Source organism: Clostridium sardiniense, from assembly GCF_050584765.1.
GTDB classification, from domain to species: domain Bacteria; phylum Bacillota; class Clostridia; order Clostridiales; family Clostridiaceae; genus Clostridium; species Clostridium sardiniense_A.
The window spans coordinates 807,402-865,072 of record NZ_JBNOOR010000001.1; the positions used below are offsets into that span (position 1 = coordinate 807,402).

Here is a 57,671-nt window from a genome sequence, read left to right on the forward strand (position 1 = left end):
ATAGGTTGCTTTAATTGCATAATTAAAGGTGAAGATAGATGTCCACATAATAGTGATATGAAAATTTTAAGAGATAAAGTTGAAGATGCAGAAGTTATAATAATGACATCACCAGTATATTCTATGCAAGTATCCGGACTTTTAAAGAATTTTATAGATCATATGTCATTTAAATTTCATAGACCTGGATATTATAAAAAGAAAGGATTAGTTATAGCAACAACAGCTGGAGCAGGGCATAAAAATGCAACAAAATATATGAAAGAAGTCTTAGAATTTTGGGGAATAAATAAAGTTGATTCAATTGCAGTAGCTTATAGAAGTAAAGAGCTTACAGAGAAAAATATAGATTATATAAAAAATGAAGCAAGAAAGTTTAAAAGAGAATTAATTAAAGGTGATATACCAAAGAGTGGATTTAAGCAAATAATAATGTATAATGCATGGCGAGCTATGTCTAACAATGATAAATCAATGGAAGCTGATTATAATTATTATAAAAATAATAGGGGAGCCTATTATAGAGATGCAAATGTGAATAAAATTAAAATAATTATAGGAAATTTGGTATATAAAGTTATAAAAAGAGGATAAATATTACTTTATATACAGAGTTATTGTATAATATAGATATATTTTAATTTCGAAAGGGGCTTATGTTATGAAAAAGGTTAACGAAAGATTTTTAGAGTATGTAAAGGTTGATACAAAATCAGATGAAACAACAAGAGTTACTCCAAGTACAAAAGGACAATTGGAACTTGGAAAAATTTTAGAAAAAGAGCTTAAAGAAATAGGGCTTGAAGATGTCCATGTTGATGAATTTGGATATGTTTACGGAACACTTAAAAGCAATTCAGATAAGAAAGATATTCCTACTATAGGATTTATATCTCATATGGATACAGCTCCTGATATGAGTGGTACAAATGTTAATCCTCAAATTGTAGAAAATTATGATGGAGGAGTAATAACTTTAAATGAAGAGCTTAATATAAAATTAGATCCAAAAGAATTACCAGAACTTAAAAACTACATAGGAAAAACTCTTATAACAACAGATGGAACTACACTTTTAGGGGCAGATGATAAGGCTGGTATTTCAGAAATAATAACTGCAATGGAATATTTAATAAATCATCCAGAAATAAAGCATGGAGATATAAAGATTGGATTTACTCCTGATGAAGAAATAGGAGAAGGGGCAGACCATTTTAATGTTAAAGAATTTAATGCAGATTTTGCATACACAGTAGATGGTGGTCCACTCGGAGAATTAGAATTTGAAAACTTTAATGCTGCAGGAGCTAAGGTTACTATAGTAGGTAGAAATGTACATCCAGGTAGTGCAAAAGGCAAGATGATTAATTCAGCATTAATTGCTCATGAATTCTTAAGCTTACTTCCATTAGATGAAGTACCAGAGAAAACAGAAAATTATGAAGGATTCTCATTCCTTTTAGGTATAGAAGGAAGTGTTGAAAAAACAGAGATGTCATTTATAATAAGAGATTTCTTTGAAAATGAATTTGAAAGAAGAAAAGAAGAGTTTAAAAAGGCAGCAGAAAAATTAAATGATATATACGGAAAAGATATTGTTAAAGTAGAAATAAAAGAACAATATAAAAATATGAAAGAAAAGATTGAACCAGTAATGCATATTATTGATGTTGCAAAGAAGGCTATGGAAATGGCAGACATTGTTCCAGAAATAAGACCTATAAGAGGTGGAACTGATGGAGCGAGACTATCATTTATGGGACTGCCAACACCAAATATGTTTACAGGTGGAGAAAATTTCCATGGAAGATATGAATATATTGCAATAGAATCAATGGAAAAAGCTGTTGAAACTATTATAAATATAGTTAAGCTATATGGCGAACAATAAACTGTATAATAATTATTAAATAAAAAAGCCTAAGAGTAAATCTTAGGCTTTTTTAAATATTTTCACTAAGTTTAGGAAGAAAAAACTTATAATCTCGTAAAATTATAAAATAACAAAAAGAAGTAGGATTTTTATCCTACTTCTTTTTGTTTGTTAGAATATTTATTTTTGCGTACCTGCAATTAATAAGCAAAATAAACCACTTACTATAGTTAAAAAACTAATGAAATGATGTGTATTTGTTATTGATGCTAGATTAAAAAATAAAGCTAAAATACCACATAGTATACAAATGGATCCTAATGTTGCAACTATTAATTTTCCAGAAATAATTGTAGTTTTATCCTTGTCTAACAAATTAAATTTAGGCATATAAAACATCTCCTTTAAATAAATAGTCGTATAAGTTTAGTATATAAAATTTAAAACTTATTATACTTATATTATAATATATAAAGGTATTTATGTAAATGTTTAACCTGTTTAAATTAAAAGAAATTAAGTATTATAAAGTGATAAAAAAGACAATCTAATTATATTAGATTGTCTTCTAAATAGTATGTTTTTAAAATTATTTATTAAGATTGTTTTCTATCCAAGATAAGGCTCTTTCATCTATAGAACCAGAATGATTTTTATTTATTTCTGAAACAAATAAAAGATCCGTTTCTTCCATTACTTCTTTTAAAGAATCATTTATCTCTTTTGCTGAGAATTCAGAATAAACAAGCCAACTTGAAGGCATAACTTGAGCCCATGATCCTAGTGATTTGATTTTTCTAGTTAAATTGCTATCTTCATCATGATGATGGTGATGGTTTAAGTGGTAAGTTATCATATATACTGACATAATTATGTTCTCCTTAAAGTAAATTAATTTAATATTATTATACAATTAATGCGAGAAAATATCAATTAATAATTAAAATCATAAATAATTATTGACTTTAATAAAATAATAGTTAAAAATACAGGCTTTTATGTAAAATAATGAAAAAAAGTGTTGAAAGTAAATTGTTTCTAATATTATAATAAAATGGATAAAGGGTGAAGGGGAGAAAAAAATGCACAAAATTAAAAAAATTAAAACTATGAGTCTAATAATAGCCTTATCTATTATTATAGGATTAATTAATCCAGGAATTATTATCCAGGCTAGAGAAAGGGAAATTGATAATAAAACCGACATAACTATTTTTCATACAAATGATACTCACGGAAGAGTAAAGGGTGATAAGAACATAATAGGAATTGATAAAATTTCAGCTATAAAGAATTCTGTTGAAGGATCATTATTAGTGGATGCAGGGGATACACTTCATGGTTTACCATTTGCAACAATGAATAAAGGTGCCGATATAGTAGAATTAATGAAGATTGCTGGATATGATTTAATGGCTCCAGGAAATCATGATTTTAATTATGGTTATGAGAGACTTTTAGAGCTAGCTAGAATAGCAAATAGTGGAGAAAATAAATTTGAAATTATTTCATCAAATGTATTAAAAAATAATAAACCAATCTTAAATCCAAATAGCATAAAAACAATAAATGGCGTAAAGGTAGGATTCTTTGGCTTAACAAGTGAAGAAACAGCATATAAAACAAACCCTAATAATGTAAAGGGAATAGAGTTTAAAAATACAATTGAGGCTGCAAAGGAACAAGTTAAAGAACTTGAAAAGTTAGGTGCAGATATAATAATTGCATTAGCACATGTTGGAACTGATGATTCAACAGAGATAACTACTGAGAAGATAGCAGAAAATGTTGAGGGTATTGATGTAATTGTTGATGGTCATAGTCATAGTAAATTTGAAAATGGATTTGAAGCTGACAATGATACTTTGATAGTAAGTACTGGAGAATATGAAGAAAATTTAGGAAAAGTAACAATTAGTTTTGATAAGAATAGTAAAGAAATTACTAAGAAAGAAGCTAATCTAATAAATTCCTCAGAAGTTTCAGATATAGTTCCAAATGCAAAGGTTACAGAAAAAATTAAAGAAATTGATAATGCTCAAAATGAAATATTATCACAGGTAATTGGTAAAACAGACGTAAAATTAGATGGAGAGCGTGAGAATGTAAGAACTAGAGAAACTAATCTAGGAAATTTATTAACTGATGCAATGATATCTAACACTGGTGCTGAAATTGCAATAACAAATGGTGGTGGAATTAGATCAAGTATAAATGTTGGTAATATCACTAAGGGTGATGTAATAGCTGTTCTTCCTTTTGGAAACTTTTTAGTTACTAAAAAACTTACAGGAGAGCAAATCAAGGATGTACTAGAGCATGGAGTGAAATCATATCCTGCTACAGCTGGACAATTTACTCATGTTTCAGGAATGAAATTTAAATTTGATCCAAATAAAGAAGAAGGCAATAGAGTTTACAGTATAACAATTAACGATAGACCAATTGATATGAATAAAAAATATGTAGTAGCAACAAATGATTTTATAGCAGCTGGAGGAGATGGATATCCTCATTTTGGAAGTATACCTACAGAAAATGAATTTTCAGCTTTAGATGAAGTGCTTGCAGATCATATAAAGAAACTTGGTACTATAAATACTGGAGTAGAAGGCAGAATAACTACAGGAAATAGTGAAGATGAAAAGCCAGAAGTTCCAGAAAAACCAGAAAATCCAGATGAAAAACCAGAAGTTCCAGCTATAAAGCCTGAAAAATTAAATGAGGTTCCAGTTATTAATGCAAAGGATATTACTATAAAGCTTAATGAAAGTTTTAATCCACTTGATGGGGTAACTGCAACTGATAAAGAGGATGGAAGTTTAACTAGTAAGATAAAGGTTAAAGAAAACACAGTTAACAATAAAAAAGTTGGAGAATATAAAGTTGTATATTCTGTAACTGACAGCAAGGGAGCAACTTCAACTAAAGAAATTAAAGTAACAGTTGCTGCTGACAAGGATATTCCTAGCACAGGAAGAGAAGATACTGCTTTATTCTTAATTATTGGAATTATGACTATAAGCTTAGGTGGTATTTTACTTATTAAAAGAAATAAAAAGGCTAATTAAATAAATTTATATAAATAAGCTCACAATTAGTGAGCTTATTTTACTTTATAAAATTAATGGTTAGTAGTAAGATAAAGTTAAATAATAGATGATAAAATTAATAAACTTAATGGAGATGAATAATTTATGGAAAAATGTTTGTATTGCAAAAAGGAGATCAAAGGAGAAGGTTATAAAAATAAAATAGGAACTTTCTGCTCAGAAGATCATTATGATAAATATTATAAATCACTTTCAAAAGAAGAAATAATAAAAATAATGAATAGTATGTGTGTATGTAGTGATGATTAGATTTAAATTATCATTAATTAAGCCTTATTGAGGTAAATTATCTCAATAAGGCTTAATTATTTTATGTTAAATAATTAGTAATTAAATAATTCATTTTTGAATATTTCTAAAGAATATTTAACATCTAAAGTTAAGTCACATTTTTTATATAATGATATGAAATCATTTAATTTTTTTTCTTTAGAAAAATCTTTTTCTACGTTAAATGATACCTCAGTCAAAGAAATATCTAAATTATTAAAAGTATTTTTTGAAAGAGGGGTAGTATATTCTAGGTCTATAGGCCCAGATATACTAAAAGGTATAGTTATTATACAAGTGCTATTATCACATCTAAGGGGAGCTGTATAGTTTAATGGAATAGAATAATCGATGGTTACTTCTAGATAACCATCAAAAAATAAAACTCCCTTATTTTTATCATAAATATCTAATAAGCTTAAATTAGATGTAACAATTAAATTGCTCTTAATATCAGAAATGGAATCTATATAAGCAAAGAAATCAATAGTCACTTTAAATAAATCTGAGATATTACATTTAATTATTGATGTTGGTAATGTAAATTTACAATTGCTATCTTCATGTATATTAAAATTATTATTATCTAGGTCAATAGTTTTATTAACTTTAGGGTTTCTTATCCAAGTAGCTTTACTGATATGGCTTATATCAGTGTCTACTTTCTTTATATAAAGTGAATTAAATTTTGCACTTCCTTTACTTATATTAAATTTTGGATTTTTAGATGGAGTTAAAATTATATTAGTATCTTTATTATAATAATTAGATTTTATATTTTCTGTGTCTTTTAAGTTAGTGTTAGTATTAGAAGCATCATTACTAATAGAATTATTTAAATGAATTGATGATTTAAAAGTAGAATTATCATCTGGAATAATATCAGTAGAAGTAATATAGTCTCTTATGTAATTTCTCTCTAGGGGTAATGGTTTATATAATATTTTATATGAGTCGACAAGAGCATCTATATCAATTTTATCATAGTGATCATAAGTAGATTTATTACAATTGGTATTTATTAAATTGCTTTTAAGTTCTTTAGATGGTTTAATAGTTTTACCATTTAAATGATTAATAGTATTAGTATTATAAGAATTAAGGTTATTATGTGATTTAGGTTTTGAGTTATTAAAATTATTTTGAAGTATATTATTATAAATTAAAATTAGTGCTACAAATGGAAGTGTATTAATTCTATTTTTATCTTTGTAAGCAATAATATAAAATATTAATAAATAAATTGGATTCATATGCAATCCTTTATATAATTGGTCTTCTATATAAAATATTAATAAAAATATAGAATTATTATAAAATTTAAGATATAAATAAGAAAGCACTAATATAAATGTGTTCAAATAATTAATATTATTAAATACAAGACTAAAGAAGTGCAACACTAAAATGTTATAAATCATTAGAGCATTGCACTAAATTTTAAAATATACTTATAGCTTATATTAAAATATTAAGCTATAAAGTTTAGTGAAGTTTTATTTATCGTGATGAACTTCTATTTTTTTAGTTTGAAGTTGGAAAATAGATATATTTAATTTTAATGTTAATTTTTCAACTACTGTGTCAAATAGATCAGGGTCAGTTGTCTTACAAGCTGTTTTACTTATAACAGCTTCAGAAATTTGATACTTGTCTAATTCACAAGTAAAAGGTTCTTGTAGTTCAACAGATTGATAATGAATTCTTTCACAATCTGATTCGCTCATGCTACCTTTATCGCAAGGTTTCATACAATCTTTTAGTATAGCAGTTTCTTTATTCTTAACATTCTCAGCAAGATCTGCATCTTCTAATTTTATAGGAACAGAGAAGTTGAATTTAACTTTTGCTGTTAAATCGTTATAGTCATTTCTCATAGCAAGACAATCTTCACAAGGATCAGCTGGATCTTGATCAGCAGATGGAGTTGCATATTCTACATTCTTTAGAATAAATCCTTCAACAAAAAGATGTGCATTACATTCATCATGGTCATAATAATCATGTTTATAATAATCGCGCTCTTTTTTCTCTGGTACTACGAAACATTGAGTTAATACAACTCTTCTAGAGATACGTTTTATGCTAAAAAATCCTTCAGGAATGAATATTGAATCAGTTATAGGTTGAGTTATTTTAGCTTCTGCTACTTTTCTAAGAACTTTTGCTTTTACATAATAATCACATTTTTTATCTTCATCTTTACGATAATCTTTTTTGCACTTTTCATCAGTATTTGCTGGGAAATTAGTAACATCTACATCTATATTATCTGAACATACAGGGAAACTTTTTTCACATTTGGAACTCATTTTATCACCTCATATATAATCTTTTGTCTTATACTAAACGTATAGTATATATTATTAAAAATAATACAAGAAGTGACAAAATAATCTAAAAGATTAATAATGAAATACTTCATTTTTAAAAACTTCTATATAATAATTTGCTATAATAGTCAATTCACAGCCTTTATATACAGATATACAATCTTCTAACAAAAGATCTTCGCAAAGGTCAGTTTTTATATTAAAAGATGATTTAACAAGTGATAAATCTAAATCGCTAAAAGCATTTTCCTCACTAGGGACAGTATACTGAAGTTCAATAGGGACCGAAATATTAAGTGGACTTCTAAGAACAAGATTACTGTGTTTACATATGAGTGGAACTTTAAGTTCTAAAGGTATAGAGTAATCTATATCAGTTTCTAAATAACCATCTAAAAATAATGTACCTGTATCTCTTTTAGTAACGTCTAGTAGCAGTAAATTAGATGTTATGACTAATTTATTTTTTATATCATTTATTGAGGCTATGTAATTACAGAAATTTATATCCCCTTTAAATGAATCAGAGATATCACATTTAATTAGTAATGTAGGCAACTTAAATGTACGATTAATATCTTCAGATATATTAAAAGTATCATAGTTTGCCTTAGTAGATAAATAGCAGCTATTAATATGAGTTGAATTATCAATATGTTTAATAGTACTAGTAATTTTATTAAGATTACTTTTGTTAGTAGTATTACATTGGCAATTTGATACAAAATCATCAGTGTTATGGTTAGTATTATTATCTTCAATATTTTCTGTATTAGATTCTTTATCCAGGCAATCCTTGGTATCAATAATATCTAAATTAGGAATATAATCTGAATTTAAATGATCAACACTAGGGTTAATATCATTATGATTATTTATATTCTTTTCTATGCTATCAGTAGTATCATTTCTAGTATTTAATGAATCAGATGATTTAAACGATTTATCATTAAAGTCAATTAAGGCACTTGTATTAATATCTTCAGATGTAGTAGTTAATTTGTTAGGTGATTTTAAAATTGACTTTTTATTATTAGATTCTTTATCCAGGCAATCCTTGGTATCAATAATATCTGAATTATGAATATAATCTGAATTTAAGTGATCAACACTAGGGTTAATATCATTATGATTATTTATATTCTTTTCTATGCTATCAGTAGTATCATTTTTAGTATTTAATGAATCGGATGATTTAAATGAGTTATCATTAAAGTCAATTAAATCACTTGTATTAATATCTTCAGATGCAGTAGCTAATTTATTAGAAGATTTCAAAGATGAACTTTCACTATTAATCTTTTTATTAACGTAAGCATCTGTATCAGTAATATCAGCATCACAAATACAATCTGAATTTAAATTATTAATGTTAAGATTATCATCCGTAGTATTATTTATATTTTCATCTACAATATCATTATTAGTATCTAATGAATCGAAGGATTTAAATAATTCATCACTATAATAAGCTAAATTATCTATGTTGATATCTGCGTATGGAGCAGTTGATTTGAAAAGAGACTTGTCATTACTGCTTTTTCTATTTTCATAGGATGTGGTATCAGTAATATTAGTACCGCAAATATTGTCTGAATTTAAATTGTTGATGTTATGTTTAATGTCTGTAGTATTATTTATAGTTTCATCTATAATATCATTACTAGTATTTGATAAATCGTATGACTTAAATAATGTATTATTATAGTCAATTAAATCATTTTTACTAATATCTTCAGGTGTGGTAGTTAATTTATTAGTTGATTTAAAAGTTGACTTTTTATGATTGATTTTTCTGTTTATATAAGCGTTAGTATTAATAGTATCGAAATCACAGCCATTATTATATGTGGTATTAGAATTATGATTGTTAATAGTATTATGTTTATTTTTATTATAAGCTTTACAATTTGTATCAGCAGTAGATGTATCATTTTTAACTTTAGATGAGCTAAAACGTGTACTGTTACAATTATTATTATTTTTATATAAAGATAATAGTAATAATAATAATATTGGATTAAATTTAACTGAATTTATAGGCTTATAATAACGGGGAGATATTAAAAAAAGATATATTAAACTCATTTTATTAAACCTCTTAAATAATTAATCTTATATATAAAATATTGCTATTAATTTTAAATTATTATTATAAATAGATAATTAAGAAAAAGAATTTAAATAAAGTATAGTTACATCAATAAAAAATTTAGAAATTGGTATTTATATGATTTGAGGATGAAGATTTTAATGAGTTTAGTGTTATAATAAAATAAAAACTTTGGTTTAGTAGGAGCATTAAGATGAAGAGTAAGTTTAATATTGAAGAATTTTTAATTAAATATCCATATTGTACAGAGGTTATTAATGATAATAATATTAAAGTTAAAGATTTAGAAGAAATATATAATGATTATATAAAATATAAAGATTCCTATGAGAATCAAGCAAACTTTATAGCAAATATATTACGTTCAAATGATAACGTACATTCTGTTAAGTCAAGAGTTAAAGCACCTGATAGATTGATAGAAAAAGTAATAAGGAAAACTGCTGATAGAAAAGAAAAATACGGAAAAGAGTTTAAGTTTACAGCTGATAATTATAAAAATGAAATAAATGATTTAATAGGAATAAGGGTTATACATATTTTTAAGGATCAATGGGAATTAATTCATGATTTTATTATTAAAACTTGGAAAGTAATAGAGATAACAGCAAATGTTAGAGATGGAGACAATACAAAAGTATTTGACGATTTGGATATAGAAGTTAGATCTAGACAATCAGGTTATAGGTCAGTACACTACTTAGTAGAATTTTATCCTACAAATAAAAAAGTAATTGCAGAGATACAAGTTAGAACAATCTTTGAAGAGGGGTATGGAGAAATTGACCATAGACTTAGATATTCTCATAATGAAATTCCAGAAATACTAAAGTCAAATTTACTTTTATTCAATAGAATTGTAGGTAGTGCTGATGAGATGGCATCATTAATAAATACGCTTAGCAAAGAATGGGATATTAAGGAAAAAGAATATAAGAATTTAATTAAGGATAAAAATGATGAAATAGAAAGATTAAAGAGAGAAATTCAGGGTTAGGTCTTAATGAATTTATTTACAAAAATATAATGATTGAAAAGGTATACCATATATTAGCTTATTATATGGTATTTTTTATATTGAAAAGGTGTATTTAAAAAAGATTTTATGTAAAAATTTTCATTAAATGGATTTAAAAACTTGAGGGCTTTAAAATTAATATGGTATAATTCAGATGATTATGGAAGATGGAGGGATGAATAATGAAGATTTCTAAAAAGATAATCTTAGCATTAATTATGCTACTAGGACTATCTATGTTTATGGTTAGTTGCGGAACTGATAAAGAGAAAGATGCATTTAATACATATAAACAAAAATGGATAGAAAAAGATTACAAAGGAATGTGTGAAATGCTTACTACAGATTCTAAAAGTAAGATTACAGAGGAGGAATTTGTTAACAGGTTCAGTAATATATATGGGGCTATGGGGGCTAGCAACATGGCAATTGAACCAGGTGAAGCAGAAAAGGTTGATGGTGGAGTATCTATACCATTTACATTAACTATGGACACTGTAGCTGGAAAAGTAGAATTAAAAGATTTTAAGGCAATAGTAGTAAAAGATGATAAAGACTACAAAATTAAATGGAATGATAATTTAATATTACCTCAAATGGTTGAAGGAGATAAAGTAAAAGTTGAAACTTTTGCTGCAACTAGAGGTAAGATACTAGATAAAGATGGAAAAGCTTTAGCTGAAGATGGAAAAGTTGATGTTGTAGGAATACATCCAGCGGTATTTGTTAAAGAAAATCAAGATAAAAAAATAAGTGAAATGGCAAATATTCTTGATATAAGTGAAGATACCATAAAGAAAAAACTTGAGGCTAATAAGAACCCAGGAAACTTTGTTGAAATTGTAAAAATACTTCCAACAGATGAGAGAGTTAAAAATTTAGAAAATCGTGATACAGAGGGTATAATGATTCAAAATACAACTTCTAGAGTATATAATGGTGGAGAAGCCTTTGGTAGACTTGTAGGGTATATAGGGCCAATAACAGCAGAAGAATTAGAAAAAATGAAGGACAAGGGCTATACTTCAAGTAGTATAATTGGTAAAAGCGGATTAGAACAAGTTTATGAAGATACTTTAAGAAAGAAAAATGGTGGAGAAATATATATAGAAAGAGGTACTGAAAAAATATCAGTAGCAAAGAAAGATGCTGAAAATGGAAAAGATATAAAACTTTCTATAGATTCAAAACTTCAAAGTAAGATATATGATGAAATGAATGGAGAAAAGGGCGCATCAACAGCAGTGAATCCAAAAACAGGAGAAGTACTTGCTATGGTTAGTGCACCTTCATATGATTCAAATATGTATACAACATATATGACAAAGACTCAAAAGAAAGAGCTTGAAGATACAAAGTATGCAGCACAAGAAAATAGATTTAACAAAGCATACTCACCAGGATCAACATTTAAGCTAATAACAGCAACTACTGGTTTAGAAGATGGAGTAATAAAACCTAATGAAGCTAAAGACATTAAAGGAACTAAGTGGCAAAAAGATAGTTCATGGGGAGATTATAAAGTAACAAGAGTAGATGATCCAGGAAAGCCTGTTAATTTAGTTGATGCTGTTAAGTATTCAGATAATATTTATTTTGCGCAAACTGCATTAGATCTTGGAGCAGATAAATTTATAGAAGGTGCTAAGAAGTTTGGTATAGGAGAAAAGATGGAGTTTGGATATCCAATGGCAGATTCTCAAATATCAAATGATGGAAAGATTAAAGATGACATAGCGTTAGCTGATAGCGGTTATGGACAAGGGCAAGTAATGGTTACACCACTAAATATGGCATTAGCATATAGTGCACTTGGAAATGCTGGAGATATAATGCAACCAAGATTAGTTACAAGCATAAATGGAGATGCAAAGGTTTGGAAAAAGAGTGCTATAGATTCAAAATATATGAAAGATTTAATAAAAGCTTTTGAAGCCCCAATTAATGATGCTGGAGGAACTGCAACAGATGCAAAAATACCAGGAATAAGTCTTGCAGGTAAAACAGGAACAGCAGAAATAAAAGAAAATCAAAATGATAGAAATGGCAAAGAGGATGGATGGTTTGTAGCAGTTGATACAAAGGATTCAAAAATTGCAATATCAATGATTCTTGAGGATGTGAAGGATCAAGGGGGATCTCATGCAGTTACTCCGAGAGTTAAGAAGGTTTTAGAATCTTATTTAAAATAATTTATAAGAGTAGAAAAGACATTACCTAGAAAGGTAGTGTCTTTTTATATTTTAAAATAATAATTTATATAAAATATCATAGAAATTCGATAGAAGTGTTAAGAAATTCGTATGGAATAAGATGGTAAATATCTTTATAATGAAAACGTAAACAGAAAAAACATGTATGGAGGGGTTAGAATGATAAAATTAAAAAAAGTACTTGCCATAGCTATGGCAACTATGATGCTAGGAGGGGCACTTGCAGGCTGTAGTGGCAGTGGAAGTGACGATAAAAAAGAAGGAGCAGATTCAGGAAAACCAGTAAAAGTAGGAGTATGCTTATACAAATTTGATGATACTTATATTTCAACTGTTCGTCAGAGTTTAGAAAAGATCCAAAAGGATAACGAGGGCAAAGTTGAATTTACTTTCTATGATGGAAAAGGTGACCAAGCTACTCAAAATGATAGTATTGATACATTATTACAAAAAGATAATGATCTTTTAATGGTAAATTTAGTTGATACAGGAGCTGCTCAAACTGTTGTAGATAAAATAAAAGCTGCAGATGTTCCAGTAGTTTTATTTAATAGAGAACCAGCTACAACAGATGCTATAAAATCATATGATAAGTCTATATTTGTAGGAACAAATGCTAAAGAAGCTGGAGTATTACAAGGGAAAATACTTGCAGATGAATGGAAAGCAAATAAGGATTTAGACAAAAATGGTGATGGAGTAATGCAATATGTAATGCTTAAAGGAGAACCAGATAATCCAGAAGCTATTGCAAGAACTAAATTCTCAGTTTCAACAATTGAAGAAGCTGGTATAAAGACAAAGGAATTAGCAAACCAAGTATGTAACTGGGATCAAGCATTAGCTCAAAATGCTACTGAAGCTTGGCTTTCAAGATATAATGATGAGGTTGAAGTTGTAATTGCAAATAATGATGGTATGGCTCAAGGTGCTATAGCAGCATTACAAGCTAAAGGATATAACAATGGTGATGCTAAAAAGACTATACCAGTAGTTGGTGTTGATGCTACAGCAGCAGCACAAGACCTTATTTCTAAAGGATTCATGGCAGGTTCTGTACTTCAAGATGCAGAAGCAATGGCAACAGCTCTTTATAAATGTGGTGTTAACTTAGCTGAAGGTAAGAGTGCTATAGAAGGAACTGATTATAAATTTGATGATACAGGAGTTTCAGTTCGTATACCATACCAACCATATACTAAGAAATAAATCAAATAATTAAAAATAAAAAGTTGTGTTGCACTATATTATGTATGTAATATAGTGCAACTTAAAATAAGCAGAAAAGCGGTGAGAGCGAAGATTATGGAAAAATTTAAATATGTATTAGAGATGAATAATATATCTAAAAGCTTCCCTGGGGTAAAAGCACTAGATGGTGTTCAGCTTAAAGTTCGTCCTGGAACTGTACATGCTTTAATGGGTGAGAATGGAGCAGGTAAATCAACTTTAATGAAATGTCTATTTGGAGTTTATATAGAAGATGAAGGAGAAATCCTAATTGAAGGAGAAAAATGTAAATTTTCTAATCCTAAACAAGCTATGGAGAATGGGGTATCAATGGTACACCAAGAGCTAAATCAAGTATTACAAAGAGATGTTATGGATAATATTTGGCTTGGCAGATATCCAAGTAATAAAGGAATTATAAGTCAGAAAACAATGTTCGAGGAGACTAAAAAAATCTTTGATGAATTAGATATAGATGTAAATCCAAAAGTTAAGATGGCAAAACTATCTGTTTCACAAAGGCAGATGGTTGAAATTGCAAAAGCTGCATCTTACAATGCAAAAATATTAGTTCTTGATGAACCTACATCATCATTAACTCAAGAAGAAGTTAATCATCTATTTAAAATAATTAATAAATTAAGAGATAAAGGATGCGGAATAATTTATATATCACATAAGATGGAAGAAATACTTCAGATATCTGATGATGTAACAATTATGCGTGATGGAAAATGGATTGATACAATACCTTCAAAAGGTTTAACTACAGATAAAATAATAAAGCTTATGGTTGGACGTGATTTAACAAATCGTTTTCCACCAAAAACAAATAAGCCTGGTGAGATGATATTAGAAGTTAAAAATCTTACAGGAGCAAGTAGTCAATCAGTAAAAGATGTTTCTTTTGATTTAAGAAAAGGGGAGATTCTTGGAGTTGCAGGACTTGTTGGATCTAAGAGAACAGAGTTACTTGAAACTATCTTTGGAATTGAATCACATAGCGCGGGCGAAATAAAATTACACGGAAAAAGTGTAAATAATAAAAATTCAAGAACTGCTATAAAAAATGGTTTTGCATTACTAACAGAGGAACGTAGAGCAACGGGGATTTTTGGAGGCCTTGATATAAAATTCAATACCATGATTGCTAATATAGATAATTATAGTAAGGGTGGAGTATTAGATAATAAAAAAATGGTAGAAGATACTAAGTGGGTTATTGACAGTATGAAAGTTAAGACACCTAGTCAAAAGGCACAAATTAAGAATTTGTCAGGAGGTAATCAGCAAAAAGTAATAATAGGTAGATGGTTATTAACAAATCCAGAGGTATTACTTTTAGATGAGCCTACAAGAGGAATTGATGTTGGTGCAAAATATGAGATATATCAATTAATAATAGATTTAGCTAATAAGGAGAAGGGGATTATTGTTGTTTCTTCTGAAATGCCAGAGCTTCTTGGAATCTGTGACAGAATTCTTGTAATGTCAAATGGTAGATTAGCAGGAATAGAAGATACAAATAAGCTTAATCAAGAAAAAATTATGGAATTAGCTGCTAAATATATTTAAAAATTAGGGGGATAGTATGGAAAAGGTAAAAATGAATAAAGAACAAGTAAGTAAGTTTATGGTAAACTATGCGCTATACATAGTGCTAGCAATGATGATAGTTTTCTTTGTAATAAAAGAACCATCATTCCTTTCATTTAAAAACTTAACTAATATTTTAAGTCAAGCTTCAACACGTGGTATTCTAGCACTAGGAGTTGCAGGACTTATAGTATTACAAGGAACTGACCTTTCAGCAGGTCGTATATTAGGATTTACAGCAATAGTTTCAGCATCATTATTACAATCTACAACATATGTATCAAGAATGTATCCAGACCTTCCACAATTACCAGTAATTGTGCCATTAATTGTAGCCATGATAATTGGAGGTATGTTTGGAGCTGTCAATGGATTTGGGGTTGCAAAATTAAAGGTACATGCATTTATAATTACTTTAGGAACGCAACTTATTGCATATGGAGCATCATGTCTTTATATTGATAGACCTCCACTAGGTGCGCAACCAGTTGCCAACTTAGACCAAAGATATACGAATTTAGTAACAGGAAGTTTAAAGCTAGGACCGATAGAAATTCCATATTTAATTTTTTACTTAGCAATTATTGCATTAATTATGTGGTTTATTTGGAATAAAACAAAACTTGGAAAAAATATGTTTGCCATAGGTGGAAATCCAGAAGCAGCAGCAGTATCTGGCGTAAATTTAGCTAAGAATATTATGATTATATTTATGATATCAGGTATATTATATGGTATTGCAGGATTCTTAGAAGCTGCAAGAGCTGGTTCTACAACTACTAGTACAGGGTTTAACTATGAATTAGATGCTATATCAGCCTGCGTAGTTGGGGGAGTATCATTCACCGGTGGAGTTGGTACAATACCTGGAGTATTAATAGGTACAGTACTTCTTCAAGTTATAAACTATGGATTAAACTTCATAGGAGTAAATGCTTACTGGCAGTTTATAATAAGAGGTTTAATTATAATAGTAGCAGTTTCACTTGATGTAAGAAAATATCTTGCTAAAAAGTAATAGGAGAGATATTATGGAGAACAATAATATAGAACAAGAGATTTTAGAAAAACCTAATTTAGAAAAACAAAATAATGAACCTAAAAGAAATATTAGAGATAACTTATATGGGAATATAGATGTATCCTTGAAGACTATGGATAGATTTATTACAGTATTATTAGTTATGTTAGGTCTAGCTATAACTTTAGGGGTAGTTATTAAATAAAAAAATTATAATGGATTTTAAGAGGATTGATGGAAAAAACTTAAGTTTTATTCTATCAATCCTTTTTAATTTTAAAATTTTAAATATATAACTATAATAAATTGTTTTGAATTATTATATATTTTTTTCTAAATACATAATTAATATTAATTTTTATTACAAAATAAGAATAAAATGTTGAATAACAAATAATATGATGCGATAATCTATTATAAGGGATAAATTACATTAAAATGAAAAAGGTATAAATAATGGGAGAAAAGGGTATGGATTTATATAAGGTTTTAATAGTCGATGATGAAGAAGAGATTCGTCAAGGGATTATAAGAAAAATAGATTGGGAAAAGTATGGTTTTATAGTTGTAGGTGATGCTGAAAATGGTAAAGATGCATTAGAGAAAACAGAGAGATTACAGCCAGATATAATTATGACAGATATAAAAATGCCATTTATGGATGGATTAGAATTAGGAGAAAAAATAAAAGATATTCTTCCATCTACAAAAATTATAATTTTTTCAGGATCAGATGAATTAGAATATGCACATAAAGCCATAAAAATAAATGTAGTAGATTATGTTTTAAAGCCAATAAACTCTAATGAGTTAATTGAAGTGTTAAAAGCATTAAAAGATAAAATAGATAAAGAATATGATGAAAAAAAGAATGTAGAGAAACTTTATGAGTATTATAAAGAAAGTTTACCGATTTTAAAGGAAAAATTTTTAGTAGGAACAATAGAAGGAAGAATAAGAAGTGAGTCATTAAAAAAAGAAGCTAAGGAACTTGGAATAGAATTTAGTTTTCCCTTTGTTTCTGTAGGAGTAATAAATACTGATAGCATAAAAGAAAAAATAGATGAAGAAGAATTAAAAGAAGAATTAATAAATATATCAATAAAACAAATATTAGACGAAGTAATGGTAGATTACTGTAACTGTATAAGTTTTATATACTCAGGAACTATAGTTGCAATAGGAAATTTAAAGAGTGAGGAAGAGATACTAAAATTTATAAAGGGATTAAATGAAGTATGCAAAACATCAGAGCGTATAATTGGAAAAAGAGTTTCAGCTGGAGTTGGACAAGTAACTAGTGATTATTCCGAAATGAGATTCTCTTATAAGATGGCAAGAAATGCTCTTCATTATAGAATTGTACTAGGAAGGGGAAAAGCCATATATATAGATGATGTGGAGCCAGACAATTCAGTTCAATTACAATTTGATGAGAATGATGAGAGAGAGCTACTTAATTCTATTAAAATAAAAGGAGCTAAAGAAATAAGAGAAACCGTACATAGACTATTTATAAGAGTAAAGAAATCTTTATTACCATTTAATCAATATAAAATTTATTTAATACAAATTACTACATCATTATTAAAGGTGACACAGGCTTACAATTTAAGTATAGATGAAGTTTTTGGAGAAAATTTTAATTGCTATAGTCATTTAGATAACTTTGATTCAATAGATGATATAGAAGAATGGTTTATAGAAAGGTCTATAAAAATAAATTATTTAATAAAAAGAGAGAGATTAGACTCATCAAAATTGCTTGTAGATAAAGCAAAAAGATATATTGATAGAAATTATAGTGATAGTGATATGTCTGTAGAAAAGGTTTGCAAAAATCTGCATGTTAGCCCAACATATTTTTCTACAATATTTAAAAAAGAAATTGGAACTAGTTTTATAAATTATTTAACAACTGTAAGGTTAGAGGTTGCAGTAAATTTGTTAAATACAACAGACTATAAATCATATGTTATAGCTGAAAAAGTTGGATATCCAGAGCCAAATTATTTTAGTTACGTATTTAAGAAAAAATTTGGAGTATCTCCATCAAAATATAGGAATAGTTAAGTAGGTAAACTATATGAGATTAAATAGTTTAAAGTTAAACAATTTCTATAAAAATAAAAGTATGAAGTATATAATATCTATTTCATTTACTATAATTGCAGTTGCTGGAATGATTGCGCTTGGACAAGTATTATATATTAAATTTGTAAATATAAATGAAAGTATTATATCAAAAAATAATAAATCTATAGTAAATCAAGTAAATTTAAACCTTGATAGTTACTTAAGAAATATTATGAGAATATCAGATGGAGTCTATTACAATATCATAAAAAAATCTAATCTATCTTCTGATAATATAAGTAGAGATATGGAACTTATCTATGATACAAATAAAGATTTTTTAGTTAGTATGACATTGTTTTCAGAGTATGGGGAGGTAATAGCTGGCTACCCAATGAAGGAATTAAAATCTTCAGTAGACCCAAGGGATAGTGAGTGGTTTTCTAGTGCTATAAGTAAAAAGGGAAATCTACATTTTTCTACGCCGCACGTACAGAATTTATTCGAAGATCCAAGTTATAAATATAGATGGGTAGTATCATCAAGTAGAGCGGTTGAACTTACTTCTAATGGAGAAATAAGTCAAGGAGTACTTCTAGTTGATATGAATTTTAGTGGTATAGAACAAATTTTTAAAAATATAGATATTAGTAAATCAGGATATATGTATTTAACTGATGGAAGGGGAGAAATTATATACCATCCAAGGCAACAACTAATATATTCAGATTTAATAAAAGAAAATAATAAGATGGCAGCAGAATATGAAGATGGAACTTTAACGGAAGTTTTTGATGGAGAAAAAAGGTTAGTAACTGTTAAGAGCGTTGGATATACGGGCTGGAAGATAGTAGCTGTAACTCCTATGTCAGATATAACAGCAAATTATAGCCATATGAGAATATTTATTATATTCAGCATATTTTTTGGAATATTAATCTTAACTATAATTAATATTTTAGTATCATCAAAAATTGCAAATCCAATTAAGAATTTAGAAAATAAAGTTAGGGATTTTGAGGAAGGAGCTTTAAATATTGATTTTTCAACTGAAGGAACATATGAAGTTAGACATCTAGGGGAAGCAATAAATTCTATGGTATCACAAGTTAATGCATTAATGAAAAATATAGTAATAGAACAGGAATCTAAAAGAAAAAGTGAGTTAGATGCACTACAAGCTCAAATAAATCCACATTTCTTATATAATACATTAGATTCCATTATATGGATGATAGAAAGTGAAAAGTATGATGGTGCAATAACTATGGTTACTGCCCTAGCAAGATTTTTTAGAATAAGTCTAAGTAAAGGGAAAAATGTTATAACATTAAAAGATGAACTAGAACATGTGCGCAATTATTTAACAATACAAAATATACGTTACAAAAATAAGTTTAGCCATAAGATAGAGGCTGAAGATTCAATTTTAAATTTATCTTGTATAAAACTTATAGTACAACCATTAGTTGAAAATGCTATATATCACGGCATGGATTATATGGATGGAGATGGAGAAATATTTATAAAAGCATATAGTATAAATGAAGATGTGTATATTGATGTTATAGATAATGGACTTGGAATGACTGAATCTGTAGTAGAGTCTTTATTAAAAGGAAATAAAAAAATAAAAGGAAATGGTTCAGGGGTAGGACTTAGAAATGTTAATGAAAGGATTAAATTATATTTTGGAGAGGAATATGGATTGGAGATATATAGTGAGCCTGATGAAGGAACAACTATTAGAGTTCATATAAAGGCTTTAGAATATGATGACTATTATAATATGGAGGATAAAAATAAATGAAATTAAAGAGAAGGAATATACTATTTTTAATCTTTTTTATATTAATTATTTTTTTTATTATAATAGTTTTTAAATATTTAAATACAGAAGATGATAAAAATCCTATTTATAAGATGGCATATATAAGCAAAAATGATAATTTAACATTTATAAGTGAAGGGATTAATCAGGCATCAAAGGATATGAATGTAGAAGTAGAGATATATAGAATTACAAAAGAAAACAAAATAGAGGAGCAAAATAAATTACTAGAAAAATGTATAAATGATGATATAGATGCCATAATTATATCACCTTTAGATTATGAGAAAATTTCGGAAGTAATAAATAAGCATAATTATAATGGACCTGTTATATTAATGGATTCTAAAATGGACTTAAAAAAGAATTTATCATGTATATCATGCAATGATTACGATATAGGTAAAAGTTTGGCCGAAGAGATAATTCAAAGAGGAAATACAAGTGAGAATTTTGTCATATTCGGAAATGAAGAAGAATTTGCGACCTTAGAAGAAATAAATAAAGGATTCATTGAAGAAATAAATAACACAAGGAATAAATATAAGTATGTAAAAATAAGTGAAGATGAGAATAAACAGTATAGTGAAATATTAAAATATATAAAAGAGAATAGAGTAGATGTAATTGTAAGTTTTGATTCAGAAATTCTTGAGGTTATAGCAAAGATAAAAAAAGATTTATATATGGGAAATAAAAGGGAGAATAGTGATTTTGAGGTTTATGGAGTGGGATTAACTAATAAAATACTATCATATGTAGAAGAAAATATAATAGATGCAGTTGCAGTAAAAAATGAATTTAATTTAGGGTATTTAAGTGTAGAAATGGCTGTAAATAAATTGAAAAATAATAAGGTAGAAGAGAAAGATATAGATTTTTCTATTGTAAATAAGAGAAATATGTATTCAGAGAGAAATGAGAAGTTGCTTTTTCCTTTTGTTAAATAATAAAGGTAGTTTGGAGAGTGGAACCATGAAATCTTGGTTAAAAACTTTATCAGCCATAGTGTTATTAGTTAGTGCTAATACATTTATTGGATGCAAGGAAAAAACTACAAATGAAGAGGTGAAAGAAATAAAAATTGGAGTTAGTGTGTATGAAGGATCGGATATTTTTATTTCTAGCATAGTAGATAACTTAGAAAAACTAGCAAGGGAGAAGGGGGCAGAAGGAAAGTATAAATTTACATTCACCGTAGAGGATGCAAAATGTGATCAATATAATCAAAATGAGCAAGTAGATAAATTCATAAATCAAAATTATGATGTAATGTGTATCAATCTTGTTGATAGAAGGTCAGCTTCATTTATTATTAATAGGGCTAAAAATTCAGATATTCCAGTAGTATTTTTTAATCGTGAGCCTGTAGAAGAAGATATGAATATGTGGGATAAGGTATATTATATAGGAACACAAGCTGAACAATCAGGAATAATGCAAGCTGATATAGTATTAGAAAAATATAATAAAAATAAGAAAAGTGTAGATAAAAATAATGATGGAAAAATACAGTATGTAATGTTAGAAGGTGAGGAAGATCATCAAGATGCATTAATAAGAACTGAGTATTGTATAAAGAGATTTTTAGAAAGTGATGTCAAGGTTGAGAAGCTTGAAAGTTATATAGCTGATTGGAATAGAATAAAAGCCAAGGAAAAAACAGAAGATTGGATAAAAAAGTATGGAGATAAAATTGAGGTTATATTTAGCAATAATGACGAGATGGCTTTAGGTGCAATAGATGCCTTTAAAAATTTAAATTTAACTAGCAATATGCCTGTAGTGGTTGGTGTAGATGGAATAGAAGCAGCTATGCAGTATATTAAAGAAGGTTATTTAACTGGTACTGTATTAAGTGATGCTAATTCGCAAGCAGAAAAAATTTTTGATATCTCATATATTTTAGCTACATCTGAAGGGACAGAAGAAGATGAAATGATTCTAAATAGAAAGTATATTAGAGATTCTCATGAAATAGTAACAAAGGATAATGTTGATATATTTATAGATAAAATTATTAATAATTGAAATATATTAGAGAGAGATATAGGGGATAAAAAGTAGTATAGCTTATAAATTGTTTAATATTTTTTATAGTTATAAGGGTTATTATTATAATAATCTAAAAGGAGGGGAGTATGAGAAGATTTTATATAAAAGAAAGATTATTCGCTATGGGAGCAAAATTTGATGTTTATGATGAACATGATAATGAGGTTTATTTAGTTGAAGCAGATAAATTTGATATAGGAAAAAATATATCTGTATATTCTGCTAATAAGGATGTGAAATATGTTTATTTAGAGCAAAAAATTAGAATTGGTGCTCACAAATATGAACTATATGATGGAGTAGGTAATAGCATAGGAGTTCTTGAAAAAGAGTTGATGGTTCCTAATTATAGAGCTTCTGGAAAGGTTGGAGACATAGAATTAAAAGGTTTGGGAATCTTAGGAAGAAGCTATGATGTTATAAGAAATGGTATTTCAATTGGAAAGTTTTATAAGGAATTAACTTTTGGAAGAGATAGATACATTTTAGAAATTAATGATGAAAGTATAAACGAAATATTAATAGGTTTTGTGGTAGTTATAGATATGGTTAGGTTCCATAATAAAGGTTAAATTTCATAATAAGTAATAAGCCTAAAACCTAATAGTAAGGGAAAGAATTCATTTAAGGTGATAAGTTATATGTGTAGTGATAAGTTAAAGATAAGGATAGAGCATGTTAAAATTAAAGAGGTACCAATTGATTTATTATTAGTTGCAGATCCATCAATTGATGTAATAAACAAATATATAAATAAATCAAAAGTAATAGTAGTTAAAATAGAGAATGATATAGTAGGAGTTATAGCATTTTTAGAAAAAGAGAATAGTGTATATGAGATAATGAATTTAGCTGTAGATGAAGGTTATAGAAGAAGAGGTTTTGCAAAGAATTTAATTATAAAAGCAGAAGAGTATATAAAGAGCTTAGGCGGAATTAGGATATTAATAGGTACTGGTAACTCATCTATAAACCAAATAAATTTATATAAAAAGATGGACTTTACAATAACAGAGACAAAAAAGGATTTTTTTATAGAGAATTATAAAGAAGAGATATATGAAAATAATATACAATGTAGAGATATGATAATGTTAGAAAAATTATTGTAGTTATTGAGGATAGGTGAAAAAGACTATCCTTTTTATTTTGAAATATTTTAATAAATAATAAATTTTATTTATAATGTAATACTAATAAGAATAAAAAGGATAAAACTATTTAAAATGTTTATTAAGTTACAAGGTTTAAAGAAATGCTCTAATAAGTGTTAATAGAAGTTTATAAATTATTTAGTAATGAATTCATATGTTAGATATATCATTTATCTATATTAATGCAAGGAGATAGAGGTATATGCAAAATGTACATAGTGGTGAAGATTCTAGAATAAGAATGCTTGTCCTGACTGGACTTATGATAGCGCTTGTTTTTATTGCTGGAAGTATTATAAAAATACCTACTCTAAATGGATTTATGCAACCTGGAGATTGTATGGTTTTATTATCAGCAGTACTTTTAGGTAAAAAATATGGAACAGCAGCTGGAGCCATTGGAATGGCACTAGTTGATTTGTTAGGAGGATATATTATATGGGTGCCTTTTACATTTGTAATAAAAGGTTTTATGGCACTAACAGCAGCTATATTAATAGAAAGAGCTAAAAAGAAAAATTTCAATACTTACTTAGTTGCTTTTATAGTTGCAGGGGTTGTAGATCTTATAGGATATTTTATAGGTAATGCAATAATGGGTGGACTTATAATGGGAGCTTCTAATGGATTTGTAGGAAGTATTATATATGCAGCTATGCATGTTCCAGGAGATGCAGCGCAAGTAGTCCTTGGTATAGTAATAGCTCTTCCTTTAGCGAAGATTGTTTATAAAGCAAAAGAAAGAATTGAATAGACACTTCAAAATAATAACTTACAAAATATAACTTACAAAAAGATGTGCTTTTAAATAAGTGCATCTTTTTTTATTAATACATCATTCTATGAAACTAATACCATAAAATCTATGTAAAGGTTTTATAAAAATATATGAATAATAAAATAAATTAAATAAAAATATATATGTATTTAATAAATGAAATTAATATAATTAATTTAATAAAATAATATATAAAATTATATTATAATGATATTTTTCTAAATTGACAGAATATATATGGAACTGGTACCATAAAAATATCAAAAAGAGATTTTTATTAGGAGGTATTGAAAATGAGTAAAGAGCAAGTAGTTGCGAGGGAGATTTTAAAATATATTGGTGGAAAAGATAACATTAAATCGATGGAACACTGTGCTACAAGATTACGTCTCATATTAAAAGATAAAAGTTTAATTGATGAGAAAGCAATTGAAACCATTGACGGAGTAAAGGGACAATTTTTTGCAGCAGCACAATATCAAATAATTTTAGGGACAGGCTTTGTAAATAAGGTATATGCAGCAATGTCAGGAGAAGGTATTGATACTGGAAATGTTAAAGAAGATGCATATAGTAATATGACATTACCGCAAAAAATATCTCGTACTCTAGGTGATATTTTTGTACCTATAATTCCAGTTCTTGTTGCAACTGGATTATTCATGGGGCTTAGAGGCTTACTAGTAAATTTAGGAGTAGAATTAAATCCTACTTTTAATACACTTACAGAGGTTTTAACTGATACAGCATTCATATTCTTACCAGCATTAGTTGCATGGTCAACTATGAAAAAGTTTGGAGGAACTCCAGTAGTTGGTATAGTACTTGGACTTATGCTTGTAGCGCCACAGCTTCCAAATGCTTGGCAAGTAGCAGGTGGAGCAGATCCTATATATATTTCATTATTAGGACTTAGTATTCCTATAGTTGGATATCAAGGTTCAGTACTTCCAGCATTAGTACTTGGAATAATAGCTGCAAAACTTGAAAAGACAATCAGAAAGTTTATGCCAGATGTATTAGATTTAATAGTAACGCCATTTTTAACTTTATTAGTTTCAATGTTACTTGGATTACTTGTAGTTGGTCCTATAATGCATACAAGTGAAGTATATATTTTAGAGTTATTTAAGATGTTCTTAGGTTTACCACTTGGTATTGGTGGAGCAATAATTGGTGGAGTTCACCAAGTTATAGTAGTATCAGGGGTTCATCATATATTCAATGCATTAGAAGTTGAACTTATATCAGGTACAGGATTAAATCCATTTAATGCTGTAATTACTGGAGCAATAGTAGCACAAGGGGCAGCTGCACTTGCAGTTGGACTTAAGACAAGAGATAAAAAGAAACGTTCACTATATATTTCATCAGCAATTCCAGCATTTTTAGGAATTACTGAAGCTGCAATATTTGGTGTTAATTTAAGATTTATAAAACCATTTATATTTGCATGTATAGGTGGAGCAGCATCTGGAATGTTCGCTTCAATAATACATTTAGCAGGAACAGGAATGGGAATAACAGCATTACCTGGAACTCTTTTATATGTAAATTCAAATTTAATTGGATATTTAATAGCAAATGGAATTGGAATAGTTGTAGCATTTTTATTAACATATATTTTCTTTAAGCCTCAAGAGTAGTGTATTTAAACTCGTGAATAATGGTATAATTATTAAAGCTAATAGCATGGAAAATATACCTTTATTTAGGAGGAGAAAATGAAAGTAACAATACAAGATATAGCTAACATGGTGGGAGTATCAAAAAGTACAGTATCAAGATATTTAAATGGAGGCTATGTAAGTGGTGAAAATGTTAATAAAATAAAAGAGGCAATTGAAAAAACCGGCTTTGAAACAAATTTCTTTGCAAAGAGATTAAAAGCTAAAAAAAGTAAATTAATAGGGATAATAATGCCTAGAATAGATTCATTTACAGCAGGAAAAACATTAAATGGAATAAATAAAAAGCTAGAAGAACATGGATATCAAGGCATTATTCTAACTAGTGAATTAAATAGAGAAAAAGAATTAAGTCATATAAAGAAGTTATATCAGCAAGGGGTAGATGGGATTATAATAATGTCCTTTGAGATAGCAAAAGAACACGTAAAAATAGCAAATCAACTACCTATACCTGTTATGTTTTCAGGTCAAAAATCTGAATACTTAAACTATATAACTTTAGATGATGAGAAAATAGGAAGATTACTTGGAGAATATATAAAAAAGCAAGGACACAAAAATGTTGTGTTTTTAGGAGTAAGTGAAAAGGATAAGTCTGTTGGAGTTTTAAGAAAAAAAGGATTTTATGAAGTATTTGAAGGAGAAGATTATAGGTTAAACTTTGTTGAAACAGACTTTTCATTTAATAAAGCATATGAATCAGGAGATAAAGTTTTGAAATATAATCCAACAGCAGTTGTTTGTGCAACTGATAATATAGCACTTGGACTCATGAGATTTCTTTTAGAGAGAGGGATCAAAATACCTGATGATATATCAATTGCAGGATTTGGAGGCTATGATGTTGGTGCAATAACTTATCCATCACTTACTACTGTAAAAATTGATTATAAACTGTTTGGTGAAAAGACAGCAGATAGAATTTTAAATCTAATAGATGAGGAAAAGTTAGATGAAATAGATGATATTCCTTTAGAGCTTATAATAAGAGAAAGTGTAAAGAGAATAGATTAGATAAAATTCTATTTATGCATATATAATTTCACCAATCAGATTTTTGGAGGGTGAAATTATAGTGAAATTTAGGAGCAGTAGTGAGATAAATAAGGATTGTATAGAGTATTATAAAAAACAAAAGAATAAATGGAGAAATAACTTTCACTTTGAAGCACCATTTGGACTTATTAATGATCCAAATGGATTAAGCTATTACAATGGAGAATATTATATATTTTTTCAATGGAATCCATATGGATGCGAACATAAATATAAGCATTGGGGGTATGTAACTACAAAGGATTTTAAAAAGTTTAGTATCCCTAAAGTAGCTATATCACCTACTGATTGGTATGATAAGGATGGATGCTATTCAGGTAGTGCCCTTGTAAGAGATGGCAACTTAGAACTTTTATATACAGGAAACGTTAAGGATGAAAATAATAATAGAGAATCATACCAATGTAGAGCAGTCTTATCAAAAGATGAGAAGATAGAAAAGCTTGGTCCTATAATAAAAGAAATTCCAAAAGGATATACAGCTCATTTTAGAGATCCTTATGTTTGGGAGCAGAATGGTAAGTATTATAGTATTTATGGAATACAAAATAAAGAATTAAAAGGCAGAGTATTACTTTATAGTTCAGATGAGTTTGATACATGGAAACTTGAAGGTGAAATTAAAACTAATTATGATAATTTCGGTTATATGTGGGAATGTCCATCTTTATTTGAACTAGATGGGAAGGACATATTTGTAGTATCTCCCCAAGGTCTTAAGGCTGAAGAGTTTAAATATCAAAATATATATCAATCAGGATATATGATTGGAAAATTAAATTATGAAAGTTTAGAATTTAAACATGGAGAGTTTAAAGAGTTAGACAAGGGGTTTGATTTCTATGCACCACAGGTATTTAAAGATAATAAGGGAAGAACTATTTTAATAGGATGGATGGGATTACCTGAAACTGAAGATGTACATCCAAGTAAGGTATATGGGTGGATACATTCATTAACTATGCCAAGAGAATTATCTTTAAAAGATGATAGGATTTATCAAAAGCCAATTGAAGAGATTAAGAATTTAAGAGAAGAAAATGTATTTAATTTATCTGATATACAAACTGATTATATGGAATATAATGATTTAATGTCTAATAGTTATGAATTAAAGCTAGATGTAGATAAAAATACATCTTCAGATATAGAAATTAAATTTATGGCTTCAGATGAAGAGTATACATTACTTAAGTACAATTTTGACGATGAGATATGTATTATAGATAGAAGCAACATGCTATTTGGAGATAAAGATGCTAGGAAATTTAAATTAGAGGGAAAAAATAATTTTAAAATAGATATGTTTGTTGATAAATCAGCAGTAGAAATATATCTACAAGATGGAATGGAAGTAGCATCCATTAGATTGTATCCTAAGGATTCAAGTTGTGGTATCTCTGTAAAATCAAATGATGGTAAACTTAATATCAATTCAATGAATATTTGGAAAATGGGAGAGGTGGAGTACTGTGAATAAAGTGTTTTGCATAGGAGAATTATTAATTGACTTTATTGGTAAAGATATTGGAACAGGATTAAAAAGTGGAGTAAATTTTGAAAAAAAAGCAGGTGGTGCACCAGCGAATGTTTCAGCAGCAGTTTGTAAACTTGGCGGAGAAGCTTACTTTTTAGGACAAGTTGGGAATGATTCATTTGGAAGATTCTTAGTAGACATGTTAAAGTCAATAAATATAAATACAGAAATGACTAAAATGGATGGATACACTACTTTAGCCTTCGTTGCTATTGATGAAAGTGGAGAAAGGGACTTTGAATTCCATAGAGGTAGTGATGGAGAATATTCATTTGATAATATAGACTTAGAAAAAATCAGTAATAGTGATATTATACATTTTGGTTCAGCAACAGGTTTTTTAGATGGAGAACTAAAAAATACTTACTTTAAATTATTAGATTATGCAAAAGAAAATAATATATTTATTTCATTTGATCCAAATTATAGAGATATGTTAATTACTAATGACAAATTAGATGGATTTGTTGAAGATTGCAAAAAGTTTATAAAACAATCAGATTTTATAAAAGTTAGCGATGAAGAAATTAAATTAATAACTAAGGAAGAAGATTTAATAGAAGGTGTTAGGAAGCTACACGATTTTGGAGCTAAAGTTGTTGCTGTAACATTAGGTGGAGAAGGAACTCTTATAAGTGATGGAGTTAATATGGAAGTAATTCCATCAATTAAGATAAAACAAGTAGATTCTACAGGCGCCGGAGATGCTTTCGTTGGTGGAGTTCTTAAAAAGTTATCTGAAATAGAATACAAAAAAGAAATAAGCTTTGATGGGTGGAAAGAAGTAATATTCTATGGAAATAAAGTTGGAGCTATAACCTGCACTAATTATGGAGCTATTGATTCTATTCCAACAGAAAAAGAATTATAATATTAATTAAAGGAACTATCTAAAAATAGACAGTTCCTAATTTAGTTTTGAAACATATTCTTTCTATTAACTAGGATACTTTAATGTGATTTAATAAATATTATTAGGCTAATATTTATTATTTAACACATCAGTAATTGATTTATTAATTTCATTAACATCAACAGAATTAATTTTATTATCTGTTAGTTTATACTTTTCCTTTAGTGAAAGTATTCTATATACACTTTCATTAAGTCTATCTTCTGTAATAGTTTTATTTAAAACTGATTCCTTTATAGAATTAAATACCTTTTGTATATTTTCATATTGATGAGAGACTAAAATTATGTCTGCACCAGCATTAGTTGATTTAACTGCAGCATCGCCTATATCATAATTTTTTATAATAGCACCCATAGTCATATCATCAGTTATAACTACTCCATCAAAGCCTAAATCTTTCCTAAGAAGATTAGTAATTATATTATAAGAAAGAGTTGCAGGATACTTAGGATCTAATTTAGGTAGTAATATATGAGCAACCATAACAGCATCAGCATCTTTATCAATGGCAGATTTAAAAGGAACAAGTTCAAAATCAGTAAGTCTTTTTAAATCATGATTAACGATAGGAAGCCCCATATGTGAATCTACAGAAGTATCACCATGTCCTGGGAAATGTTTAACTACTGGGATGACATTTTGAGACTTAATTCCTTCCATGGTCCGAGTGCCAAGTCTTGTAACTATATCTTTATTATTACCAAAAGATCTTATACCAATTACAGGATTGTTAGGATTACTATTAATATCAAGTACAGGTGCATAATCCATATTTATTCCAAATGCATTAAGCTCTTTTCCTAAAGTTTTTCCTATGTTATAACTAAAATCTTCATTATTAATTTTACCTATATAAGAATTAGATGGAAGCTTTTTTATTTCCTTAGGCATTCTAGTAACATTTCCGCCTTCTTCATCTGTTGATATAAAAAGTGGTGCAATATTCTCCTTATTAAGTGATTTTAAAGTATTTGTAAGTTCAAGTAGTTGATTAGGATTTTCTACATTTCTTTGAAATAATATAAATCCACCTAAATGATTTTCTTTTATTAATTTTTCAGTATTTGAGTCAACTGTATATCCATTAAAACCACCAATTATTAGCTGACCTATTTTTTCATCTAATGACATAGTGTTTATTTTATCTTTTATAGCATCTACTTTATTCATTGTTGTATTAGCCTCCTCTGGACTTTCTTTAAAGTCAGTATAAAAGAATATACATGAAAATGAAAATACAGTGATTAATAAAATTAGAAATAAACTAAGTCTTTTCATATTTCTCCAATCTTAAAGATTATAAATCTCTAAATAAAAATAAAAATAACATTATGATTATTACCAAATTAACAAGAGTTTAAAAATTTTCATGAGAAATATATTAATAAATTTATGATAAAGGTAAAGTGTATAGAATTAAAATCTAAACTTATCTATATTATAGATTTTATTATCAAACTATGATATACTAACAAAGTTTTTAAATTAATATATAAATTAAAACTAATTAAAGGAGTAAAATATGAATAAAATTATTCTAAAACTATCAGATGTAAATATAGAAGGATTACTAAAAAAATATGAAGCAGATTTAAAGAATATATATAGATCCCTTAAGGATGAAAAATTAATAGATTTAATTGATATTATAAATTTAAATGATTTTAAAATAGACAATGAAATAAAAAAAGAATTAAATGAAAGTGATTTAATAGAGCTTTTAAAAAAAGAAGAGTATGGACTATTTTTAATGGTTGGAGGAATATGTGATGAAAATGTTACATATTTTAGATTTATTGATGGAATTCAATATAGAATAGCGCCAGGTGAATGTTATGAAGAATCATCTGAAAATTTTCATGATTATAAATGTGAAGAAAAGCTTATTAAAACAGGTGAGATGGAGTTTTCTATAGAATGCTCTTATGGAATAGTTTTATATATTGAAGAGGAAAATCTAAATTTAATTATGGTTGAATTAGTTGAAGATGATTATAACAATTATAATGGAAGAATAATAAATAAAAGTGATGACTTTGGAATAATTACAAGAAAATATATAGATACTAATATTAACTATTAATATCAAAATTTAAATGTATAATAGACATACTTAAGGTTAAAATAATAGTGTAGTCAATGAAGAATCTGTAGGTTCGGATACCTTGACTATAGGACACTACCATAAATTAGGTAGTGTCTTTTATTTTTTATTATATTTTTTGAACGTTTATAGCCATAGGACCTTTCTGTCCTTCTGTTATATCAAATGAAACACTCTCTCCTTCATGAAGGTCTTTATTATTACCCTCTTCTTTTACATTTGAATAATGAATAAAAACATCATTACCATCATCACATGAAATAAATCCATATCCTTTCTCTTGATTGAACCATTTCACAATACCTGTTGTACTAGCCATAAAAATCTCTCCTTAAGTTGAATTTCCTAAATAGTATTTGCTAATTTTATAAATTTTACACATTAATAGATAATAATCTTAAAAATATTTAATATAATGAAAAATATGTTTTTAATGTTAATATTTTGATATATAATATACAATAAATAATAAAATTTTCAGTACTTATAAAATTTTAATAAATATATTTTAAAAGCATTTTTAATAATATATTTATAAGTTTTGAAATATATTTATAAAAACAAATAATAAAATTAAATAATTTTATAAAAAAATATATATTATAATACAAAAAAAGTAGTAAAGTGTTGTATTGAATTAAAACAGATAATATAATTTAAGTATAATATGTAAAATATATACTAATAGCGTGGGGAAGAAGCGTATAAAAAGGAGAATCTTATGGGGAATAAGTGGAGGGAAATACTAAATACAGTATCAATGAAATATTTTTACTGTAAGGTTTCAAGTAATGAGGATAATAAAGGGTTTGATGTTTTAGTAGAGGAGACTAATTATGATGCTGAATATATAATAAATAAAAGTTTCAATGAACTACTAAAAGAAGAGGAAAGTAATCTGATATTATATAACAAAGATTTTTGGAATGATATAATTAGTATAGTAATGATATATGAAGAGTTTAAAACAGACGGTATGGATGTTAAAAAAATCAATGATGATCATATAATTTTATGGTGCAAAGAAGAGTCTATAAAAGAAAATAAAAGGTTAGAAGAAGAATTAAGAGAGCAGAAAAAACTTTTAGATTTATTTATTGATTCTATGCCAGATTTTGTATTTTGCAAAGATATTCATGGAAGATACACAAACTGTAATAAAAAATTCGCAGAATATATTGGGAAAAGTAAAAAAGATATAATAGGAAAATCAGATTGGGAACTATATGACAAAGAAAAAGCAAAATGGTTTAGACATATTGATAATGAAGTTATTGAGGCTAAGGCAAGAAAAGTATATGTAGATGAAATAGAGTTAGCAGATGGAACCCGGTATATCGAGGAAATTATTAAAGTCCCATATTTTGATAAAAATAATAAAATTGCAGGTGTTATAGGAGCAACAAGAGATATATCATATAAAAAAGCTGTTGAAGATACATTGATAACTAATGAAAGAATACTATTTAATATTCTTAATCATCTTGATGATGTTGTTATCATTAAGGAGAAAAGTAGAACTATATTTGTTAATGATGCCTTTGAGAAACTTTATGGTGTAAGCCGCAATGAATTATATGAGTCAGATGACTTTTTAGTTGCACCTAATAATATACATCCTGAAGATAGATATTTGTTTGATAATATAAATTACGATGAGCCCTTCGATGAAGTTGCAAGAATAATTAGAAATGATAGTGAAGTTAGATGGGCTTGGTTTAGAAGCCATCCATTAAAGGATGAAAACAATAATACCTTAAAACGAATTATTGTTATAAATGATATTACTAATAAAAAAGAAGAGCAAAGTGAATTGGATAAGCTAAGAGAAGAGTTTTTTGCAAATATATCTCATGAATTTAAAACTCCTATAAATTTAATATTTACTTGTTTACAACTTTTAGATTTAAAGATAAAAAATTCAAATATTGAAGACAAAGACGATTATATACAATATGTTAATGCATGTAATAAAAATACTTTTAGAATGATAAAGCTTATAAATAATTTAATAGATAGCATAAAAATAGAAGAAGGTTTCTTTAGATATAATCCTATTAAGACAGATATAGTTAGTTTTGTTGAAAATATATGTGAAAGAACTAATGATTTTGGATTTACGAAGCCTGTAGAAATTATTTTTGATACAGAGATTGAAGAAAAATTAGCATTTTTTGATGAAGAGCACATGGAGAGAATAATTTTAAATATTCTATCTAATGCTATAAAATTCAATTCATCTAAAGGGAAAATAGAAGTTTATTTATATTGTAATAACAATATGGTAGAGATTAGAATAAAAGATAATGGAGTAGGAATATCAAAGGATAATTTAGAAGTTATTTTTGATAGATTTAAAATGATAAATAATAGAATGACAAAAATAAGTGAGGGCTGTGGTATTGGGCTTTATATTGCAAAATCTTTAGCAAAAATGCATGGAGGAGATATACAAATCCATAGTATATTAGGAGTTGGTACAGAAGTAGTAGTGATTATACCTGATATAGAAAACAATATGCATGAAGTAAGTGAGTGTGCAATGACTAGAATGGACAATAATGTAGACTATGTTCAACTTGATAGAATGAAAGTTGAATTTTCAGATATATATATATATTAGTATTAGACAAGTATTTGAGGTATGTATTAAGATAGTTAATATATACCTTAATTTTTTTATTTTAATAGGAATACATAAATTAATTTTCTTAAAATTCATAATTAAGAAACAAAAAATACATTAAATAAAGTTATAACTATATAAATATAGGTTAAAATAAGGTCATAGACTATAATTAAGTATATTAATAATATAAGAGGTAAAAAAATGAGTAAGTATGAAAAACTAAGTGAAGAACAATTAAAAAGAGAACTATCAAATTTGCAATATAAAATAACTCAAGAAGGTGCTACGGAGCCACCATTTGGAAATGATTATTGGGATAACTTTAGAGAAGGAATATATGTAGATATAACAAGTGGTGAACCATTATTTTCATCTACAGATAAATTCGATTCAGGATGTGGATGGCCAGCTTTTTCTAAGCCAATTACTAAAGATGTAATAAAAGAAAAAAGAGATAGTAGTTTTAATATGGAGAGAATAGAGGTTAGAAGTAAAAATTCTGATTCTCATTTAGGACATGTCTTTTGTGATGGCCCTAAAGAACTGGGCGGATTAAGATATTGTATAAATTCAGGATCATTAAAATTTATAAGAAAAGAAGATATGGAAGCCGAAGGATATGGTGAATATATCGATTTATTAGAAAATGAAACAATTAAAAAATAAAGCTAAGGACAGATTTTTATTATCTGTCCTTAATTTTTATTAATAGACTCTTGAGTGGTAAGGTGTGAGAAATATTTATAAGACCATTTTTCAATTTCTTTAATTGCGCATGTTAAATCTTTGCCCATTGGAGTTAATGAATATTCAACTCTAGGAGGAACTTCTGGATATATTACTTTAGTTATTAAGTTATCTTTCTCTAGCTCTTTAAGGTTTTCTGTTAGTACTTTTTGACTTACGCCTGGTGTAAGTCTAGTAAGCTCTAAAAATCTTTTTGGGCCGGAAGAAAGGTGGCAAAGTAATACTGATTTCCATTTACCTCTTACAAAATCCATCGCTAAATCTAAAAGACAAACATACTCTTTACCATTATTAATTATCATTTTATAATTCACCTCTTAAAACTACTTATACAATACTAACAAATTTTATTAATATAAGTCAATTAAAGTAAGTAATATAGATATTTCTTACCTTTAAGTAACCTATCTTACATAAAAGTGCGTACTTGTAATATATATAATAAGATTTTATAGTTATTGTAAGTTAAAAATAAATTTTTAGGGGATGTTAATATGAAATCAATTTTTGATAAGAGTAAATTATTAAATATGAATATGAAAAATAGAATAATTAGAGGAGCACTATGGGAATCTCTAGCTGATGATAAAGGGCATATGACTAAAGAATTATCTAATATATATGAAGAGTTAGCAAAAGGTGGAGTCGGAACTATCATAACTGGATATGCTTTTGTAACAGAAGGTGAACAACCAAATCCAGGGATGATGGGTATATATGATGATTCATTTATAAGTGAATATAAAGAGTTTACGGATATGATTCATGGGTATGGAGCTAATATAATAATGCAAATAGCATATGGTGGGTTTATGACTAAATTTAATGTGGGAGATAGAACTATATGGGGACCTTCAACCATGGAAAATGAAGTTACTAAAACTTGGGCTAAAGAGATGACAAAAGATGATATAAAATACTTAGTAAAAGCACATGGTGATGCAGCTTTAAGGGCAAAGAAGTCAGGCTTTGATGGAGTAGAAATACATTGTGCACATGGATATCTTTTAAGCCAATTCTTATCACCTTATTATAATAAGAGGAATGATGAATATGGTGGAAGTATTGAAAATAGAGGAAGAATAGTATTTGAAATATTTAAAGATATTAGAGAAAAAGTTGGAGAGGATTTTCCAATACTTATAAAATTAAATTCAGCAGATTACGTAAAAGAAGGTGGCCTTACTCAAGAAGAAAGCCTTTATATTGCAAAAAGACTAGCTAATCTTGGGATAAATGCAATAGAAGTAAGTGGAGGAAATGGATCTATAAAAGAAGTTATTGCTAATAATTTAGGGGCATCAAGAACAAAGGTAGTATTATCAAAAGATAAAGAATCATATTTTAGAGAATATTCAGCTAAGCTTGCAGAGGAAGTGGATGTTCCGGTTATATTAATAGGTGGAAATAGACACATAGATGTTATGGAGGATATATTGAATAATAGTAAGATAGAATATTTTTCATTAGCAAGACCATTAACAGCAGAACCAGATTTAATAAATAGATGGGAACGTGGAGATTTAAGAAAACCAAAATGTATATCTTGTAATCAGTGTTATAACACTCCAGGTAAAAGATGCATACTTAACTTAAAAAAGGAAATATAATATAAGAATGTATTTAAGGGATTTAATTAATAAATTATAGTTTCTTACAAATAATTATAAAATAAGAGGGAGTAGAGTGTACTTCACTCTTATTTTATAACTATATAAAATATTAACCAAATAAGCTCTTTATATCATCTAATCTCTCAGTAGCCATGTTATAACCATTTGTGTAAGCTTCCTTTAAAACTGTAACATCTTTCTCAAAACTATCTATAGATTGTTCTTCAGAAGGTCTTAATATTATTGCTTTACCTTGTCTTTCTAGTTCTTCACAGAATCTAACTGTTTCATTATACATTTCATGACGATTTAAGAATGCATTTTTTAAATTAGAGTACTTTCTTCCAACTAATTTTGCAGCTAATTTATTTCCGCGACCAAGTTTTTTTCTGTAACTTTTAGGTCTTGTAAGTATAATAAGATGTTTATCATTTCCATCTTCAATAGCCTTTTTCACAGGTATTGGATCGCATAGACCACCGTCATAATATGAATGATTATTTATTTTTATAGGAGGGAAAAATAGTGGAATTGCACAAGTGGCTCTAAGCATGGTATTCTTTTTATCTATTGTTTTTCCATCTAGGTATTCAGTTTTACCATTTTCAGCATTAGTTACTCCAACTAAAATTTTTCCTTCATAATTTGTAAGAGCATGTACATCATAAGGATATAATTTGTTTGGAATTTCATCAAACACAAAGTCTAATCCAAAGAGACTTTTACATTTTAAGAAATTTCTTAAGCTTAAATATCTCTTATCATTTCTATGATTTTCTAAGATCTCAAGATTTCGTCCTTTTTGATTTGAAAAATATGAAAAAGCATTAGTAATTCCAGCTGAAACTCCAATGCAATATGGAAATATAATGTCATTATCTAAAAGGGCATCCATTATTCCAGCACTAAATATTGGTCTAAAAGTGCCCCCCTCTAATATTAAACTAGGCATAAAACCTCCTTATAAATTTGAATTTAGTTAAAGATTATATAAAAAGTATATAACTTAAGATTAAAAAGCGCAAATACTTAACATAATATTAAATATTAGAAAGATATCTTATAAAATAACTAAATAGTATATGATATAATATAGAAAATAAAATAAGGTAGGTAAAATATGAGTATGGATACTAATGAAAATATCATAGAAATTAAAGATACAGACTTTGAAAATTTAGATGGAGCGGAGATATTAAAAAACATATATAATAAGGAATTAAACTGTAAGAAAAACATATTAGAATGTATTGAAAAGTCAAAAGAACTTAAAAATGAAAATATATCTGATGAAAAGCGTCAAGAAGCATATAATATTATTTATAAGAGTATAGAAGATATGGGAAGCATAGTTAAACCTAATACGATTATGTTTTTAAAAAATAAGCTAAAGGGTGAACTTGGAAAGCATGTTACTAATAAGGATCCAAAAGAAACTAATCATTTTATAACTTTCTTCAAGGAAGCATATCCTGCAAATAATAGACGTAAAGATTTTACATGGGTATTAATGAACATAAACAAGATAACAGATGAACAGATTTGGACTACACTTACTTATATTAATAGATGCATATTAAAAGAGAGAAGAAAATTAGACTTAGAAGAAAAAAGAGATATATTAAAAATGACTGAGTTACTTGTAAGTAGAGATAACTTAAAGTATATAAATCAAGTTAAGAGTTTAGAGAAACTTCTTACAGTACTAAATATAAAAATAGTTCCAAATAAAGATAGATTTAAGGTGAAAAGTAAATAATATTATCTAACTAAAAGCTAGGATATTTATAATATCCTAGCTTTTATATTTAGTAAAAATATCTAAAAAGTATATAATATTAATTATTTTTTAATAAAAGATAAACAAACTGTTGACAGAAAAATATTCCTATTATATTATATAGATGTTAAGTGATAAAGATTATCATTTGCGATAAGAAAGGTGATTTTATGAAAAAAGTATATTTAATTATAGGTATATTTATACTGTCGCTAGTTTCATTATTTATTGGAGTAGCCGATATAAATATATTTAGTATGGGAAAAGAGGAATTAAATATTCTACTAATAAGCAGAGTGCCTAGACTTATTAGTATTTTAGTAGCTGGATGTGGTATGAGCATTTGTGGGGTGATAATGCAACAAATAAGTAATAATAAATTTGTCTCACCAACAACAGCAGCTACTATAGATTCAGCAAAACTTGGAGTATTATTTTCAATCATAGTATTCCAATCAGCAAGTATGATGCAAAAGATGGTATTAGCATTTATCTTTTCTTTACTTGGAACATTCATATTTATGACTATATTAAAAAAAGTTAAAGTTAAAAATACTATCTTTATTCCACTAGTGGGAATAATGGTTGGTAATGTTATAGGTTCTATAACTGATTTCTTCGCATTCAAGTTTAACTTAGTTCAAAATATGGGTTCATTCTTACAAGGAAATTTCTCAAGTATTATAAAAGGAAATTATGAAATATTATTTTTAAGTATACCTATGGTTATACTAGCTTTTACATATGTACATAAATTTACATTAGTAGGTATGGGGGAAGAAATGTCTACAAATCTTGGTCTAAATTACAAAAAGGTAACTAATATTGGACTAGCTATAGTAGCGTTAATATCTGCTTTAGTAGTTATTACAGTAGGAAGTATTCCTTTTGTAGGACTTATAGTACCTAATATTGTTTCGTTAGTACAAGGGGATAATTTAGCTAAAAATATGCCTATAGTTGCGGCACTTGGAGCAATATTCGTATTAGCCTGTGATGTAATTAGCAGAATAGTAATATTTCCTTATGAAGTTCCAATTGACCTTACAGTTGGAGTAATTGGTGGAGTTATATTCCTTTACTTAATACTTAGGAGGAATAAATGATGAAAAGTAATAAGAAAAAATTAATAATATTAGCTTTAGCATCAATAGTATTTATAGCACTTTATCTATTTTGGGGACTAAATGGACAAAACTTTGATTATAATTTGAGCAAAAGAATACCTAAGGTTATAGGAATTATAGTGGCAGGTGGCTCAATAGCGGTTTCTTCAATACTTTTCCAAACAATAACAAATAATAGAATAATAACACCAAGTATTATAGGTCTAGATGCACTGTATGGACTTGTACAAACTATAGCTGTCTTCATTTTTGGATCAAGCTCTATAATGATGACAAATAATACATTGAACTTTTTAGTTTCAGGTGTACTAATGGTTGGATTTTCATTTGTACTTTTTAATTTATTATTTAAAAAGGGAAAACAAAATATAATGATTCTTTTATTGGTAGGAACTGTCCTTGGAGGATTATTTAGAAGTATGTCAACCTTTATGCAGGTACTTATAGACCCTAATGAATATGAGGCACTTCAAAGTAGATTATTTGCATCATTTAGTTCAATTAATACAAAGATATTATTTATGGCGGTTGTGATAATACTTATAATATTTGCATTTCTTTATGATGAAATAAAGAAATTAGATGTTATGTCACTTGGAAGGGATCAAGCAATAAACTTAGGTATTGACTATGATAAGTTAACTAAAAAGATATTAATAATAGTAACAGCATTAGTTGCATTATCTACAGCGTTAGTTGGACCAATAACCTTCCTTGGTATATTAGTTGTAAATTTAACTTATCAAATGCTTAATACATTTAAACATAGCCTTTTATTAATTGGAAGTATTTTAATAAGCATTGTAGCGCTAGTAAGTGGACAATTCTTAGTAGAAAGAATATTTACTTTTAATACTACAATAGGAATTATTATTAATTTCATCGGAGGAATTTACTTTATATATCTTTTATTAAAGGAGAGCAGGGTATGATAGAAATAAAGAATTTAGTTAAAGTTTACGGAGATAAAAGAGTTTGTGATGACGTTTCATTTAACATAGAAAAAGGAAAAATAACATCATTTATAGGACCAAATGGAGCAGGTAAAAGTACTGTTTTATCAATGATATCTAGACTTATGGACATGGATGAGGGAGAAGTTTTTATAGAAGGAAAGGAAATTAGAGAGTGGGACTCTAAAGAACTTTCAAAAAAGATATCTATATTAAGACAAAGTAATAATATAAATATCAGATTAACTATAAGGGAACTTGTTTCTTTTGGAAGATTTCCATATTGTGAAGGAAAACTTAAAAAAGAAGATAATAAGTTAGTTGATGATGCAATTGAATATATGAAACTTACTGATATTTCAGATAAATATCTAGATGAATTAAGTGGAGGTCAAAGGCAAAGAGCATATATAGCAATGATTATAGCTCAAAATACTGATTATATACTTCTTGATGAACCTTTAAATAATCTAGATATGAAGCATTCTGTAGAAATGATGAAATTACTTAGAAAAATGGTAAATGATTTAGGTAAGACAATAGTTATTGTACTACATGACATCAATTTTGCATCATGCTATTCAGATAATATAGTTGCACTTAAAGACGGCAAGCTAGCTAAAAATAGCAAATCAGAAGATGTAATTAAACAATGTGAGTTATGTAAGATTTATGATATGGACTTTAATGTAACAGAAATAAATAATCAAAGAATATGCGTATATTTTTAGAATGGAGGAATAATAATGAATAAAAAAATAGGAATAATAGTTGGATTAATAATTGTAGTTTTAGGAGGGGCCTTTGGTTTTTCAAAACTTAAATCAAATGAAGCAAATGCTGAAGGAAAGAAAGAAATGGTTACAGTAAGGCATAGGAAAGGTGAAACAGAAGTTCCTAAAAATCCTGAGAAGGTTGTTGTTTTAGATTATGGTTCATTAGATATTATGACTTCAATAGGTAAAGAACCAGTTGGATTATCAAAGTCAGGTTTACCAAGTTATTTAAGTAAGTACAAAGATGATAAATATACTGATCTTGGAACTTTAAAAGAGTTTGATATGGAAAAGATAAATGAATTAAAACCGGATTTAATAATTATAGAGGGAAGACAAGAGAAGTTTTATGATGAATTAAATAAAATCGCACCAACTATTATGCTTGGAACAGAAGGTAGTGATCACTTTGGATCATTAGATAGAAATGTAAAAGCTATAGGTACTATATATGGTGTAGAAGGCGAAATGAAAGAAAAGATGGATTCTTTAAATAAAAGAATAGAAGAAATCGGTAAGAAAGTAAAGGCTGATAATAAAACTGCTTTAATAACAATGGTTAATGAAGGAAATATAAGTGTATTTGGTAAAGGATCAAGATTTGGAATAATATATGATAACTTTGGATTTACGCCTGCTGATGATAAAATAGAAGTATCAAGTCATGGGCAAAATATTTCATATGAGTATTTAGTTTCAAAGAACCCAGAATACTTATTTGTTATTGATAAAGGTATAGTTGCTGGAGGAAATCAAAAACCTGCTAAGGATGTTATAGAAAATGATTTAACAAAGAATACTAAGGCTTATAAAGATGGTAAGATAATTTACTTAAATACTCAAGTTTGGTATTTAGGTGGTAGTGGATTAATGTCTACAGAGGCAATGATAGATGAAATAGAAAAATCTTTATAATTATTAAAAAAAGGTTCTACATTAAAGTGTAGAGCCTTTTTTTATAAAAAGAGAAATTAAATAAAAAATATATATAAATTAAAATTCTTATATTTACAAAGTAACAATGTTACGCTATACTCTAAATAAGAAATATAAATTAGGGTTTGAGTATATTTTTTTATAAATTGATGCAACATTGTTATGTACATTGACATATAAATAGAAATATATTCAAATATTTTTATGAAATTCAGTGTAACAATGTTATGCTATTAGAGAGGAGAATAAGATATGATTAGTAATATGGATATAGCAGGTACAGGTAGTGTACCTGCTGGAGAATACGATAAAGTTACTATAGCAGGAAGAGGACGTGTTGTAGGAGATATAAAATCAAATAGAGTGGATGTTTCAGGTATGGCAAAATCAACTGGAAAGATAGAGACAGAATATTTAAATGTATCAGGAATGTTTAAGAGCTTTAATGATATAAATGTATCTGAAAAATTAGAGATTAATGGAACTGCAAAGTGTGAAGGTGGAATAAATTCAAATAATATAGAAATAAACGGAACATTAAAAGTAGCAAAAAATATTACTTTTGATACTTTAATAAGCAATGGAATGTTAACTATGTGTGGAGAATGTGAGGGAAGAAAATTTGTTGGTAATGGTTGTACAAATATTGATGGATTATTATCAGCGGATATTATTGAGCTGGAATTATGGAGAAGGTCAACAATAAAGGAGATTGGAGGAGAGGAAATAAGAGTAAGAAAAAGAGGCGGAGCATTTAATTTTTTTAATGGCAAATTAATTTCAGATGTTATAGAAGGGGATAGAGTATCTTTAGAAGGTACTATAGCAAAGGTTGTTCGTGGACATAATATTGAAATTGGAGATGAATGTAAAATAGAAAAGATAGAGTATACAGGTGAATTAAATATTATGGGAAACTGTACTGTTAAAGAAAAAATATTTATAAAATAATTAGAAATATATATTAGATATAATTATTTTATAAATCCTACTATATAAATTAAGGAGTGATAGGGATGGATGAAAGTAATAATATGAAAATTGCAGGTAGTGGAACAATACCTACAGGAGAATATAATGAGATAAAGATATCAGGTTCAGGAAGTATAACTGGTGATGTAAAGGCTAATATTATAAAGATATCAGGATCAGGGGAGAGTAGATGCAATATAATATCAGATGAAATGAGGGTTTCTGGTAGTTTTAATACAAGAAGCAATATGAATATTAATGAATTGCTTAAGATAAATGGTAGCCTAGATTGTAAAGGTAATATTAAAGCAAATGATATAAAAATTAATGGATCATTAGGATGTTCAAGCAATATTTCAGCTAATAATATGAAAGTAAATGGAGGCAGCTATGTAAAAGGAGATGTTAGTTTCGATACTCTAGAAATTAGAGGGATCATAGATGTTGAAGGAAATTGCGAAGGTAGAGAATTTTTAGGATATGGTGGAGCAAAAGTAAGGGGCTTATTGTCAGCTGATAAAATAACTATAATAACTAATAGAGATTCATTTATAAAAGAAATCGGTGGAGAAGATATAATAATAAAAAAGAGAGATGATAAAAAATTAAGTTTTATTTTCTTTAATCCATTTTCAAGAGGAAGAGTAGAGACTGATTGTATAGAGGGAGATAACATATTTGTAGAAAATACAATATGTAAGATTTTAAGAGGAAATAATATAACAGTAGGTGAAGGGTGCAGAATTGGTAGAATTGAGTATTTAGGAGAGCTAACTGTAGATGAGAATAGCGAAGTAGGTGAAAGAATATGCATGAAGAGTTAATTTCTAAGAAAGATTTATTAATGGAGACAAAGATATCCTATGGTCAATTGTACAGATGGAAGAGAAAAAATTTAATACCAGAGGAATGGTTTATAAAAAAGAGCGTTTCTACAGGACAGGAGACATTCTTTCCTAAAGAAAAAGTCATTGATAGAATAAATAAAATAATAGAGCTTAAAGATGATGTATCTTTAGATGAGTTAGCATATAAATTTTCAGGTAATAGTAAAAAAGTATCACTATTAAGAAGTTATATAATAGAGCATAACATTGTTTCATCTGTTATTTTAGATAAATTTGAAGAGTTTATGGGAAAAGAAGATGTATATAATGATAATAGATTATTTTCTCTATCTATTTTTAAAGAATTAATAGAGTCAGATTTATTAAGTATTGAGGAAATAAGAGATATCACATTAGCTGTGAAAAGAGATTATTCTAAGATCGAGGGTGACTTAAAACTAATAATAAAAAGAAAATTAGGAGTATGTTTCTATTTTGTTATAAGAGATAACTTAGAAATAGTATCTGAAAATGATGGTAAAAAAATATATGAAATAGACCTAATGAAAGCAATGGATAAAATTAATTGTTATGGGAGTATTTATTGAATATTAACAAACAGTCTTTTATATTAACGTTTATTTATCAAATATTAACAATGAGTCTTTTATGTTAATGATAAGTCTTTTGCATTAACAATTTTTAAAAAGTCACTGAAACTAGTGGCTTTTTTTTTGTGGTATATATAATATAGTTGGTGAGATATATTGTATTAATATATATATAGCTAAATACTTATTATTATCATATAAAAATAGTATTTTACTTATTGATTCTTTAAATGTAATCTATAATTAAGATTAACACATATGAGAGAAGGAATTATTATGAGTATAAAACTAATTTGCATTGATATGGATGGGACTTTATTAAAAGATCAACAAACAGTGTCAAATAATAATAAGGAGGCTATAAAGGAGGTAATAAATAGGGGAATATATGTAGCAATAACTACTGGAAGAGTATATGATTGCGCAAAAATGTATTCAAAAGAAATAGGTTTAAATACACCTATAATATCATCAAATGGGGCTTTTATTGGTGGAAGTAATGGAGAAGTAATTTATAATAATCCATTAAATATAGAAGAGTTAAAGAAATTCTACAGTGTGACTAAGAAATATGGTCTAATGGCTTACCTAACAACTAATTTTGGCATTGTATCAGATGATGAGCTTCCTGTGAATCATGTTTACAATGTTCTAAATAAAAAATTACCAGATGATAAAAAAATACGAATAGAAATGTTTAAGGATATCTATGTTGCCTTAAAAAAATTTGATGGACAAATTCTAAAGGGAGTTTGTGTAGAGAAGAAAAATAAGGAGAATTTGATTAAAGCGAGAAAAGAACTTGAATCTTTAAATAGTAATATGGAAATTGTAGCATCTTGGAATGATAATTTTGAAATCATGCAAAAAGGAAGTACAAAGGGAGATGCAGTAAAAAGATTAGCAGAATACTTTAATATAAGTAGAGAAGAAGTTATGTGTATTGGAGACAGTGAAAATGATTTTTCAATGATAGAATATGCAGGTATTGGAGTAGCTATGGGAAATGCTATAGAAAAAGTTAAATTTGCTTCAGACTATATTACAGATACAAATATAAATGATGGAGTCGCTAAAGCTATAAAGAAATTCGTGTTGTAGGGATATTAAGGAGGATGTAATATGAAAGATATAATTATTATTGGAGGCGGAGTTATTGGTACCTCAATTGCTAGAGAACTATCAAAGTATAAATTAAATACAGTTTTAGTTGAAAAGTATGATGATGTTGCAAGTGGGGTATCAAAAGCTAATAGTGGTATTGTACATGCTGGATATAATGAGAAATTAGGAACATTAAAGGGTAAATTAAATATTTTAGGAAATGAAATGTTTGATGAGTTATCGAAAGATTTAGATTTTCCATTTAAAAGAAATGGAGCATTAATATTAGCATTTTCAGAGGATGACATGGTTAAGATTAAAGAACTTAAGCTTAATGGAGAGATGCTTGGAGTTAAAGGTTTAGAAATTTTAAGAAGAGAAGAGGTTTTAAGCTTAGAAAATAATGTTTCTGAAAAAGTTTTAGGAGCATTATATGCAAAAACTTCTGGAATTGTTAGTCCTTATGAAATGGTTATAGCATTAGCTGAAAATGCAAATATTAATGGTGTTGAATTTAAATTTAATACTGAAGTTATTAATATAGAAAAAATATGTGATGGATATAAGGTTTCATTAAGTAATGGAGAATGCTTAGAAAGTAAGTGCGTTATCAACGCAGCAGGTATTAATGGTGACATAATAAATAATATGATAAATGATCATCAATATAAAATAAAGGGAGTAAAGGGAGAGTATGTTTTATTTGATAAAATTGCTGGTAGATTAGTTAAGAAAACATTATTCCAAGTACCGGATAAGATAAGTAAAGGTGTTTTAGTTACACCGACTATAGATGGTAATTTAATGATTGGGCCCAATGCACATAAAGGAGATAAAAGAGATATTAAGACAACTAAAGAAGGCTTAGGTGAAGTAATTGACAAAGCTAAAAGATCTGTATCAGAATTACCTTTAAATAGAAGCATAACAACATTTGTTGGGGTAAGACCATGTCTTAAAAGTGATTTTATAATAGAAGAAGTTAAGTGTGCTAAAAATTTTATAAATGTTATAGGAATAGATTCACCAGGACTTACAGCAGCTCCTGCAATTGGAGTGTATGTTAAGGAGCTAATTAAAGATAGCTTTAATTTAATTCCAAAAGATAATTTTATAAGTACAAGAAGAGGAATAATTAAGTTTGATAAATTAGGAATAACAGAAAAAAATGAATTAATAAAAAGAGATTGTAATTATGGAAAAATAGTATGTAAGTGTGAGCTTATAACAGAAGGAGAAATAATAGATTCAATAAATAGACCACTTGGAGCTAGAAGTGTAGATGCAGTTAAGAGAAGAACAAGAGCAACAATGGGTGGCTGTCAAGGTGTTGGATGCTTAATTCCCATATCAAAGATAATAGCAAGAGAACTGAATATAGACATAAGTGAAGTTATGAAAAATAAAAAAGGTTCAAATATGATAGGCTACAAGGAGGCGTAAAATAATATGAAAGTTTATGATTTAATCATAATAGGTGGAGGAGCATCAGGACTTAACTGTGCAATATTTGCTAAAGCTGCGGGTATAGACAAGGTATTACTTATAGAGAAGGATGACGTATTAGGTGGTGCTTTAATTGGAGGAGATTATAACTTAAGTGAAAGAAGTTATTTTACAGGTAGAGACTATAGAGAAAAGAAATTAAACGAATTTAATGGATTTAAAATAGATACATACTTAAATACAATGGTTTTAAAAATTGATTATGACAGAGAAGTAGTATGTACAAGCAAAGAGCGTGGCATAGAAAAAGTTAAAGGAAAAGCTATAATATTAGCTAATGGCGGAAAAGAACAAAGTAGAGATAATATGAAAGTTACTGGAGATAGATGTTCTGGAATAATGACAGTTGGTATGGCTGAAAAAATTCTAGGAATAGATGGAGTTATTCCTGGAAAAGATGTAGTATTGTACGGAGTAGATAATATAAAGAAAATTTATACAAAGTTAAAAGAAAAAAATGTAAATGTAAAAGGTGCAGTTTGCGATAAAATAAGTGATGAAGTTCTTGGACTTACAAAGAATCTTTACTTAGGATATCAATTACAAGATATTATTGGTAAAGATAGAGTTGAGATGATTAGAATAACTAAAAATGGTGAAGAGCTTCTTTTAAAATGTGATACTTTAATAATAGCAAGACCGATGGTATCAGATGGAATAGTAGCAATGAGAAGTGGAATAAAATTAAATTCATCAACATCAGGAGCAGCAGTTAATGAGCAATATATGACTTCAAAAAATGGAGTATTTGCTTGTGGGAATGGAATTTATATTCATTCTTCAATGGAAGAACTGTTAGAAGAAGCTAAAAAGGTTGTAGAAAGTGTTAAAAACTTTATAAATAGATAATAGTTTTATATATAGAATACATATAAAATTATAGAATATTAAAAAATCATAGATTTCTATCTATGGTTTTTTATTTTGAAATTAAAAAATTCTAATTATAATTAGAAAAATCTAATGTATAATTTTGTGCTCTTTATGTATTTTTTTTACATAATAAAATATAGAAAATAGGTGTAATTAAATGAATCTCATTAAATTACCTAGGAAATACATGGAGATAAAGTAAAAATATTAAATAAGAGTTTTTTATTCTAAAACTAATCTAATCATAGAAATGATATGAAGTATCAATACTTTGAAAAGTATACTTAGTCTTTTAATATATATAAAGAAGAAATTATATAAAATATTTTGTGCAATAATTTTGGGTAATCTAAGTATGGAAATGAAGGAAAACTACATTGAAAATGGCTATATTATAAGGATTGACAAGAAAATGGAAAACAATTACAATAATCTTCGATGATACTTAGAGATAAATTAAATAGTAATTATAGTTTAGTTGAAAATTCGACAACATGATATATATGGTTTATTTAGTGCAGCTTAGTTATGTTCATAATTATTAAGATGGGGATTTAAAGTTTTTATTGTTAACTAATTTATATTAATAATAAAGAATCTATGGGGGGGAAATTTAATGAAAAAAAGGGCAACAATGAACAAAAATATTGCACTTATCATTGCTGGAGCTGTTATAATGGGACAGATTCCTATATCTGCATTGGCAGATGGGAATAAGAGTGTAAACGTTATAGAAGTTAATAAAGCTGAGAATAAGGGCAATAAGGAAGCTTCAGACAAACTTGCATATGATCAAGAGTATAGCAACCATGACAGTAACTCTTGGAAAAGGCTAGTAGGTGATGGCGAAATTAAAGAAAATTTTGATTTCGCTGATAAAGAGAATGGAGTTAATGGAGCTTTAGAAATTAGGAGGGCAAATGGAAATAATCTTGTATTTGTAGAAGAGCAAAGTCCAAGTCTTACAGATTTTGAAGCAGAAGTTAGATTTCAATTAAATCCTGATAATGCAAGTGATAAAGCAGGTAGATTTGGACTAGTATTTAGAGGAAACTCAGCAGATAACTATGGCTTTATTGGTTATAATGGTGGAAATGAATCACCAGGAAAGTGGCTTATTGAAACGCCAACAGCGTGGAAGGATGATATAAAAGGACCAGAACTTAAAGCAGGTGACTGGACTACAATGAAGGTTACAGTTAAAAGAAATCATGTAACTTTAGTTGTAAATGGAGAAAAAATATTTGCTGAAAATGTATCATTAGGAAACTTCCCAACTGATCCAGGTCAATTTGGATTTAGAACATGGTACGATCAAAAGAATGTAAAGGTTGATTACCTAAAAATTAATTCATTAGATGAGGCTCAAAAGGATGATATTACTGAAGTTAAAGAATTAAATATAGATACTTTAGTTAAAGCAAAGCCAGAACTACCATATAAAGTTGATGTAACTTATGGAGATGGATCAACTGGTCAAGAGGTTGTAATATGGGATTATGTTGATGCTTCAAAATATGCACAGGTTGGTGAATTTGTAGTAGAAGGAAAAATAAAGGGAGCAGCAGAAAATGCACCAAAAGCAAAGGCTAATATTACAGTTAGAGAAAAGCATGTTTATAGTACAGATTTTGAAACAGAAGCAACAAGTGGGGACTGGCAAATATTAAAAGGAAGTGGAAAAGCATCTGTTGAAAATGGAGCTGTAAAAGTTCCGATGAATGGTGTATCAGTATCAGCTGATATGTCTTCTCCAAATGTTAAGAACTTTACTTATGAAACAGATTTTACAGTAGATAGCGATTCAGGAAGAATTGGACTTGCATTTAGAGTTAATGATAAAGATAACTGGGGTGCAGTTTGTTATGATGCTGGATCATGGGTTTGGAAAGCTATGAATGGCGGAACAGAAAGCTATGGATCATTCCCAGGTTCAATTAAGCTTGAAAAGAATAAGAAGTATAGAATGAAACTTAAAGTTGAAGATAATAATATTTCATTATGGATAGATGATGTTCTTCTAGGAAATACAATAGCAGGAAGTCTACCACAAAGTGCTGGTAAAATAGGTTTATCAGGATGGTTTGGAAACAAAAATATTACTTTAGATAATGTTAAAGTTGAAGAAATAGTTCAAGAAACTGAAGGTGAGTTACCTGATGTTGAAGTTAAGAGTATTGAATCAGATAAAATGAAAGTTAATTTAGATAATACTTTCCCAAGAGTAATAGGATATGAGTGGAAAGATGATCAATCAACATTATTAGGACAAGAAGAGAGATATAATAAAGTTGAGCTTAACAATACTAAATATACACCAGAGGTTAAGTGTACAGTAAAAGATAATGTAGCAACATATACTATGAAAATAAAAGAAGTAGATGTTACATTGACAGTTAAGATGTCTGTAGATGGAAATAAGCTTAGAATGGAAATAACAGATATAAAAGAAGGCGGAGACTTTAAAGTTCAAAAAGTGAATTTCCCAAATCATAGCTTTGCAACTGTTAAGAGTAATGAAGGTGGAGCAATAGCTGCAACTTTATCTTCAGGAGCTTGGCATGACATTAAAGATGAAATAAAAACTGTAGAAGAAATGGATCCATCAGTTAAGGGCAAAACTTATGCATTTATAAATGATGATAATTTTGCTATAACTATGGATAATAATGTAATAGAATATTCAAATAGAATAACTCTTACAACTCAAAATAGAAATGGTTATAAGAGCACAGGAATGGGAACAGGAACTTGGACGTATAGAGAAGTTCTAGATTCAGAAACTGAATTCTTTAATCACGAAGATAAATTATGGTCAGAAGTTATAATAACAAAGGACAATAATGATGATAAGAAAGTAACTTGGCAAGATGCTGCAATAGAGTATAGAAGAAATATGAAGGTTCCAATGGGTGGAGAAGATATTAAAAACAATCTTTCATATGTAGCATTTAATATTGCATATACTCAAAATCCATTCTTAAGATCATTAGATACTGTTAAGAAAATATCTAATTATACTGATGGATTTGGACAAATGGTACTTCATAAAGGATACCAAGCAGAAGGTCATGATGATTCGATTCCAGATTACGGCGGACATATAGGTATTAGACAAGGTGGAGTTGATGATCTTAATACTTTAATAAATGAAGGTAAGAAATATAATGCAAAAATTGGTGTTCACGTAAATGCTACTGAATATCAAAAAGATGCATTCCAATATCCTCAAAATGGTAGTGTGAATGAAAATGCTGCAGGATGGGGCTGGCTTGATCAAGCATATTATGTTGACCAAAGAGCAGATGTTGTAAATGGTGAACTTTTCAGAAGATTAGATATGCTTAAAGAAGATGCTCCAAACTTAGGATGGGTATACGTTGATGTTTATACAGGTAATGGATGGAATGCACATCAACTTGGAGAAAAGTTAAACAGCTTAGATTATCAAGTTGCAACAGAATTCCATAGTCCACTTGAAGAACATGTAACATGGACTCATTGGGGAGCAGACCCAGCTTATCCTAATGAAGGTGGTACAAGTCAAATACTAAGATTTATAAAAAATGATACTAAAGATGGATTCTTATCAGATCCATTATTAAAAGGTAATAAGCATCTTCTATCAGGAGGATGGGGAACTAAGCATACAATTGAAGGTGAGTACGGCACAGAAGTATTCTATAATCAAGTATTACCAACTAAGTATATGCAACATTTTGAAATAATGTCTATGACAAAAGATGAGGTTAAGTTCAATGAAGGATTAAGAGCTGTTAGAGAAGGAGCTAATATAAATTACTATAAGAATGATAGATTAGTTGCAACAACTCCAGAAAATTCAATAGGAAAAACTGGAATAGGTAAAACACAACTATTCTTACCATGGAATCCAGTTGAAGAAGATGAAAAGATATATCACTGGAATCCACTTGGAACAACATCAGAATGGCAACTTCCAGAAAGCTGGTCTAATCTTGGAACAGTTGAACTATATGAATTAACTGATTTAGGAAGAACTAAGGTTAAAACAGTTAATGTTGTAAATGGAAAAGTAAATTTAGATGTTAAAAAGGATACACCATATATTGTAACTAAGGGTGAGGTTAAAGAGGAAAGAATTGATTCATGGGGTGAAGGTGCTCAAATAAAAGATCCAGGTTTTGATTCACAAACATGGAACAATTGGAAAAAAGAATCAAAGAGTGGAAATACAGATCATATCAAATTTGTAAATGAAACACGTGAAACAAGAAAGGGTAATGATGTTGTTTCTATAGTTGATAATGATGGAAAGGTATCTCAAAACATTGAAGGATTAGAGCCAGGAAAAACTTATTCTATTTCTGCATGGGTTAAAAATGATGGAAATAGAGAAGTTACATTAGGTGTTAACTCAGGTGATGTTAAAGTTACTAATGTAATTAATAAGAGTGGATTAAAGAGACAAGGGGAAGGTGTTAAGTGGATTGATGATGCATTCCAAAGAATGGAAGTTGAATTTACTGTACCTGATGGAGCTACTGGAGCTGAAATTTATTTAGATGCAAAAGAGGGATCAGGTGAAGTTATAGTAGATGACTTTAGAATATGGGATCATCCAGGTCATACAAATAGGGATGGTTATGCATTCTATGAAGATTTTGAAAATGTAGATGAAGGTATAACTCCATTCTTCTTAGCACCAGGCAGAGGAACTTCTAATAGAACGCACTTAGCAGAAAAAGATTTATATGGAAGACAAAAGATGACTTGGGTTCTTGATGGAAGATTCTCATTAAAGAGCAATCAACAGTCAGGAGAGCAAGGACAAATGCTTGTTACTGATTCATCAACATTTAAGTTAGAGCCAAATAAAACTTATGAATTAGGATTCTTATATTCACTTGCAAATGCAGCACCAGGATATTCAGTAAATATAAAATCAAAATCTGGTGGAGATAGCTTAGTTAACATTCCACTTGAAGCAACAGGAGTTGAAGAAGGTAAGGATACTAATGCTAAGGAAATTAAGAAGACATTCACTACAGGAGATAAAGATGACTATTATATTTCAATTGATAAGGGTGAAGGATATAAGGAGCTTATATTAGATAATATATATGTTAAGGAAGTTAAGGAAGATGAAAATGCTAAACTTGCAAATGTTAACTTAAATACTAGCTTAAATCAAATTCCTGTTGACTTAGCAGTTGACTTTAATGTTAATGCCCTTATGAGCAATGGAGCTAGCGTTGATTTATCTAAAGATGGCGTTAAGGTAGAGTATATTGTTTCAGATGATAGTGTACTTTCAATTGAAGATGGAAAAATGAAAGGATTAAAGGATGGTAACGCAACTGTCGAAGTTAAGGTTACATTAGATGGTGTAACTGTTACATCTAATAAAGTTAATATTAGAGTTGGAGAAGGGGAGGCTGAAAAGCCAGAGGTTAATAAAGATCAATTAAATGAGGCTATAGCTAAAGCAGAAGGACTAAATAAAGATGATTATACAGCTGAAAGTTATAAAGTCTTAAAGGATGCACTAGATGCAGCTAAAAATATAGCTAGTAAAGAAGATGCAACTCAAGAAGAAGTAGATAATGCAACTAAAGCTATAGAAGATGCAATAAGTAAGTTAGAAGATAAAGAAGAAACTCCAGACGTAGATGGAGTAGATAGAACAGCTTTAGAAAGTGCAATAAAGGCTGCAGAAAAGTTAAATCAAAAAGACTATACTAAAGACAGTTTTAAGGTATTTAAAGATGCATTAAAGAATGCTAAGAAAGTGTTAAAGAATGAGAAAGCTACTCAAGAAGAGATAGATGCTGCACTTAAAGCTTTAAATGATGCACAAAGTAATCTAAAAGTTGATAATACAAAACCTGAAAAACCAGAAAAACCTGAGAAGCCAGAAAAACCTAATAAACCAGGAAATGGTGGAAACTCTGGAAATGGGGGAAATTCAGGAAAACCAAGTAATCCAACAACACCAGGAATATCAGGTGGTGGTTCAGGTAATTTACCAGATACAGGTATGAATACAGGTGCTATGAGTATTTTTGGAATAATAGCATCAGCACTTGGAGTTACTTTCTTAAGAAAGAAAAAATAAAATATAACTAAGTATTAAAAGGACATAGTTTAATTAAGCTATGTCCTTTTATATAAAATTTTAATTTATGAGGAGGTCTTATGAATAGAAAAAAAATAGTAGCTTTAATGCTTACTACAATAATATTAAGCAATAGTGGAGTTCAAGTTATTTTGGCTAAGGCGAGTTCAAATAATGATCAAAAGAGACCTGTTATTGAAAATGTAATAGAACAAAGTGAGATAAAAGCTACAGCCACATCAGAGCAGAGCGCTGATCCTGCTACAAGTGCCATAGATGGTAAGTTGGAAACTATGTGGCATACAAAATGGGATGGAAGTGATGAATTACCTCAAAGTCTTACATTAGATTTAGGGAAAGAGAGAGTAGTATCATCAATAAAATTAGATTCTAGACTTTCAGAGGATAATGGAAAAATAAAAAGGTATGAAATAATTTCAAATAATGAAGTTGTTCATAGTGGGACATTAAGAACAGATATTTTAACTAATGTAATTAGATTTGAAAATCCAATAGAAACAGATAATATAACAATAAAAGTACTTGAAGGTGTTGGAGGATTTGCAAGCCTTGCTGAGGTTAATGTATATGAGACTACTGGAATGGCTAAAAAGGTATCGGAATATAATAATTTAAGGATAGAAAATGGAGCTAATGGAAACTTTAATTCTGATTTAAATAAAATAAATTCTCTAAAACAAGGGACAATAATTGCAAAGTTTGATGTAAAAGGAGATAGAATACAGACAATTTTTAGTGCTAGTAATAATAAAAAGAATAATAATCACTTCCATTTATATGTACAAAATGGAGGTATAGGGTATGAAATAAGAAATGAAGGTACAAATTCGTTCAATGTTAGAGGGAATATTGATGTAACTCTAAATAAAGGAATAAATACTTTAGCATTTAAAGCAGAAGAAGGACTAGGATATTCACTTTATCTAAATGGAAAAAGAGTTAAGTTTGATAAAAGGGAAGATTTAAAATTTATATTTGATATTGAAGGAATAAATAGTGTTGATGTAGGAAAGACAGATAGATTAAATGGAAATGAATATAACTTTACTGGAGATATAGATTTTATAGATATATATGATGTAGCATTAGCAGATGACTATTTAATAAAAAAGACTGAGGAGACGAAAATTGATAAGTTACCTTTACCAGAAGGCGCTTATATAAGTGATCCAGTTGATGTATTTAAACCAAATGATTTAGGGTCAAAAGCATTTAGAATTCCATCTTTAATTACGACTAACAAAGGAACGATGATTGCGGGAATAGATGCTAGAATAAATCATGGTGGAGATTCACCAAATAATATAGATGCAGCAATTAAGAGAAGTGAAGATGGAGGAGAAACTTGGATAGATGGACAAAAAATAATAGACTATCCAGGTAATGCATCAGTAATAGACTCTTCATTACTTGAAACAGATGATGGCAAAATATTTTTATTTATAACAGCATTCCCTGAAGGATATGGCTTCAGGCAGTCAAGACAAGGAACTGGTTTTGAAGAATTCCAAGGAGAGAATTGTATGCTTTTATTTGATGGAGAGGGTACAAAAGGACAAGTTGGCCAAGGCAATAAATATTATATAAAACCAGGCGGAAGAGTATTTGATTCAAATGGTATAGAAACTGCTTATAGAGTAGATGCAAATAATTATTTATATGAAGATGGAAAAGCTGAGGCTATAGGAAACACCTTCCTTCCAACATCTAAATTAAAAGCTTATGGTACAGCATATCTTGCATTAGTTGAGAGCACTGATGACGGTAAGACTTGGAGTGAGCCAGAACTTATATCAGGACAAGTTAAGAAGGATTGGATGAAATTCCTAGGTACTGGACCAGGAAGAGGAATTCAAATAAAAAGTGGAGAGAAGAAAGGAAGAATAGTATTCCCTGTATACTATACTAATCCAAATGGATTCCAATCAAGTGCTGTGATATATAGTGATGATAATGGTGATACATGGAATATTGGAGAGTCTCCAAATGATTCAAGAAGTGATCATTCAGCGAATTCTGATACTATAAAATCAGGAAATGAATTAACAGAGTGTCAAGTGGTTGAAATGCCAGATGGACAATTGAAATTATTTATGAGAAATACAGGAGATTATGTTAGAATTGCCACAAGCTTTGATGGTGGCGAAACATGGCATGAAGATGTTACAGAGGATAGAAATCTAAGAGAACCATATTGTCAATTAAGCGTAATAAATTATAGTAAAACAGTTGATGGAAAGCCTGCTGTTATTTTTGCAAATCCAGACGAAGTTTATCCTAATAGAAGGAATGGAACAGTTAGAATAGGTGTAATTAATGAAATTGGAACCTATGAAAATGGTGAGAAAAAATATGAATTTGATTGGAAATATAATCAAAGTATTATTCCGGGATATTTTGCATACTCATGTTTAACAGAACTTCAAAATGGTGATGTTGGGCTATTATATGAAGGAACAGGTAGTGCTGAAATGTCATATAGAAAGATGAGCTTAGATTATATAAAGACAGATCTAATAGAGAGTGCTAAGGCGGCTGAAATAGTAAGTACAGAAATTTTAGATAATGATTTGAGTTATTTACCTGGCGAAGAAATTAATATAATGGTTAACTTTAATCAAACAATAAGTTTATTTGGAAATAGAGATATTAAGATATTAATTGGAGATAGAGAAGTACAATTAAATATGAAAGAATATAAAGATGGTAAGTCAGTAGTATATAGGGGAATAATACCTTCAGATATATCAGCTGGAAGTAAAAATATAGTGATTAAATCCCAAGATGGTTTAGACATAGTAACTACTACTGGAAAAGTAACTAATTTATCTAATAATATAGATACTAATTTATCTATTAAAATTGGACAAGAGGAAGCTGAAAAGCCAGAGGTTAATAAAGATCAATTAAATGATACTATAGCTAAGGCTGAAAGCTTAAATAAAGATGACTATACAGCTGAAAGCTATAAAGCCTTAAAGGATGCAGTAGATGCAGCTAAAATTATAGATAACAAAGAAGATGCAACTCAAGAAGAAGTAAATAATGCAACTAAAGCTATAGAAGATGCAATAAGTAAGTTAGAAGATAGAGAGGAAACTCCAGAGATAGATGGAGTAGA

The 57,671-nt window shown here is 28.2% G+C and carries 47 protein-coding genes (2 of these 47 cut by a window edge); 38 read left to right on the forward strand and 9 right to left on the reverse strand.

Annotation, left to right across the window (positions count from 1 at the left end):
* Positions 1-594 carry the 3' portion of a flavodoxin family protein gene (locus ACQPUW_RS03915; protein WP_430836192.1) on the forward strand. The gene continues 141 nt to the left of window position 1, outside the view, so only the last 594 of its 735 coding nucleotides appear in the window; the start codon falls outside the window, past its left edge; its stop codon occupies positions 592-594.
* 67 nt (positions 595-661) lie between these two features.
* Positions 662-1,891, forward strand: a complete 1,230-nt coding sequence (pepT, locus tag ACQPUW_RS03920; RefSeq protein WP_430836193.1) for a peptidase T — start codon at positions 662-664, stop codon at positions 1,889-1,891.
* A gap of 162 nt (positions 1,892-2,053) precedes the next feature.
* Here the strand turns inward: pepT and ACQPUW_RS03925 are convergent, their stop codons facing one another.
* Both ACQPUW_RS03925 and ACQPUW_RS03930 read right to left on the reverse strand, forming a co-directional pair.
* Positions 2,054-2,263 carry a hypothetical protein gene (locus ACQPUW_RS03925; protein WP_430836194.1) on the reverse strand — a complete coding sequence of 70 codons (210 nt, stop codon included), beginning with the start codon at positions 2,261-2,263 and terminating at the stop codon, positions 2,054-2,056.
* 199 nt (positions 2,264-2,462) lie between these two features.
* Positions 2,463-2,741: a hypothetical protein gene (locus ACQPUW_RS03930; RefSeq protein ID WP_430836195.1), complete on the reverse strand. Its 279-nt coding sequence runs from the start codon at positions 2,739-2,741 to the stop codon at positions 2,463-2,465.
* A 214-nt stretch (positions 2,742-2,955) separates the two neighbouring features.
* Here ACQPUW_RS03930 and ACQPUW_RS03935 point away from each other — a divergent pair, with 214 nt between their 5' ends.
* Positions 2,956-4,944 (forward strand): 5'-nucleotidase C-terminal domain-containing protein, encoded by a 1,989-nt coding sequence (locus ACQPUW_RS03935; protein WP_430836196.1) that lies wholly within the window; start codon positions 2,956-2,958, stop codon positions 4,942-4,944.
* 126 nt (positions 4,945-5,070) lie between these two features.
* Positions 5,071-5,235, forward strand: a complete 165-nt coding sequence (locus ACQPUW_RS03940; RefSeq protein WP_430836197.1) for a hypothetical protein — start codon at positions 5,071-5,073, stop codon at positions 5,233-5,235.
* A gap of 74 nt (positions 5,236-5,309) precedes the next feature.
* Here ACQPUW_RS03940 and ACQPUW_RS03945 read toward each other — a convergent pair whose 3' ends face one another.
* The 3 genes from ACQPUW_RS03945 to ACQPUW_RS03955 form a co-directional block, all read right to left on the reverse strand.
* On the reverse strand, positions 5,310-6,509 hold the full coding sequence (locus tag ACQPUW_RS03945; RefSeq protein WP_430836198.1) for a hypothetical protein: 1,200 nt from the start codon (positions 6,507-6,509) through the stop codon (positions 5,310-5,312).
* A 243-nt stretch (positions 6,510-6,752) separates the two neighbouring features.
* The gene (locus ACQPUW_RS03950) at positions 6,753-7,568 is read right to left on the reverse strand and encodes a hypothetical protein (protein ID WP_430836199.1); all 816 of its coding nucleotides are present in this window, start codon (positions 7,566-7,568) and stop codon (positions 6,753-6,755) included.
* A 93-nt stretch (positions 7,569-7,661) separates the two neighbouring features.
* A complete protein-coding gene (locus ACQPUW_RS03955) occupies positions 7,662-9,677 on the reverse strand; it encodes a hypothetical protein (RefSeq protein WP_430836200.1) in 2,016 nt (671 codons plus the stop codon).
* Positions 9,678-9,895: 218 nt separating this feature from the next.
* Here ACQPUW_RS03955 and ACQPUW_RS03960 point away from each other — a divergent pair, with 218 nt between their 5' ends.
* From ACQPUW_RS03960 to ACQPUW_RS04040, 17 genes are all read left to right on the forward strand, one after another.
* Positions 9,896-10,699 carry a RelA/SpoT domain-containing protein gene (locus ACQPUW_RS03960; protein WP_430836201.1) on the forward strand — a complete coding sequence of 268 codons (804 nt, stop codon included), beginning with the start codon at positions 9,896-9,898 and terminating at the stop codon, positions 10,697-10,699.
* A gap of 203 nt (positions 10,700-10,902) precedes the next feature.
* Positions 10,903-12,912 carry a penicillin-binding transpeptidase domain-containing protein gene (locus tag ACQPUW_RS03965; RefSeq protein ID WP_430836202.1) on the forward strand — a complete coding sequence of 670 codons (2,010 nt, stop codon included), beginning with the start codon at positions 10,903-10,905 and terminating at the stop codon, positions 12,910-12,912.
* A gap of 180 nt (positions 12,913-13,092) precedes the next feature.
* Positions 13,093-14,142, forward strand: coding sequence for a galactose ABC transporter substrate-binding protein (locus tag ACQPUW_RS03970; protein WP_430836203.1), 1,050 nt, complete (start codon positions 13,093-13,095; stop codon positions 14,140-14,142).
* A gap of 96 nt (positions 14,143-14,238) precedes the next feature.
* Positions 14,239-15,738 (forward strand): galactose/methyl galactoside ABC transporter ATP-binding protein MglA, encoded by a 1,500-nt coding sequence (gene mglA, locus ACQPUW_RS03975; RefSeq protein WP_430836204.1) that lies wholly within the window; start codon positions 14,239-14,241, stop codon positions 15,736-15,738.
* Positions 15,739-15,754: 16 nt separating this feature from the next.
* On the forward strand, positions 15,755-16,777 hold the full coding sequence (mglC, locus tag ACQPUW_RS03980; RefSeq protein WP_430836205.1) for a galactose/methyl galactoside ABC transporter permease MglC: 1,023 nt from the start codon (positions 15,755-15,757) through the stop codon (positions 16,775-16,777).
* A 13-nt stretch (positions 16,778-16,790) separates the two neighbouring features.
* Positions 16,791-16,985, forward strand: a complete 195-nt coding sequence (locus tag ACQPUW_RS03985; protein ID WP_430836206.1) for a hypothetical protein — start codon at positions 16,791-16,793, stop codon at positions 16,983-16,985.
* 266 nt (positions 16,986-17,251) lie between these two features.
* Positions 17,252-18,853, forward strand: coding sequence for a response regulator (locus ACQPUW_RS03990; protein WP_430836207.1), 1,602 nt, complete (start codon positions 17,252-17,254; stop codon positions 18,851-18,853).
* Between the two features lie 13 nt (positions 18,854-18,866).
* Positions 18,867-20,666 (forward strand): sensor histidine kinase, encoded by a 1,800-nt coding sequence (locus tag ACQPUW_RS03995; RefSeq protein ID WP_430836208.1) that lies wholly within the window; start codon positions 18,867-18,869, stop codon positions 20,664-20,666.
* Positions 20,663-21,637 (forward strand): substrate-binding domain-containing protein, encoded by a 975-nt coding sequence (locus ACQPUW_RS04000; RefSeq protein WP_430836209.1) that lies wholly within the window; start codon positions 20,663-20,665, stop codon positions 21,635-21,637. Before ACQPUW_RS03995 ends, ACQPUW_RS04000 begins: the two co-directional genes overlap by 4 nt.
* A gap of 25 nt (positions 21,638-21,662) precedes the next feature.
* Positions 21,663-22,718 (forward strand): galactose ABC transporter substrate-binding protein, encoded by a 1,056-nt coding sequence (locus tag ACQPUW_RS04005; RefSeq protein ID WP_430836210.1) that lies wholly within the window; start codon positions 21,663-21,665, stop codon positions 22,716-22,718.
* Positions 22,719-22,828: 110 nt separating this feature from the next.
* On the forward strand, positions 22,829-23,314 hold the full coding sequence (locus ACQPUW_RS04010) for an LURP-one-related/scramblase family protein (protein WP_430836211.1): 486 nt from the start codon (positions 22,829-22,831) through the stop codon (positions 23,312-23,314).
* 69 nt (positions 23,315-23,383) lie between these two features.
* The gene (locus ACQPUW_RS04015; protein ID WP_430836212.1) at positions 23,384-23,854 is read left to right on the forward strand and encodes a GNAT family N-acetyltransferase; all 471 of its coding nucleotides are present in this window, start codon (positions 23,384-23,386) and stop codon (positions 23,852-23,854) included.
* A gap of 244 nt (positions 23,855-24,098) precedes the next feature.
* Entirely contained in the window at positions 24,099-24,650 is a 552-nt protein-coding gene (locus ACQPUW_RS04020; RefSeq protein ID WP_430836213.1) for an ECF transporter S component, read from the forward strand.
* Positions 24,651-24,967: 317 nt separating this feature from the next.
* Positions 24,968-26,320 (forward strand): sucrose-specific PTS transporter subunit IIBC, encoded by a 1,353-nt coding sequence (locus tag ACQPUW_RS04025; protein WP_430836214.1) that lies wholly within the window; start codon positions 24,968-24,970, stop codon positions 26,318-26,320.
* Positions 26,321-26,398: 78 nt separating this feature from the next.
* On the forward strand, positions 26,399-27,379 hold the full coding sequence (locus tag ACQPUW_RS04030; RefSeq protein WP_430836215.1) for a LacI family DNA-binding transcriptional regulator: 981 nt from the start codon (positions 26,399-26,401) through the stop codon (positions 27,377-27,379).
* Positions 27,380-27,440: 61 nt separating this feature from the next.
* Positions 27,441-28,901, forward strand: a complete 1,461-nt coding sequence (locus ACQPUW_RS04035; protein WP_430836216.1) for a glycoside hydrolase family 32 protein — start codon at positions 27,441-27,443, stop codon at positions 28,899-28,901.
* On the forward strand, positions 28,894-29,829 hold the full coding sequence (locus tag ACQPUW_RS04040; protein ID WP_430836217.1) for a carbohydrate kinase family protein: 936 nt from the start codon (positions 28,894-28,896) through the stop codon (positions 29,827-29,829). The genes ACQPUW_RS04035 and ACQPUW_RS04040 overlap by 8 nt, the downstream gene beginning before the upstream one ends.
* A 108-nt stretch (positions 29,830-29,937) precedes the next feature.
* On the opposite strand, the gene nagZ is transcribed toward ACQPUW_RS04040, so the two are convergent.
* A complete protein-coding gene (gene nagZ, locus ACQPUW_RS04045; protein WP_430836218.1) occupies positions 29,938-31,044 on the reverse strand; it encodes a beta-N-acetylhexosaminidase in 1,107 nt (368 codons plus the stop codon).
* A gap of 352 nt (positions 31,045-31,396) precedes the next feature.
* Here nagZ and ACQPUW_RS04050 point away from each other — a divergent pair, with 352 nt between their 5' ends.
* On the forward strand, positions 31,397-31,957 hold the full coding sequence (locus ACQPUW_RS04050; RefSeq protein ID WP_430836219.1) for a hypothetical protein: 561 nt from the start codon (positions 31,397-31,399) through the stop codon (positions 31,955-31,957).
* Positions 31,958-32,087: 130 nt separating this feature from the next.
* Here the strand turns inward: ACQPUW_RS04050 and ACQPUW_RS04055 are convergent, their stop codons facing one another.
* On the reverse strand, positions 32,088-32,297 hold the full coding sequence (locus ACQPUW_RS04055; protein ID WP_204595355.1) for a cold-shock protein: 210 nt from the start codon (positions 32,295-32,297) through the stop codon (positions 32,088-32,090).
* Positions 32,298-32,699: 402 nt separating this feature from the next.
* On the opposite strand from ACQPUW_RS04055, the gene ACQPUW_RS04060 reads away from it, so the two are divergent.
* Together ACQPUW_RS04060 and msrB are read left to right on the forward strand one after the other, a co-directional pair.
* Positions 32,700-34,601, forward strand: coding sequence for a PAS domain-containing sensor histidine kinase (locus ACQPUW_RS04060; RefSeq protein WP_430836220.1), 1,902 nt, complete (start codon positions 32,700-32,702; stop codon positions 34,599-34,601).
* Positions 34,602-34,808: 207 nt separating this feature from the next.
* Positions 34,809-35,273 carry a peptide-methionine (R)-S-oxide reductase MsrB gene (msrB, locus tag ACQPUW_RS04065; protein ID WP_430836221.1) on the forward strand — a complete coding sequence of 155 codons (465 nt, stop codon included), beginning with the start codon at positions 34,809-34,811 and terminating at the stop codon, positions 35,271-35,273.
* 29 nt (positions 35,274-35,302) lie between these two features.
* Here msrB and ACQPUW_RS04070 read toward each other — a convergent pair whose 3' ends face one another.
* Positions 35,303-35,656 (reverse strand): winged helix-turn-helix transcriptional regulator, encoded by a 354-nt coding sequence (locus ACQPUW_RS04070; protein ID WP_430836222.1) that lies wholly within the window; start codon positions 35,654-35,656, stop codon positions 35,303-35,305.
* Positions 35,657-35,848: 192 nt separating this feature from the next.
* Between ACQPUW_RS04070 and ACQPUW_RS04075 the strand changes: the two genes are divergently transcribed.
* Positions 35,849-36,964, forward strand: a complete 1,116-nt coding sequence (locus tag ACQPUW_RS04075; protein ID WP_430836223.1) for an NADH:flavin oxidoreductase — start codon at positions 35,849-35,851, stop codon at positions 36,962-36,964.
* A 112-nt stretch (positions 36,965-37,076) separates the two neighbouring features.
* Here the strand turns inward: ACQPUW_RS04075 and ACQPUW_RS04080 are convergent, their stop codons facing one another.
* The gene (locus tag ACQPUW_RS04080; protein ID WP_430836224.1) at positions 37,077-37,919 is read right to left on the reverse strand and encodes a patatin-like phospholipase family protein; all 843 of its coding nucleotides are present in this window, start codon (positions 37,917-37,919) and stop codon (positions 37,077-37,079) included.
* Positions 37,920-38,087: 168 nt separating this feature from the next.
* Here ACQPUW_RS04080 and ACQPUW_RS04085 point away from each other — a divergent pair, with 168 nt between their 5' ends.
* The 13 genes from ACQPUW_RS04085 to ACQPUW_RS04145 all read left to right on the forward strand — a co-directional run.
* Positions 38,088-38,726, forward strand: coding sequence for a hypothetical protein (locus ACQPUW_RS04085; protein ID WP_430836225.1), 639 nt, complete (start codon positions 38,088-38,090; stop codon positions 38,724-38,726).
* Positions 38,727-38,917: 191 nt separating this feature from the next.
* A complete protein-coding gene (locus ACQPUW_RS04090) occupies positions 38,918-39,853 on the forward strand; it encodes an ABC transporter permease (RefSeq protein WP_430836226.1) in 936 nt (311 codons plus the stop codon).
* A complete protein-coding gene (locus tag ACQPUW_RS04095; RefSeq protein ID WP_430837273.1) occupies positions 39,853-40,806 on the forward strand; it encodes an iron chelate uptake ABC transporter family permease subunit in 954 nt (317 codons plus the stop codon). Before ACQPUW_RS04090 ends, ACQPUW_RS04095 begins: the two co-directional genes overlap by 1 nt.
* The gene (locus ACQPUW_RS04100; protein WP_430836227.1) at positions 40,803-41,558 is read left to right on the forward strand and encodes an ABC transporter ATP-binding protein; all 756 of its coding nucleotides are present in this window, start codon (positions 40,803-40,805) and stop codon (positions 41,556-41,558) included. Before ACQPUW_RS04095 ends, ACQPUW_RS04100 begins: the two co-directional genes overlap by 4 nt.
* 15 nt (positions 41,559-41,573) lie before the next feature.
* The gene (locus ACQPUW_RS04105; RefSeq protein ID WP_430836228.1) at positions 41,574-42,518 is read left to right on the forward strand and encodes a siderophore ABC transporter substrate-binding protein; all 945 of its coding nucleotides are present in this window, start codon (positions 41,574-41,576) and stop codon (positions 42,516-42,518) included.
* A 273-nt stretch (positions 42,519-42,791) separates the two neighbouring features.
* Positions 42,792-43,490 (forward strand): polymer-forming cytoskeletal protein, encoded by a 699-nt coding sequence (locus ACQPUW_RS04110; protein ID WP_430836229.1) that lies wholly within the window; start codon positions 42,792-42,794, stop codon positions 43,488-43,490.
* Positions 43,491-43,555: 65 nt separating this feature from the next.
* Positions 43,556-44,335: a polymer-forming cytoskeletal protein gene (locus tag ACQPUW_RS04115; RefSeq protein WP_430836230.1), complete on the forward strand. Its 780-nt coding sequence runs from the start codon at positions 43,556-43,558 to the stop codon at positions 44,333-44,335.
* Complete coding sequence (locus tag ACQPUW_RS04120; protein ID WP_430836231.1) at positions 44,320-44,946, forward strand: DUF4004 family protein; 627 nt, start codon at positions 44,320-44,322, stop codon at positions 44,944-44,946. The genes ACQPUW_RS04115 and ACQPUW_RS04120 overlap by 16 nt, the downstream gene beginning before the upstream one ends.
* Before the next feature lie 279 nt (positions 44,947-45,225).
* On the forward strand, positions 45,226-46,050 hold the full coding sequence (locus ACQPUW_RS04125) for a Cof-type HAD-IIB family hydrolase (RefSeq protein WP_430836232.1): 825 nt from the start codon (positions 45,226-45,228) through the stop codon (positions 46,048-46,050).
* A 21-nt stretch (positions 46,051-46,071) separates the two neighbouring features.
* Positions 46,072-47,496, forward strand: a complete 1,425-nt coding sequence (locus ACQPUW_RS04130) for an NAD(P)/FAD-dependent oxidoreductase (RefSeq protein WP_430836233.1) — start codon at positions 46,072-46,074, stop codon at positions 47,494-47,496.
* A 6-nt stretch (positions 47,497-47,502) separates the two neighbouring features.
* Entirely contained in the window at positions 47,503-48,408 is a 906-nt protein-coding gene (locus ACQPUW_RS04135; protein WP_430836234.1) for an FAD-dependent oxidoreductase, read from the forward strand.
* Positions 48,409-49,048: 640 nt separating this feature from the next.
* Positions 49,049-54,529 (forward strand): endo-alpha-N-acetylgalactosaminidase family protein, encoded by a 5,481-nt coding sequence (locus ACQPUW_RS04140; RefSeq protein WP_430836235.1) that lies wholly within the window; start codon positions 49,049-49,051, stop codon positions 54,527-54,529.
* An 80-nt stretch (positions 54,530-54,609) separates the two neighbouring features.
* Positions 54,610-57,671, forward strand: partial view of a sialidase domain-containing protein gene (locus tag ACQPUW_RS04145; protein WP_430836236.1) — the 5' portion only. 412 nt of this gene lie beyond the right edge of the window; the window shows 3,062 of its 3,474 coding nt (coding positions 1-3,062); its start codon is at positions 54,610-54,612; the stop codon falls past the right edge of the window.

Excerpts from the sequence above, each read along its gene's own strand:
- pepT (WP_430836193.1), top strand. The coding sequence starts at position 662 with ATGAAAAAGGTTAACGAAAGATTTTTAGAGTATGTAAAGGTTGATACA.
- ACQPUW_RS03925 (WP_430836194.1), bottom strand. The coding sequence starts at position 2,263 with ATGCCTAAATTTAATTTGTTAGACAAGGATAAAACTACAATTATTTCT.
- ACQPUW_RS03930 (WP_430836195.1), bottom strand. The coding sequence starts at position 2,741 with ATGTCAGTATATATGATAACTTACCACTTAAACCATCACCATCATCAT.
- ACQPUW_RS03935 (WP_430836196.1), top strand. The coding sequence starts at position 2,956 with ATGCACAAAATTAAAAAAATTAAAACTATGAGTCTAATAATAGCCTTA.
- ACQPUW_RS03940 (WP_430836197.1), top strand. The coding sequence starts at position 5,071 with ATGGAAAAATGTTTGTATTGCAAAAAGGAGATCAAAGGAGAAGGTTAT.
- ACQPUW_RS03945 (WP_430836198.1), bottom strand. The coding sequence starts at position 6,509 with ATGAATCCAATTTATTTATTAATATTTTATATTATTGCTTACAAAGAT.
- ACQPUW_RS03950 (WP_430836199.1), bottom strand. The coding sequence starts at position 7,568 with ATGAGTTCCAAATGTGAAAAAAGTTTCCCTGTATGTTCAGATAATATA.
- ACQPUW_RS03955 (WP_430836200.1), bottom strand. The coding sequence starts at position 9,677 with ATGAGTTTAATATATCTTTTTTTAATATCTCCCCGTTATTATAAGCCT.
- ACQPUW_RS03960 (WP_430836201.1), top strand. The coding sequence starts at position 9,896 with ATGAAGAGTAAGTTTAATATTGAAGAATTTTTAATTAAATATCCATAT.
- ACQPUW_RS03965 (WP_430836202.1), top strand. The coding sequence starts at position 10,903 with ATGAAGATTTCTAAAAAGATAATCTTAGCATTAATTATGCTACTAGGA.
- ACQPUW_RS03970 (WP_430836203.1), top strand. The coding sequence starts at position 13,093 with ATGATAAAATTAAAAAAAGTACTTGCCATAGCTATGGCAACTATGATG.
- mglA (WP_430836204.1), top strand. The coding sequence starts at position 14,239 with ATGGAAAAATTTAAATATGTATTAGAGATGAATAATATATCTAAAAGC.
- mglC (WP_430836205.1), top strand. The coding sequence starts at position 15,755 with ATGGAAAAGGTAAAAATGAATAAAGAACAAGTAAGTAAGTTTATGGTA.
- ACQPUW_RS03985 (WP_430836206.1), top strand. The coding sequence starts at position 16,791 with ATGGAGAACAATAATATAGAACAAGAGATTTTAGAAAAACCTAATTTA.
- ACQPUW_RS03990 (WP_430836207.1), top strand. The coding sequence starts at position 17,252 with ATGGATTTATATAAGGTTTTAATAGTCGATGATGAAGAAGAGATTCGT.
- ACQPUW_RS03995 (WP_430836208.1), top strand. The coding sequence starts at position 18,867 with ATGAGATTAAATAGTTTAAAGTTAAACAATTTCTATAAAAATAAAAGT.
- ACQPUW_RS04000 (WP_430836209.1), top strand. The coding sequence starts at position 20,663 with ATGAAATTAAAGAGAAGGAATATACTATTTTTAATCTTTTTTATATTA.
- ACQPUW_RS04005 (WP_430836210.1), top strand. The coding sequence starts at position 21,663 with ATGAAATCTTGGTTAAAAACTTTATCAGCCATAGTGTTATTAGTTAGT.
- ACQPUW_RS04010 (WP_430836211.1), top strand. The coding sequence starts at position 22,829 with ATGAGAAGATTTTATATAAAAGAAAGATTATTCGCTATGGGAGCAAAA.
- ACQPUW_RS04015 (WP_430836212.1), top strand. The coding sequence starts at position 23,384 with ATGTGTAGTGATAAGTTAAAGATAAGGATAGAGCATGTTAAAATTAAA.
- ACQPUW_RS04020 (WP_430836213.1), top strand. The coding sequence starts at position 24,099 with ATGCAAAATGTACATAGTGGTGAAGATTCTAGAATAAGAATGCTTGTC.
- ACQPUW_RS04025 (WP_430836214.1), top strand. The coding sequence starts at position 24,968 with ATGAGTAAAGAGCAAGTAGTTGCGAGGGAGATTTTAAAATATATTGGT.
- ACQPUW_RS04030 (WP_430836215.1), top strand. The coding sequence starts at position 26,399 with ATGAAAGTAACAATACAAGATATAGCTAACATGGTGGGAGTATCAAAA.
- nagZ (WP_430836218.1), bottom strand. The coding sequence starts at position 31,044 with ATGAATAAAGTAGATGCTATAAAAGATAAAATAAACACTATGTCATTA.
- ACQPUW_RS04050 (WP_430836219.1), top strand. The coding sequence starts at position 31,397 with ATGAATAAAATTATTCTAAAACTATCAGATGTAAATATAGAAGGATTA.
- ACQPUW_RS04055 (WP_204595355.1), bottom strand. The coding sequence starts at position 32,297 with ATGGCTAGTACAACAGGTATTGTGAAATGGTTCAATCAAGAGAAAGGA.
- ACQPUW_RS04060 (WP_430836220.1), top strand. The coding sequence starts at position 32,700 with ATGGGGAATAAGTGGAGGGAAATACTAAATACAGTATCAATGAAATAT.
- msrB (WP_430836221.1), top strand. The coding sequence starts at position 34,809 with ATGAGTAAGTATGAAAAACTAAGTGAAGAACAATTAAAAAGAGAACTA.
- ACQPUW_RS04070 (WP_430836222.1), bottom strand. The coding sequence starts at position 35,656 with ATGATAATTAATAATGGTAAAGAGTATGTTTGTCTTTTAGATTTAGCG.
- ACQPUW_RS04075 (WP_430836223.1), top strand. The coding sequence starts at position 35,849 with ATGAAATCAATTTTTGATAAGAGTAAATTATTAAATATGAATATGAAA.
- ACQPUW_RS04080 (WP_430836224.1), bottom strand. The coding sequence starts at position 37,919 with ATGCCTAGTTTAATATTAGAGGGGGGCACTTTTAGACCAATATTTAGT.
- ACQPUW_RS04085 (WP_430836225.1), top strand. The coding sequence starts at position 38,088 with ATGAGTATGGATACTAATGAAAATATCATAGAAATTAAAGATACAGAC.
- ACQPUW_RS04090 (WP_430836226.1), top strand. The coding sequence starts at position 38,918 with ATGAAAAAAGTATATTTAATTATAGGTATATTTATACTGTCGCTAGTT.
- ACQPUW_RS04095 (WP_430837273.1), top strand. The coding sequence starts at position 39,853 with ATGAAAAGTAATAAGAAAAAATTAATAATATTAGCTTTAGCATCAATA.
- ACQPUW_RS04100 (WP_430836227.1), top strand. The coding sequence starts at position 40,803 with ATGATAGAAATAAAGAATTTAGTTAAAGTTTACGGAGATAAAAGAGTT.
- ACQPUW_RS04105 (WP_430836228.1), top strand. The coding sequence starts at position 41,574 with ATGAATAAAAAAATAGGAATAATAGTTGGATTAATAATTGTAGTTTTA.
- ACQPUW_RS04110 (WP_430836229.1), top strand. The coding sequence starts at position 42,792 with ATGATTAGTAATATGGATATAGCAGGTACAGGTAGTGTACCTGCTGGA.
- ACQPUW_RS04115 (WP_430836230.1), top strand. The coding sequence starts at position 43,556 with ATGGATGAAAGTAATAATATGAAAATTGCAGGTAGTGGAACAATACCT.
- ACQPUW_RS04120 (WP_430836231.1), top strand. The coding sequence starts at position 44,320 with ATGCATGAAGAGTTAATTTCTAAGAAAGATTTATTAATGGAGACAAAG.
- ACQPUW_RS04125 (WP_430836232.1), top strand. The coding sequence starts at position 45,226 with ATGAGTATAAAACTAATTTGCATTGATATGGATGGGACTTTATTAAAA.
- ACQPUW_RS04130 (WP_430836233.1), top strand. The coding sequence starts at position 46,072 with ATGAAAGATATAATTATTATTGGAGGCGGAGTTATTGGTACCTCAATT.
- ACQPUW_RS04135 (WP_430836234.1), top strand. The coding sequence starts at position 47,503 with ATGAAAGTTTATGATTTAATCATAATAGGTGGAGGAGCATCAGGACTT.
- ACQPUW_RS04140 (WP_430836235.1), top strand. The coding sequence starts at position 49,049 with ATGAAAAAAAGGGCAACAATGAACAAAAATATTGCACTTATCATTGCT.